Annotated in this window: 43 protein-coding genes; 21 read left to right on the top strand and 22 right to left on the bottom strand. The window is 71.8% G+C overall.

Annotation, left to right across the window (positions count from 1 at the left end; genetic code table 11):
- Nucleotides 1-252: 252 nt before the first annotated feature.
- The 4 genes from AB0D31_RS27620 to AB0D31_RS27605 all read right to left on the bottom strand — a co-directional run bounded on the left by AB0D31_RS27620 (nt 253) and on the right by AB0D31_RS27605 (nt 2,567).
- Nucleotides 253-624 (bottom strand): hypothetical protein, encoded by a 372-nt coding sequence (locus AB0D31_RS27620; protein ID WP_362728054.1) that lies wholly within the window; start codon nt 622-624, stop codon nt 253-255.
- A 166-nt stretch (nt 625-790) separates the two neighbouring features.
- Complete coding sequence (locus AB0D31_RS27615) at nt 791-1,078, bottom strand: hypothetical protein (RefSeq protein ID WP_362728052.1); 288 nt, start codon at nt 1,076-1,078, stop codon at nt 791-793.
- 131 nt (nt 1,079-1,209) lie between these two features.
- Complete coding sequence (locus tag AB0D31_RS27610; protein WP_362728050.1) at nt 1,210-1,938, bottom strand: hypothetical protein; 729 nt, start codon at nt 1,936-1,938, stop codon at nt 1,210-1,212.
- Nucleotides 1,935-2,567, bottom strand: coding sequence for a hypothetical protein (locus AB0D31_RS27605; protein WP_362728048.1), 633 nt, complete (start codon nt 2,565-2,567; stop codon nt 1,935-1,937). The genes AB0D31_RS27610 and AB0D31_RS27605 overlap by 4 nt, the downstream gene beginning before the upstream one ends.
- Before the next feature lie 358 nt (nt 2,568-2,925).
- Between AB0D31_RS27605 and AB0D31_RS27600 the strand changes: the two genes are divergently transcribed.
- A complete protein-coding gene (locus tag AB0D31_RS27600; protein ID WP_362728056.1) occupies nt 2,926-3,117 on the top strand; it encodes a chaplin in 192 nt (63 codons plus the stop codon).
- A 119-nt stretch (nt 3,118-3,236) separates the two neighbouring features.
- The gene (locus AB0D31_RS27595) at nt 3,237-5,120 is read left to right on the top strand and encodes an ABC transporter ATP-binding protein (protein ID WP_362728046.1); all 1,884 of its coding nucleotides are present in this window, start codon (nt 3,237-3,239) and stop codon (nt 5,118-5,120) included.
- 93 nt (nt 5,121-5,213) lie between these two features.
- On the opposite strand, the gene AB0D31_RS27590 is transcribed toward AB0D31_RS27595, so the two are convergent.
- A complete protein-coding gene (locus tag AB0D31_RS27590; RefSeq protein ID WP_362728044.1) occupies nt 5,214-5,822 on the bottom strand; it encodes a TetR/AcrR family transcriptional regulator in 609 nt (202 codons plus the stop codon).
- 86 nt (nt 5,823-5,908) lie between these two features.
- Here AB0D31_RS27590 and AB0D31_RS27585 point away from each other — a divergent pair, with 86 nt between their 5' ends.
- Nucleotides 5,909-6,346 carry a DUF4345 domain-containing protein gene (locus tag AB0D31_RS27585; RefSeq protein WP_362728042.1) on the top strand — a complete coding sequence of 146 codons (438 nt, stop codon included), beginning with the start codon at nt 5,909-5,911 and terminating at the stop codon, nt 6,344-6,346.
- A 280-nt stretch (nt 6,347-6,626) separates the two neighbouring features.
- Complete coding sequence (locus AB0D31_RS27580; RefSeq protein WP_362728040.1) at nt 6,627-7,739, top strand: alpha/beta hydrolase-fold protein; 1,113 nt, start codon at nt 6,627-6,629, stop codon at nt 7,737-7,739.
- Nucleotides 7,740-7,830: 91 nt separating this feature from the next.
- Here AB0D31_RS27580 and AB0D31_RS27575 read toward each other — a convergent pair whose 3' ends face one another.
- Nucleotides 7,831-8,487 carry a peptidylprolyl isomerase gene (locus tag AB0D31_RS27575; RefSeq protein ID WP_362728038.1) on the bottom strand — a complete coding sequence of 219 codons (657 nt, stop codon included), beginning with the start codon at nt 8,485-8,487 and terminating at the stop codon, nt 7,831-7,833.
- 266 nt (nt 8,488-8,753) lie between these two features.
- On the opposite strand from AB0D31_RS27575, the gene AB0D31_RS27570 reads away from it, so the two are divergent.
- The 6 genes from AB0D31_RS27570 (at nt 8,754) to AB0D31_RS27545 (ending at nt 17,089) form a co-directional block, all read left to right on the top strand.
- On the top strand, nt 8,754-9,137 hold the full coding sequence (locus tag AB0D31_RS27570; protein WP_362728036.1) for an SH3 domain-containing protein: 384 nt from the start codon (nt 8,754-8,756) through the stop codon (nt 9,135-9,137).
- A 432-nt stretch (nt 9,138-9,569) separates the two neighbouring features.
- Nucleotides 9,570-11,261 carry a TIGR03767 family metallophosphoesterase gene (locus AB0D31_RS27565; RefSeq protein ID WP_362728034.1) on the top strand — a complete coding sequence of 564 codons (1,692 nt, stop codon included), beginning with the start codon at nt 9,570-9,572 and terminating at the stop codon, nt 11,259-11,261.
- A 267-nt stretch (nt 11,262-11,528) separates the two neighbouring features.
- Nucleotides 11,529-13,088 (top strand): FAD-dependent monooxygenase, encoded by a 1,560-nt coding sequence (locus AB0D31_RS27560; protein ID WP_362728033.1) that lies wholly within the window; start codon nt 11,529-11,531, stop codon nt 13,086-13,088.
- A 462-nt stretch (nt 13,089-13,550) separates the two neighbouring features.
- Complete coding sequence (locus AB0D31_RS27555; protein WP_362728031.1) at nt 13,551-14,840, top strand: hydrolase; 1,290 nt, start codon at nt 13,551-13,553, stop codon at nt 14,838-14,840.
- A gap of 271 nt (nt 14,841-15,111) precedes the next feature.
- The gene (locus AB0D31_RS27550; RefSeq protein ID WP_362728029.1) at nt 15,112-16,287 is read left to right on the top strand and encodes an alanine--tRNA ligase-related protein; all 1,176 of its coding nucleotides are present in this window, start codon (nt 15,112-15,114) and stop codon (nt 16,285-16,287) included.
- A gap of 181 nt (nt 16,288-16,468) precedes the next feature.
- Nucleotides 16,469-17,089, top strand: a complete 621-nt coding sequence (locus AB0D31_RS27545; protein WP_362728027.1) for an L-threonylcarbamoyladenylate synthase — start codon at nt 16,469-16,471, stop codon at nt 17,087-17,089.
- A gap of 169 nt (nt 17,090-17,258) precedes the next feature.
- Here AB0D31_RS27545 and AB0D31_RS27540 read toward each other — a convergent pair whose 3' ends face one another.
- Together AB0D31_RS27540 and AB0D31_RS27535 are read right to left on the bottom strand one after the other, a co-directional pair.
- Complete coding sequence (locus AB0D31_RS27540) at nt 17,259-17,477, bottom strand: ferredoxin (protein WP_362728025.1); 219 nt, start codon at nt 17,475-17,477, stop codon at nt 17,259-17,261.
- A gap of 5 nt (nt 17,478-17,482) precedes the next feature.
- Entirely contained in the window at nt 17,483-18,673 is a 1,191-nt protein-coding gene (locus AB0D31_RS27535; RefSeq protein ID WP_362728023.1) for a cytochrome P450, read from the bottom strand.
- A gap of 111 nt (nt 18,674-18,784) precedes the next feature.
- Here AB0D31_RS27535 and AB0D31_RS27530 point away from each other — a divergent pair, with 111 nt between their 5' ends.
- Nucleotides 18,785-19,384 carry a TetR family transcriptional regulator gene (locus tag AB0D31_RS27530; protein WP_362728021.1) on the top strand — a complete coding sequence of 200 codons (600 nt, stop codon included), beginning with the start codon at nt 18,785-18,787 and terminating at the stop codon, nt 19,382-19,384.
- 240 nt (nt 19,385-19,624) lie between these two features.
- Here AB0D31_RS27530 and AB0D31_RS27525 read toward each other — a convergent pair whose 3' ends face one another.
- Together AB0D31_RS27525 and AB0D31_RS27520 are read right to left on the bottom strand one after the other, a co-directional pair.
- The gene (locus AB0D31_RS27525) at nt 19,625-19,816 is read right to left on the bottom strand and encodes a (4Fe-4S)-binding protein (protein ID WP_362728019.1); all 192 of its coding nucleotides are present in this window, start codon (nt 19,814-19,816) and stop codon (nt 19,625-19,627) included.
- Nucleotides 19,817-19,836: 20 nt separating this feature from the next.
- Nucleotides 19,837-21,060, bottom strand: coding sequence for a cytochrome P450 (locus tag AB0D31_RS27520; RefSeq protein WP_362728017.1), 1,224 nt, complete (start codon nt 21,058-21,060; stop codon nt 19,837-19,839).
- A gap of 122 nt (nt 21,061-21,182) precedes the next feature.
- Between AB0D31_RS27520 and AB0D31_RS27515 the strand changes: the two genes are divergently transcribed.
- Complete coding sequence (locus AB0D31_RS27515) at nt 21,183-21,848, top strand: TetR/AcrR family transcriptional regulator (RefSeq protein ID WP_362728015.1); 666 nt, start codon at nt 21,183-21,185, stop codon at nt 21,846-21,848.
- Nucleotides 21,849-22,003: 155 nt separating this feature from the next.
- Here the strand turns inward: AB0D31_RS27515 and AB0D31_RS27510 are convergent, their stop codons facing one another.
- Entirely contained in the window at nt 22,004-22,768 is a 765-nt protein-coding gene (locus tag AB0D31_RS27510) for a DUF305 domain-containing protein (RefSeq protein ID WP_362728013.1), read from the bottom strand.
- Nucleotides 22,769-22,965: 197 nt separating this feature from the next.
- Entirely contained in the window at nt 22,966-23,418 is a 453-nt protein-coding gene (locus AB0D31_RS27505) for a hypothetical protein (protein ID WP_362728011.1), read from the bottom strand.
- 372 nt (nt 23,419-23,790) lie between these two features.
- Between AB0D31_RS27505 and AB0D31_RS27500 the strand changes: the two genes are divergently transcribed.
- From AB0D31_RS27500 to AB0D31_RS27490, 3 genes are all read left to right on the top strand, one after another.
- Nucleotides 23,791-24,708, top strand: a complete 918-nt coding sequence (locus AB0D31_RS27500; protein ID WP_362728009.1) for a MurR/RpiR family transcriptional regulator — start codon at nt 23,791-23,793, stop codon at nt 24,706-24,708.
- 348 nt (nt 24,709-25,056) lie between these two features.
- A complete protein-coding gene (locus AB0D31_RS27495; protein ID WP_362728008.1) occupies nt 25,057-25,461 on the top strand; it encodes a hypothetical protein in 405 nt (134 codons plus the stop codon).
- A 215-nt stretch (nt 25,462-25,676) separates the two neighbouring features.
- Nucleotides 25,677-25,844: a hypothetical protein gene (locus AB0D31_RS27490; RefSeq protein ID WP_362728006.1), complete on the top strand. Its 168-nt coding sequence runs from the start codon at nt 25,677-25,679 to the stop codon at nt 25,842-25,844.
- 219 nt (nt 25,845-26,063) lie between these two features.
- Here the strand turns inward: AB0D31_RS27490 and AB0D31_RS27485 are convergent, their stop codons facing one another.
- Nucleotides 26,064-27,026 carry a maleylpyruvate isomerase family mycothiol-dependent enzyme gene (locus tag AB0D31_RS27485; protein WP_362728004.1) on the bottom strand — a complete coding sequence of 321 codons (963 nt, stop codon included), beginning with the start codon at nt 27,024-27,026 and terminating at the stop codon, nt 26,064-26,066.
- A gap of 82 nt (nt 27,027-27,108) precedes the next feature.
- Here AB0D31_RS27485 and AB0D31_RS27480 point away from each other — a divergent pair, with 82 nt between their 5' ends.
- Nucleotides 27,109-28,368 carry a PP2C family protein-serine/threonine phosphatase gene (locus tag AB0D31_RS27480; RefSeq protein ID WP_362728002.1) on the top strand — a complete coding sequence of 420 codons (1,260 nt, stop codon included), beginning with the start codon at nt 27,109-27,111 and terminating at the stop codon, nt 28,366-28,368.
- 58 nt (nt 28,369-28,426) lie between these two features.
- On the opposite strand, the gene AB0D31_RS27475 is transcribed toward AB0D31_RS27480, so the two are convergent.
- Nucleotides 28,427-28,765, bottom strand: coding sequence for a thioredoxin domain-containing protein (locus AB0D31_RS27475; protein ID WP_362728000.1), 339 nt, complete (start codon nt 28,763-28,765; stop codon nt 28,427-28,429).
- Nucleotides 28,766-28,917: 152 nt separating this feature from the next.
- Here AB0D31_RS27475 and AB0D31_RS27470 point away from each other — a divergent pair, with 152 nt between their 5' ends.
- The gene (locus AB0D31_RS27470) at nt 28,918-30,006 is read left to right on the top strand and encodes a hypothetical protein (protein WP_362727998.1); all 1,089 of its coding nucleotides are present in this window, start codon (nt 28,918-28,920) and stop codon (nt 30,004-30,006) included.
- Between the two features lie 111 nt (nt 30,007-30,117).
- On the opposite strand, the gene AB0D31_RS27465 is transcribed toward AB0D31_RS27470, so the two are convergent.
- A complete protein-coding gene (locus AB0D31_RS27465; RefSeq protein ID WP_362727996.1) occupies nt 30,118-30,909 on the bottom strand; it encodes a phosphodiesterase in 792 nt (263 codons plus the stop codon).
- A gap of 150 nt (nt 30,910-31,059) precedes the next feature.
- Nucleotides 31,060-31,389 carry a LuxR family transcriptional regulator gene (locus AB0D31_RS27460; RefSeq protein WP_362727995.1) on the bottom strand — a complete coding sequence of 110 codons (330 nt, stop codon included), beginning with the start codon at nt 31,387-31,389 and terminating at the stop codon, nt 31,060-31,062.
- A 258-nt stretch (nt 31,390-31,647) separates the two neighbouring features.
- Between AB0D31_RS27460 and AB0D31_RS27455 the strand changes: the two genes are divergently transcribed.
- Nucleotides 31,648-32,238, top strand: a complete 591-nt coding sequence (locus AB0D31_RS27455; protein ID WP_362727993.1) for a hypothetical protein — start codon at nt 31,648-31,650, stop codon at nt 32,236-32,238.
- Between the two features lie 2 nt (nt 32,239-32,240).
- Here the strand turns inward: AB0D31_RS27455 and bla are convergent, their stop codons facing one another.
- Nucleotides 32,241-33,218 carry a class A beta-lactamase gene (gene bla, locus AB0D31_RS27450; protein WP_362727991.1) on the bottom strand — a complete coding sequence of 326 codons (978 nt, stop codon included), beginning with the start codon at nt 33,216-33,218 and terminating at the stop codon, nt 32,241-32,243.
- 237 nt (nt 33,219-33,455) lie between these two features.
- Between bla and AB0D31_RS27445 the strand changes: the two genes are divergently transcribed.
- The 3 genes from AB0D31_RS27445 (at nt 33,456) to AB0D31_RS27435 (ending at nt 36,894) form a co-directional block, all read left to right on the top strand.
- Complete coding sequence (locus AB0D31_RS27445) at nt 33,456-34,481, top strand: hypothetical protein (protein ID WP_362727989.1); 1,026 nt, start codon at nt 33,456-33,458, stop codon at nt 34,479-34,481.
- Nucleotides 34,482-34,651: 170 nt separating this feature from the next.
- Nucleotides 34,652-35,227: a TerD family protein gene (locus tag AB0D31_RS27440; protein ID WP_362727988.1), complete on the top strand. Its 576-nt coding sequence runs from the start codon at nt 34,652-34,654 to the stop codon at nt 35,225-35,227.
- A 260-nt stretch (nt 35,228-35,487) separates the two neighbouring features.
- A complete protein-coding gene (locus AB0D31_RS27435) occupies nt 35,488-36,894 on the top strand; it encodes a lipase maturation factor family protein (RefSeq protein ID WP_362727986.1) in 1,407 nt (468 codons plus the stop codon).
- 159 nt (nt 36,895-37,053) lie between these two features.
- Here AB0D31_RS27435 and AB0D31_RS27430 read toward each other — a convergent pair whose 3' ends face one another.
- The 5 genes from AB0D31_RS27430 to AB0D31_RS27410 all read right to left on the bottom strand — a co-directional run bounded on the left by AB0D31_RS27430 (nt 37,054) and on the right by AB0D31_RS27410 (nt 48,497).
- Complete coding sequence (locus AB0D31_RS27430; RefSeq protein ID WP_362727984.1) at nt 37,054-39,942, bottom strand: condensation domain-containing protein; 2,889 nt, start codon at nt 39,940-39,942, stop codon at nt 37,054-37,056.
- Complete coding sequence (locus AB0D31_RS27425; protein WP_362727982.1) at nt 39,932-41,770, bottom strand: non-ribosomal peptide synthetase; 1,839 nt, start codon at nt 41,768-41,770, stop codon at nt 39,932-39,934. Before AB0D31_RS27425 ends, AB0D31_RS27430 begins: the two co-directional genes overlap by 11 nt.
- A gap of 1 nt (nt 41,771) precedes the next feature.
- Entirely contained in the window at nt 41,772-43,685 is a 1,914-nt protein-coding gene (locus AB0D31_RS27420; protein WP_362727980.1) for an amino acid adenylation domain-containing protein, read from the bottom strand.
- Nucleotides 43,685-46,969, bottom strand: a complete 3,285-nt coding sequence (locus AB0D31_RS27415) for a condensation domain-containing protein (RefSeq protein ID WP_362727978.1) — start codon at nt 46,967-46,969, stop codon at nt 43,685-43,687. Before AB0D31_RS27415 ends, AB0D31_RS27420 begins: the two co-directional genes overlap by 1 nt.
- A 235-nt stretch (nt 46,970-47,204) precedes the next feature.
- Entirely contained in the window at nt 47,205-48,497 is a 1,293-nt protein-coding gene (locus tag AB0D31_RS27410) for a condensation domain-containing protein (RefSeq protein ID WP_362727976.1), read from the bottom strand.
- Between the last annotated feature and the right edge of the window lie 145 nt (nt 48,498-48,642).

Genomic DNA, 48,642 nt, shown 5'->3' with positions numbered 1-48,642 from the left:
CCACTTCGCTCTGCGGCTCAGTTCTTAGGACGTCTTGGGGGGGGCGTGTTCGGCGGGCGCGGCCCGGGACCTCCCCCCCGGGGGCCCCCGCCTGCCTGCCCCTTCATCAGGGCCCCGTATACGAGCCGCGCGCACACCCCCGCGCAACCCTTCGATCCCCTCCGATCCCGTGCTGGACGCGAACGAACAGGCCCCGGGTCCCGGCTCGTGCGCCTCGCCGGGGCCCGGGGCGCGCCGGGCGGTAGGGGAAGGTCAGCCGATCGGCGGCATGGGCTTCGGTGCCGAGGCCGAGGCCGGGTGCGCGGTCGACGCCGGCTTCGACTGCGCCGTCTCGCTCTTGACCGTGCCGGCGAACTCCTTCAGCGTCTTCGCCGCATCGGCCTTCGCCTCCGCGGCCTCGGCCTTCGCCTCGGCGACATCGGCCGCCGCGTCCTTCATCTCGTCCGCGATCAGCTTGTCGATCTCCTTCTTCAGGTCCGCGAGCCAGGTCTTCTCATCGGCTCCGGGCGCTGTCCCCGGAGCCGGCACGGCCGGCGTCGGAGGGGCGGCGAAGGCGGGTGCGGCAGCCCCCGCGGTCAGGACTCCGCTCAGAACGATCGCGGCAACGGTGACATATCGGCGCATGACGCGCTCCCTCATCAGATGGTCGGCAAGGCACTCCCACTCTTGATCCACTGTTCGCCACCCAGGACTGATGGGCCACTGGGCCTCGCCGAACGAGTGAGGCGTGCATACCGGCCCCGAGGGGACGGCCCCGGACGAGAGACGGGTCCCGCTCCGCGGCGGCGGGTCAGGCCCTGCTGACGCGGCCGGCCACCGCATGGCCGACCAGGAGGTAGACGGCCGCCGGCAGGCCGTAGTTGACCACCGTGCGCCAGGTGTCGGACTTGATGTGGAACATGTCCCGCGACCAGCCCGAGAGCCAGTCGGCTGCGTTGCGCACCCAGGACACGACGTCGTTGGCCGTGTTGGCGTTGACCAGGAAGAAGGCGATCCAGAGAATCAGGATCAGTGCCATGAGGTCCACGATGATGAGGATGCCGGTCGCCGCCGGGTTTCCGCCATAGCGTCTGGCCATGTCCAACTCCTTGTACTGTCAGGCGGGTTGACGTTCGGTCGGGAAGGTCGTGCGGGGCCCCGCCGTACGGGTCGCGCACCGTGCGCGGGTCGTGCGGCGGGGCCCGGCACGCGATGCGTCGGGCGTCGCGCTCACAGGCTGAGCAGGCGCTCCGCGAGTTGGCGGTACTCGCGCAGGGCCATGCGCAGATCCTCGGTGGCCGCCCCGCCCGACGTGTCCTGCCAGGACGCGCGCAGCGCGCCGCGGCGGTGGCCGAGGGTCTCGATGAGGTGCTCGGTGAGTTCGTCGACGGCCGTCGCGGCTTCTTCGACGGCCGCGCGCGGTTCGTCCACGAAACCGCCGACCGCGCGCTGGAGCCTGAGCTGGAGCTTGTCGCGCTCGTCCGGCCGCAGCACGGTCTCGTCCCGCGTCCCGTCACCGGGCAGCGCGTCGGCTCCGCGTACGCCCTGTGCTCCCGCGGCGTCCGGTCCGGACACGGTCTGGCCGCGGGCGGACCGCTCGCGCACGCCCTCGTCGGGGGTGGCGCGCCCGGCCAGGGTCGCGTCGGTGGCGCCGGAGCCGCCCAGGGCGTGGCCCGCCAGGGGCGGCTCGGCCGCCGACCCCTCGGGTACGGCGCGCTCCGGCGCGGTCGTGCCGGCCGTGTCCGGGGCGCCGGCGGTCCGCCGGTCGCCGAGGGACGGCTGGGATACGGGGCGCTCGGTCACGCCCTGCTCGGGGTCCGTCTGCTCGACGGGCGCGCGGCCGGACGCGGAGTTCTGCGCCAGGGGCCGCCCGGACGTCGACCGCTCGGGGGTCGGCCGCTCCGACACGGGCCGCTCGGGGGTCGACCGCTCGGGTATGGGCTGCTCGGCGTGGGTCATGACTGGCTCCCTCGGGCGGTGTCTCGGTGCTTGCTGTCGTCGCGGGACGTGTGCCGGGCCTCTCGCGGCGCGAGGACCCCGGACTTGTGTCCGCGCCGTTCTCCGGCGAGAACGGCGAAGAACTCATGGGCCTGTACGAGGGCCTCGCGCAGCTCTTCCGTGCTGCGGCGGCGCCCGTCGGGGTTCTGGGCCACCCCCTGGATCCTGCGGTAGCCGTCGAGGTGGTCGGGGTGGTGCACCGAGAGCGCGGCCAGCTGTTCCCCGGACGCTCCGTCCGGGAAGCCGCGTTCCTGCGCCAGCCGGCCGAGCAGCGCCTCGGCGTCGGCGACCGCCTGCGCGGGCGAGTCCACGAACTCCTCCTGCACCCGGGCCCATTCGGCGGCGTACCGGCTGCGCTCCTCGGCGGTGGGGGGCTCGACCTTGAGGCCGCCGTAGCGGCGGACGCGCTCGTCGAGGTCCTTCTCCGCGGCCTTGACGTCACCGTGGTGCTGGGCCACGGTCCGTTCGTACTCGGGTCCGAACCGACGGCGCAGCCCGTTGCCCCGGCGCGCGACGAACATGCCGAGGACCACCGCCGCGACAACGATCACCGCGACCGCTATCAGGATGATGACGACACCACTGGACATGGCCTGCCTTCCCGTCAGTGAAACGGCCCCTGCTCCAGGGGCGGTCCCTGTACGAGTGAGCGCGACGCGGCCGAATAAACCCGGTACGGGCCAAGCGAGTTCCGTGTATGGACGGCCAACACCCCTGCGAGGGCGCCCAGGGTGGCCGGCCTCCTCCTGATGCGTGCTCAGGTTGAGCGATCAACCTACGTGCCGGTAACCCATGGTTCCCTCCCACGCCCCTCACCCCAACGGGTCACGCGGCTTTCGCCGGAGCCCGACCACGGAGAGTCTGTTCATAAGCATTCCCCACAAACAGGAGGAAACCGTGCGTATCCGTACCGCACTCGCCGCAACGTTCCTGGCCGCCACCGCCGTGATGGGCGCGGCGGGCGCCGCCGCCGCCGACCCGGTGCCGCCGACCACCGGCGTGGCCCAGAACTCCCCCGGCCTGCTGTCCGGCGATGTCATCCAGGTGCCCATCGGCATTCAGCTCCCCGTGTGCGGCAACACCATCGACATCATCGGGCTGCTCAACCCGGCGTCCAACAACACCTGCAAGAACGACTGACCTCTCGGGTCCTCGTCGCTCCGCCCCGGAACCGCTCTCTGGTTCCGGGGCGCAGTCGCGCGCCGACCGCGCGCCGCACACGTTGACCTCAAGCCATGTTGAGGTCGTACGTTCCTCGCATGAGTATGGAAGCCACCGCGTGGACACAGCTCCACAACGTCATGAACGCGCAGCAGGACAAGCGTCCCCTCAACCGGGCCACCTTGCGCCGCATCGCCGCCTTCGCCCGCCCCCACCGGCGGCGCATCGCCTACTTCCTGGTCGTGAGCGTCGCCACCGCTCTGCTCGCGGTGGCCACTCCGCTGCTGGCCGGGCGGGTCGTCGACGCGATCGTCGGCGGGAAGGAGAGCGGGACCGTCATCCGCCTCGCCCTGTACATCGCCGCGATCGCCGTCGCCGAGGCGGCGCTCGGCATCGTGAGCCGGTGGCTGTCGTCGACACTCGGCGAGGGACTGATCCTCGATCTGCGTACCTCCGTCTTCGACCACGTGCAGCGGATGCCGGTCGCGTTCTTCACCCGGACCCGCACCGGCGCGCTGGTCAGCCGCCTCAACAACGACGTCATCGGCGCTCAACGGGCGTTCAGCAACACGCTGTCCGGCGTGGTCAGCAATCTGGTCACGCTCCTGCTCACGCTCGCGGTGATGCTCGGCATCTCCTGGCAGATCACGCTGCTCGCGCTGGTGCTGCTGCCCGTGTTCGTACTGCCCGCCCGCCGTATGGGCACCCGGATGGCGCGCCTCCAGCGGGAGGCCGCGGAGCACAACGCCGCGATGGGCACCCGGATGACCGAGCGGTTCTCGGCGCCGGGCGCGACCTTGATCAAGCTGTTCGGGCGCCCCGCGGACGAGTCCGCCGAGTTCGCCGCCCGGGCCCGCCGGGTGCGCGACATCGGGGTCCGTACGGCCATGGCGCAGTCCGCGTTCATCACCGCGCTCACCCTCGTCTCGGCCCTCGCACTCGCCCTGGTGTACGGGCTCGGCGGCTACTACGCGCTGCACGGCACCCTCGAAGCGGGCGCGGTCGTCTCGCTGGCCCTGCTCCTGACCCGTCTCTACGCGCCGCTCACGGCGCTGGCGGGGGCACGCGTGGAGGTGATGAGCGCGCTGGTCAGCTTCGAGCGGGTCTTCGAGGTGCTCGACCTCAAGCCGCTCATCGCGGAGAAGCCCGGCGCCCGTGCGGTGCCGCCGGGGCCGGTGTCCGTGGAGTTCCACCAGGTGCGGTTCGGATACCCGTCCGCGGACAAGGTCTCCCTCGCCTCCCTCGAAGAGGTCTCCAGTCTGGACACGCGGGGCGGCACCGAGGTGCTGCACGGCATCTCGTTCAGGGCGGAACCGGGCCAGATGGTGGCCCTGGTCGGATCGTCCGGCGCGGGCAAGTCCACGGTCGCCCAACTGCTGCCGCGGCTGTACGACGCCGACGCGGGCACGGTACGGCTCGGCGGCGTCGACGTACGGGACCTGACCGCCGACTCGATCCGGGACACCATCGGCATGGTCACCCAGGACGGCCACCTCTTCCACGAGTCGGTACGCGCCAACCTGCTGCTCGCGCGGCCGGACGCGACCGAGGAGGACCTCTGGGCCGCGCTGAGCAGGGCCCGCCTGCACGACCTGGTCGCCTCCCTGCCCGACGGGCTCGACACCGTGGTCGGCGAGCGCGGTTACCGGCTCTCCGGCGGTGAGCGCCAGCGCCTGACCATCGCCCGGCTGCTCCTGGCCCGTCAGCGCGTCGTCATCCTCGACGAGGCCACCGCTCACCTCGACAACACGTCCGAGGCGGCCGTACAGGAGGCGCTCGGTGAGGCGCTGGAGGGGCGTACCGCGGTGGTCATCGCCCACCGGCTCTCCACGGTGCGGTCCGCCGATCGCATCCTGGTCGTCGAGGACGGCCGGATCGTGGAACACGGAACCCACGACGAGCTGATCGAACTCGGGGGCCGGTACGAGGAGTTGTACCGCACCCAGTTCGAACGCCCGGGAGGTGCGCCCGCCCTGGGGTGACCGGAGGGCCGTACGGCTGGGGGCGGCGGAAGTTCGCGAGCCCCCTGGCCCCAGGGGGCTCGCCCGCCTCGGCCACCTGGGGCCCGGGCGGGCCTACTCGTCCGGGGAGCCGAGGAGCCGGTCGACGTCGGTGACGGCGCCCAGCGCGCCGCGCAGGGCGCCGATGGACATGGCGTGCAGCTCGGCCCGTGTGCACGGGGCGCTCGTGAGCCATTCCACGCACAGCGCACGCACGAAGACCAGCCAGCTCGTCAGGGCGACCGACACCCTGTCCCTGGCCGCGCCGTCGAGGCCGGTCGCGTCGAGCACACGCCGGCTCAGTTCGGCGAGTTCATCGGTGATGATCGCCTGGATCACCGGGTCGCCCGCGAGCACCCGGTTCGCCGCGAGCACCGTGTTCTTGTTCGCCGCGAAGTAGTCGAAGTGCAGATCGAGTCCGGCGGACAGCTGCTCGAGAAGCGAACCCGCGGGGTCGATGCGGGTGCCGTCGAGCAGCCGACGGGACGCCTGCTGGAAGATCGCGGCGAACAGGGCGCTCTTGTTGGGGAAGTAGCGGTAGAGCAACGCCCGGGAAATGGCGGCCTGCTGGGCGATGTCCTCCATCAACACGTCGTGGTACGGCTTCGCCGCGAACAGACGGGCTCCGACATCGAGCAGCTGTGCACGGCGCTCATCGGGGCTCAGTCTGCGGCGCGTGGTCACGGGGCCAGGTTACTTGACGTGTGTCTACTAGCGAACCTATGGTCGCCTTAGTAGACACATGCCTACTAAGGCGGGAGGACTCCACCATGGCCAGGCTCATCAAGTGGCTTTCCTGGGCGATGGGCGTCGCCGATGTGGCGATCGGTGCCGTGCACCTGATGGTCGGCATGGGCTCGGTACCGGGCGCGGGCTCGCCCGGCCCCACCGTGGACAGCCTCATGCGGTTCTTCGCAGCGATCTTCCTCGGGTACGGCGTGGCGTGGATCTGGGTCGCACGGCAGTCACCCATCCCGTCCAACGCGGTGCGTGTGCTCGCCGGGATCTTCTTCCTGGGCGGTGCCGGCCGGCTGCTCTCCTGGGCCGCCCTGGGCCGGCCCGACTGGTTCCAGCTCGTGCTGATGGGTCTCGAACTCGCCCTGCCGCCGCTCTACTTCTGGCTTGCGTCCGCGGACGAGCGGGACACGGCGGCACGGCTCTGGCAGGCCGAGGAGGCAGCACGCACGGCGGCCCGTTCACCCCACTGAGGGCGACTCACCCCATTGAGGGCTACTCACCCCATTGAGGGCTACTCACCACCCCGAGGGCGACACAAACCCCCGGGGTGACACTCCCCCGCCGCACACTCCACCGCGATACGCCGGATTTCGTACAGGATCGAAAGGAAGCCGGTCACAAGAGAACGGATAAGGGAACGGATCTCGCCGGATCGCGGTCTAGTTCGGTGCGCATCGCGAGGCGGTGCAGCTGTACGGCGCCACGGGGCGCACGTGCACGAGGACCCTTTCCAGAGAGTGTCTTGAACCCATGGGGCTGACCAGTACCACCGCTCTGGCAACGGCCGTGCTCGCCACGGTCCTGCTGTCCCTCCTCGTCGTATGGCAGTGGCCACGGCTTGCGGGGCGGGGCTGGCGGCCGGTGCTGGGACGGGTGGGCCTGATGTGCGCGGTCCAGTTGCTGCTCTTCTCCTCCGTGGGCCTCGCGGCCAACAAGGTGTTCCTCTTCTACGGTTCGTGGGCGGACCTGTTCGGCCAGCAGGACGGTGTGGGGGTCCTCGCCGCGCAAGCGGCGGCGAGCCCGGGGATCAAGGTGGACGGGAAGCAGAAGGTCGACGTGCCGGGCGCCGGGAAGCCGAGCGTCGGCGGCGAGGTTCAACGGGTGTCGGTGCAGGGCGAGCGCTCCAGGATCGCCACACCGGCCTACGTCTACCTGCCGCCGGAGTACTTCCAGAAGGACTACCAGAAGAAGAGCTTTCCGGTCACCGTCGTACTGACCGGCTTCCCGGGCACCGCGGAGAACCTCATCAAGGGGCTGCACTACCCGAAGACGGCATGGACGCTGTCGAAGGAGAAGAAGACGCAGCCGATGATCCTGGTGATGCTGCGGCCCACCGTCGCCCCGCCGCGCAACACGCAGTGCATCGACATCCCGGGCGGCCCCCAGACGGAGACGTTCTTCGCCGACGACCTGCGCAAGGCGGTCTCCGGCACGTACCGCGTCGGGATGAAGCCGCGGAACTGGGGGTTCATCGGTGACTCGACCGGCGGCTACTGCGCCTTGAAGATCGCCCTGCACCACCCGGAGGCGTACGCGGCCGGCGTCGGCCTGTCCGCGGACTACAAGCCGGACGTGGACATGGAGTCGGGCGACCTATTCCACGGGAACAAGCGCGAGGCGAACCGTTCCGACCTCCTGTGGAGCCTCGACCACCTGCCCCAGGGCAACTCGTCCTTCCTGGTCACCACCTCCCACCAGGGAGAGAGCAACTTCCGGGCGACCCAGAAGTTCATCGCCAAGGTCAACAAGCCCGCGCGCGTCTCGTCGATCACGCTCGATTCCGGCGGCCACAACTTCAACACTTGGCTCCGGGAGATCCCGCCGTCCTTGCAGTGGCTCAGCGCCCGCCTCTCCGCCGAGTGAGCCGAGTCCACCGCGTCCACAACGTCAGCCGAGCGAGCGGCACGGGCCGCGATGCCCGGCCCCGAGCGAGCGGGGCCGGCCACCGGGGTGCTCACGCCTTCTTGATCTGCACGCGCTTGATGTTCACCGGCAGCGTCGGGAAGCCGTCACCCGGCCCGTTCTGCTCGTCCTCGCCGCCGGCCGCGATCTTCTGCAGGACGTCGAGCCCGGCCGTGACCGTGCCGAACGGCGTGTAGGCGGGCGACAGTTTGGTGTCCTTCCACACGAAGAAGAACTGGCTGCCGTTGGTGTTGGGGCCGGCGTTGGCCATCGCCACCGTTCCGGCCGGGTAGGTGGCGCCGGTCAGGTTCTCGTCCGGGAAGGAGTAGCCGGGTCCCCCGCTGCCCGTGCCGGTCGGATCGCCGCACTGGAGCACGTACAGCCGCGCGGTGGTGAGCCGGTGGCAGTGCGTGCCGTTGAAGTAGCGCTTCTCGGCCAGGAAGCGGAAGGAGTTGGTGGTGCACGGCGCCTTGTCGGTCAGCGCCTTGAAGGTGACGGCACCCTGGCTGGTGCGCAGCGTCGCCGTGTAGGGCCGGGCCGCCTTGACCGGGTCGAACGACGGAATCCCCTTGTAGTTGTCGGCGGGGACCGCCGGAGCGTAGGCGCAGCCGGCCGTTGGTGCGGGCGCGGTGGCAGCTCCCGCCTGGGTTGCCGTGGCGAGCGGGATCAGAACGACGGCGGCGAGCAACGCACCTTTTCTACGGAGCACTTGACGGCACCTTCCGGAAGCGATGGGCGTGACATGGCCGCATCATTCCTGCCCAACGGCCCGCACGCCATGCCTCCCTTGCGCACCACTCGCGTCCCACGCCACCCGCGCCCCACGCCACCAAGCCTCCCGGCGCCTGCCCACACCACCCTGGTCACATCAACTGCCTTACACACTAAGGAAGTTCTTGGCGCCGGATGGAACGGACCGGCGCGATCCGCTGTCCTACAGGGCGCACATCCCAAAGGGAACGAAAGGGGAACAGCGTGTACGTATCTGGCATGCGCAGGGCCGTCGTCGCGGGCGCCGTCGCAGCACTCGCGGGCTCGGGGCTTCTGCTCGGCGCCGGCGCGGCGTCGGCGGCGACGGCCGACGGCACCCCGGCCGCACAGACGGCAGGCGCCGCGCCGGCGGCCGGGCCCACGGGCCGGATCGTCGCCAACGGCGGCCTCTGGGTCCACCAGGAAGCGAACACCACCTCCAAGCGGATCACCTGGCTGCCGAACGGCACGGTCACCGCGCTCCAGTGCAAGAAGACCGGCCAGGACGTGGACGGCAACAAGCTCTGGTACCGGCTCGGCGCGGGCAAGTCCGGCTGGGTCGCCGCACGCTATGTGCAGAATCTGGCGCCCGTGCCGTACTGCAAGTGAGGTGACTCAAGTGCGCCAACGGCCGTCCGACGGACGGCCGTTGGCGCATTTTTCGTGCATCGGGGCCATTCAGCGCTGCGGTGGCGGCCGCGCTGCGGGGGCCCGGACCGCGCGACGGCCACTTCGGAGTTCTGCCGCGCCGGGGGGCCGCGCCACGACGGCCACCTCGGCGCGACGGCCACCTCGATGTTCCGGGGGCCCGCGCCGCGACGGCCACCTCGGGGTTCCGCGAGATTCTGCGGGGTACGGGCACCGCGGCCGCCGCCCGCTTTTTGTTTCCCTCAAGTTTCCTCCCAGCCCCTGTACATCCGGCTACCCACCAGTAGTGTGTGCCCGCGCGGCGCGCTCGAAGGGCTGCCGTGCCGCCAACTGTCAGTGTCACCAGGGGGATCACACATGCGCGGGATGAGCCGGCGTCAGTTCGTTACCAGGATGTCCGCGGCGGCCGCGGGAGCCGCGCTGTGGACGGCGACGGCGCAGGACCGTGCCATGGCGGCGACCGCCGCGCGAGCCGTACGCATCGGCGGGACCACACTGGAACAAGCCGCGACGCCCGTCGGCACCGGAGCGTACAAACGCCTGGTCGCGGGGCCCGGCTGGCCGCTCGTGGTCCGGGGTGAACTGGCCGGTGCCCTCGCCGGCCGGGACGACCGCCGCACCGGGCTCGCCTCCTTCGTACAGTTCACCGATCTGCACCTGGCGGACACCGAGTCGCCAGTACGGTTCGAGTACCTGGCCCAGTACAACGACAGCGCCCACCGCCCCCAGGAAGCCCTCACGGTGCGCGGCGCGTCCTCGCTGGTCGAGCGGGTCAACGCGGTGCGCCAAGGTCCCTACACCGGGCTGCCGTTCAGCACCGTGATGGCGACCGGCGACAACACCGACAACCACGAACTCATCGAGCTCGACTGGTACTTGACGGTAATGAGCGGCGGCCGGGTCACCCCGAGCAGCGGTGACGCCAACCGGTACGAGGGTGTGCAGAACTCCGGAAGCGCGTCCTACTGGAACCCGGAACTGTCGTTCCAGGACGCCTACAAGGCCAAGGGACTCCCGCAGATCCCCGGCTTCCTCTCGGGCGCGACCCGCGCCTTCGACGCGCCCGGGCTCGACGTGCCCTGGTACACCACCGTCGGCAACCACGACGACAGCATCGAGGGCAGCCTCCCCGACCTCGGCCTGCTCAATGATCTGTACACCGGCGACCGGAAGATCGAAGGCTGTGACGACGCCACCGCGGCGAAGCTCGCCGCCGCCCTGCGCCACGACCCGGCCCAGGCGGTGCTCCTGCTCAGCACGCTGCTCAGCAACGGCGGGGCGATCCGCAAGGTGACCCCGGACGAGCGCCGACGACCGTTCACCCCGGCCGAGTTCGCGAAGGCGCACCTGGACCCGGGGTACGCCGGTGCCGGGCCGGTCGGGCACGGCTTCACCTCGGACGCGGCGCACAGCGGCCACCTGTACTACACCTTCCCGCTGGCGGACGGTGTGCTCGGCATCAGTCTGGACACCACCAACAGGGCGGGATTCGCGGACGGTTCGCTCGGCACCGCCCAGCTCAACTGGCTCGAATCGGTCCTGAAGTCGCACAGCGGTCACTGGTACGACAGCGACGGGCATGTGGTGCGCGGCGGTTCGAGCGACTCACTCATCGTGCTGTTCAGCCACCACACGAGCACCACCATGGGCAACCTCCTGCCCGACCCGTACCACCCCTTCGAGGGTCGTCACGACGGCAACGCGCTCGTCTCGCTGCTTCAGCGCTATCCGAACGTGGTGGCCTGGGTGAACGGCCACACACACGAGAACCGGATCACCCCGCACAGCCACGTGGTTCCCGAGCGCGCCTTCTGGGAGATCAACACCGCGTCGCACGTGGACTTTCCGCAGCACGCCCGGATCATCGAGATCGCGGACAACGGCGACGGCACGCTCTCTCTGTTCACCACGCTCATCGAGTCGGCCGCGCCCTACACGACGGACTTCGGCGACACCTCCGACCGGGGACTCGCCGCCCTGTACCGCGAGTTGTCGTACAACGACCCCTATGGCACGCCGGCCGCGAGGCTCGGCTCCTCCATCGACCACAACACCGAGCTGCTCCTGGCCCACCCGGCCAAGTAGGCACACCCCACCTCCGCACCACCACGCCACCGCTCGATCGGCCCCGGCCCGGGGATCGACCGAGCGGTGTGTCGTTCGCGGGCCCTGCGGGCCGCGGCTCATGCGGTTGGGCGACCGCGTGAGCGACCGGGTGCGCGACCCGACCGACCGGACGAGCCGGCGTCGGTGGCCTGTCGGGGGCTGTCGGCCCGGTGTCGGTGGCGCGGGACATCGTGGAGGGGTCAGGCCGGGTACCGCCCGGCTGTCGGTTGGTGAAGGGGATTCCCCATGCATGACGTGGTGATCGTGGGTGCCGGCCCGGTAGGTCTGCTCCTCGCCTGCGAGCTCGGCCTCGCGGGCTGTTCCGTCCTGGTACTTGAGCGCGATACCGAAGCCCGCACCCCATTCAAGGACATGCCGCTCGGCCTGCGCGGCCTCTCGGCCGCTTCGGTCGAGGCGTTCCACCGGCGGGGCATGCTCGACCAGCTGGTGACCGCATCGGCCGACGCCGTCGGCGCCGGGCCCGGCGGCAGCCCCTCCGCGACGTCCGGCGCGGACTCCTCCTCGGGATCCTTCGCACCCCAGGGGCGGCCCACACGTGGCGGAAGCCATTTCGCCGGCATGATGCTCGACCCGGCGCACATCGACGTCACCGCGTCGCCGTACTGGCTTCCCAGCCCCGCGATGCGGCACATGGCGACCCACCTCGAAGCGGTCGAGACCCTCCTGTCCGAGCAGGCCGCACGGCTCGGCGTGGACATCCGGCGCGGCGTCACGGTCTCCGCCATCGCCCAGGACGGCGAGGGGGTGGTCGCACGGGCCGGTGAGGACGAGTACCCGGCCCGCTGGCTCGTCGGCTGCGACGGCGGTCGCAGTACGGTGCGCGGGCTCGCGGGCTTCTCATTCGTCGGCACGGAACCGCAGTTCACCGGCTACACCATGCACGCCACCGTCGTCGAACCCGAGAAGCTGCAGTTCGGATTCGCTCCCACCCCGACCGGCATGTACCTGCAACTGCCGCGGGGATACCTGGGCATGATGGACTTCGACGGCGGCGCGTTCGACCGTTCGCGGCCGCCCACACGCGACCATCTCCAGGCGGTTCTGCGCCACATATCGGGCACCGACGTGACCCTGGGCGATATCCATCTCGCCTCGAGCTTCACCGATCGGGCCATGCAGGCCACGACCTACCGCAGGGGGCGCGTCCTGCTCGCCGGGGACGCGGCTCACATCCATGCCCCGCTCGGCGGACAGGGGCTCAACCTCGGGATCGGCGACGCCGTGAATCTCGGGTGGAAGCTCGCGGCAACCGTGCACAAGCACGCGCCGGACGGGCTCCTCGACACCTATACGAGCGAGCGCCACCCCATCGGCGCCGCCGTGCTCGACTGGTCGCGCGCCCAGGTGGCGGCCATGCGGCCCGACCCCCACGGCCAGGCGATCCGCAGTGTGATCCGCGACCTCATCGGGACCCGTGACGGAGCGGCCTATGTATCCGAACGGCTGTCCGGGGCATGGATTCGCTACGACCTCGGCGACGAGCACCCGCTCGTCGGCCGCAGCGCCCCCGAGTTCCGCCTGGCGGACGGCACGCGCCTCGGCGACCTGATGCACGACGGACGCGGGATCGTGCTCGATTTCAGCGTCGACGGATGCCTGCGCGATACGGCCAAGGACCGTCGGAGCCGTCTGCGGTACGCGGCCGGTCCGGCGGAGAACGACCTCGGCGTGGGCGCGGTGCTCGTCCGGCCCGACGGCGTGGTCGCGTGGGCCGGCGACCGCACCCCTGACCCGGAGGTGCTCGGACGGGTGGCGGACCGGTGGTTCGGCGGCCCGGAGCACTGAAAGCGCCGCCCACACCGACTCGTCGACGCCCGCGCCGCCGGCGCTGCCGTGCCGGCGCCCGCGGCGGGCGTCCAGAATGAGCCTGTACAGGGGCTCCGACCGCTGCGAAGGTGAGACGTAACGGGCGGCGGGGTTCACTGTCACGGATGTGTACGGGGATCGGACAGCCAGGCCGTCCGAACCCCCTGGACACCCCACATACCCCACATACCCCACATGCTCCCGGTGGGCAGATCGATCCGGCAGGGCAACCGCGGGAGTTCTTGGCTGCTGCGCCGCCACCGGGAAGGCGCCCGGCGAGTGGGACGGCGTGCTCCCTGGTACTCCCCCCATCAGGAAGCGCCACCCACTCGTCGGGTCGCTCCCCGGCCCGGATCTCCGTGCGAGGTTCGGAAATTCCGAACCCCTCATGCTGGGGGCTGCACGATGGTGTGGAAGGGGCCGCCGCGCGAGCCTTGTTCCATGACTTCTTCGCTCTTGCGCAGGGTGTCCCTGCTCTCCCTGCCCACCGCCGCGCTCGCCATCGCGGCATGCCTGACGTGCACGGGCCCCGCCGGGACGGGCCCCGCCGTGACAGGCTTCGCCGCCGTGGGGTCCACCGCCCCGCCGACCGGGGTGCGGATGTCGCTGCCCGCGCCGACGGGCCCGTATCCGGTCGGTACGACCTCGCTGCGGCTCACCGATCGCGGCCGCCACGACCCGTGGGTGACTTCACGCCCGTACCGGGAGCTGATGGTGAGCGTCCGCTATCCCGCACGGGATGTCGCCGGGCATCCCCCGGCTCCGCAGATGCTGCGGGGTGAGGCCGCCGGGTTCGACGCGCTGAACGGTCTTACGGACATACCGAAGGGCCGGGTCGACTGGGCGGCCACGTTGAGCCACGCGCATACACAGGCTCCGATCGCGCGGCGCGGCCCCCGCGGCTTCCCCGTGGTCCTGTATTCGCCGGGCGCCGCGGACCCCCGCTCTCTCGGCACCACGCTGTGCGACGACTTGGCGTCGCGGGGATTTGTGGTGGTGATGATCGACCACACCTTTGACGCCGCGGCGGTGGAGTTTCCGGGCGGGCGCGTGGAGAAGTCGGTGCTGCCTCAGGAGTTCGACAAAGCGACCAAGGCCGGGCAGGAGCAGGTCACGGCGTTGCTCAAGAAGACCATGTCGGTGCGGGTGGCGGACACCCGTCTTGTACTGGACCAGTTGGGGCGGCTGCCGGGTCAGCTGCGGGGCGCGCTCGACCTGGGCTCGGTGGGGATGTTCGGGCAGTCCGCAGGCGGGTTCACGGCCGCGCAGACCATGCACGACGACACCCGGCTCAAGGCCGCGGCCGACCTGGACGGCGTCCTGGGCTACACCCAACGCGACGACGACCCGGCGAACCCGTCGTCCGTCGGGACGGACGGCGTCGACCGGCCCCTGTTGCTGATGGGCAAGGAAGGGGACAACCATCACACGGTCGCGTCCTGGGGCGCGGCGTGGCGGCACAGTGATGGACGGTTGCAGGATCTGACCCTCACCGGCGCCGAGCACGCGAGCTTCACCGACCTCCAGTCGGAAATACCGCAACTGGCGGGCCCGTTGGGCCTTTCCGGGCGGTCCGTCGCCGCCACCATAGGCACCGTCGAGCCGGCGCGTTCGGTGGCCGCGCAGGAGGCGTACGTGACGGCCTTCTTCGACCGGTGGCTGCGGGGCGGAGACGGCCACCTGCTGGACGGTCCGTCCGGCCGCTACCCGGAGATGCGGTTCGTACGGTAGCGCCGGGCAGCGGCGAGCAGGGTCGTAGTGAAACTCGCGTGCACCCGGGCGGCCCGGGAGTTACCGTGGACGGCATGAAGGTCATGATCTGTATCGGCACCTCGACCGCGCGAGCGACCAGCTCGCCGGTTGCCGCCGCCTGACCTCACTTACTCCCCCGGCGACCGGAAACGGCCCGCCGGTGGATCGTCGGACTCTCGTTCCGGGTTCTTGTTCGCATCCCGCGCCGCGGTCCATTTCCGGCTGCCCCGCAGCGAAGGAATCCGCAGCCATGAACACCGAATACGTCATCCGCACCTTCGACGAGTACTTCCAGGACCGGGGCCACCGGCGTATCACAGGGTCGACGCTGCTGCCGCCGCCCGGTGACTCCGTACTGTTCACGACGGCCGGCATGCATCCGCTCACCCCCTATCTGGAAGGCCGCCCCCATCCGCTCGGCCGGCGTCTGGTCAATGTGCAGCGCTGTCTTCGCACCACCGATCTGGACGAGGTCGGCGACTCCAGCCACTTGACGGTCTTCGAGATGCTCGGCACCTGGTCGCTCGGGGACTACGACGGCTCACAGAGCATCAGCTGGGGATACGACCTGCTCGTCCACGGGCTCGGCGTGGATCCGGGCCTGCTGTACGCCACGGTGTTCGGCGGTGACGAGCAGTGCGACCCCGATACCGACTCACTGCGCACCTGGCAGGAGTGCGGGGTGCCGGTCGAACTGACCACGCAGGAGAACTGGTGGTCCAACGGGCCGACCGGTCCGTGCGGGCCCGACACGGAGATCTTCGTCTGGACGGGAGACGGCCCACCGCAGTCGACCCCGACCGGCGACGAGCGATGGGTGGAGGTGTGGAACCACGTGCTGATGCGTTACCGCCGGGACGACGACGGAACGCTCAGCCTCCTGCCCCAGCCGAACGTCGACACGGGGCTCGGCCTGGAGCGGCTCGTCGCCGTCCTCCAGGGCAAGAACTCGGTCTTCGAGACCGATCTGTTCGAGCCGTGGATGCGTACGGTGCCGTCACTCTGGCCGCTGGAGGAACGGTCACTGCGTGTGGTCTGCGACCATTTGCGGTCGGGCATCGTCGTGATCGGCGACGGCGTCCTGCCGTCCAACACCGGGCGCGGATACGTCCTGCGGCGGCTGGTCCGGCGGGTGCTCACCACGCTGTGGCGGGACGATCCGTCCCGCACGCTCGATGATCTGCCCGAGGAACTGTTCCAGCACACCCTGGACCACTTCGGGCAGAACGGACCGAGCGGCCGGGTGCGCGAGGTGATCCTGGGTGAGGAGCGGCGCTTCACCCGGCTCCTCGAACGCGGACGCCGCGTCCTGTCCCAGCCTCGCTTCTCCACTCAGCTCGACGAGGAGGACTACAGCTACCTGCACGACACCCACGGGCTGCCCCGCGACCTCGTACTCGGCCTGCGCGGAGGCGCCCTGGGCTGAATCCGGCACCGGGGGACGGGCCCACGCTGTTCGTGCGCCAGATCGGCCCGGCCCACGCTGTTCGTGCGCCAGATCGGCCGGGCCCACGGCGCCGAGGCCTCGCCCCCGTCGGGACGCCCCCCGTCGGGACGACCCCCCGCCGGAACGGGCCGCCCGGTGGCCGGGACCTTAGACTCGGCGCATGGCAAAGTACTTCGACGTCCATCCCGAGAACCCGCAGCGGCGCACCATCGGCAGCGTGGCGGACAGCATCCGCTCCGGCGCGCTCGTCGCCTACCCGACCGACTCCTGCTATGCGTTGGGCTGCCAGCTGGGCAGCCGGGACGGCATCAGCCGGATCCGCTCCATCCGCGCGCTGGACGACCGCCACCACTTCACCCTGGTGTGCCAGAACTTTGCCCAGCTGGGTCAGTTCGTGCAGATCGACAATGACGTGTTCCGCGCAATCAAAGCGGCCACGCCCGGCAGTTACACCTTCATCCTGCCGGCGACGAGGGAGGTGCCACGACAGTTGCTGCACCCGAAGAAGAAGACGGTCGGTGTGCGGATCCCCGACCACGCCGTCGCCCAGGCCCTCCTCGCCGAGCTCGGCGAACCTCTGCTCTCCAGCACCCTGCTGCTGCCCGACGAGGAGGAGCCGATGACGCAGGGCTGGGAGATCAAGGAACGCCTCGATCACGTGGTGGACGCCGTGCTGGACTCCGGAGACTGCGGCACCGAACCGACGACCGTCCTCGACTTCTCCAGTGGCGAGCTGGAGATCGTACGCCGGGGTGCGGGGGACATCTCGCGCTTCGAGTAGCCATCCGCGCCCCTGCGCTCGTACCTCCTGCGCCCGCAGCCCCGGCACCCTTGGCCCGGCGCGCGCAGCACCTGCGTCCACAGCCCCTGCTCGTACCTCTGCCGCCCGCAGCCCCGGCACCCTTGGCCCCTGCGCTCGTGTGCCCGTGCGTCGACGGAGGTGGGGTGCGTCAGTCGCGGCGCGGGCCGATGACGGCGCTCCCGTCGTGCACGGTGATCGCCTGGGCGGGGCAGGCGTCGGCGACGTCCAGGACCCGTTCGTCCGGCTCGATTCCGTCGGACAGTACCCGTGCATGCTCGCCGTCCAGCGCGAAGACGTCGGGGGCGGCTCCGGCGCACATGCCCGAGGCCATGCAGAGCTCCGGATCCACACGTACGGTCCAGGTCATGGCGCTCACCACGCGACCGGCATGACGCGCGGGCCCCGGACCAGCATCTCGGACTTCCAGGTCACGTCGCCGGCCAGCTTCAGGCCGGGGAAGCGGGTGATGAGCGCGCTCAGCGCCTCCTGGAGTTCCAGCCGCGCCAGCGGGGCGCCCAGGCAGTGGTGAACGCCATGGCCGAAACCGAGATGCTGGTTGCCGTCGCGCGTGATGTCGAGGACGCCGGGGGCGGTGAAGCGCAGCGCGTCGCGGTTGGCGGCTCCGGTCGCCACCAGGACCGGCGTACCGGCCCGCACCAGGGTGCCGCCCACTTCGACGTCCTCGGTGGCGTAGCGCGGCTGGCTCGCTCCACTGCCCAGGGGGACGAAGCGCAACAGCTCTTCCACCGCGTTGGCGACCAGGTCGGGCCTGGCCCGCAGTTGTGCCAGCTGGTCGGGGTGGTCCATCAGGGTGAGGGTGAAGTTGGGGATCTGGGAGGCGGTGGTCTCGTGCCCCGCCACCAGGACCGCCACGCACAGGTCGACGAGTTCCAGCTCGGAGAGGCGGTCACCGCCGTCGCGGGCCTCGATGAGCGCGGTCATCAGATCGTCCTGCGGCTCCTGCCGGTGCCGGGCGATCAACTCGCCCATGTAGGCGCGCAGTTCCTCACGGTTCGCCTCGAACTCGGCGGCGGTCAGAGAACTGGTGGACAGGGCCGCGTCGCTCCACACCCGAAAGCGCGGCCGGTCCTCGGCGGGCACGCCCAGCAGCCGGCAGATCACGGCCACGGGCAGCGGCAGCGCATAGGTGTCCACGAGGTCGGCGGGGGGTCCCGCCGCTTCGAGGTCGTCGAGCAGGCTCGCGGTCAGCTCGCGTACCTGCGGGCGGAGCTTCTCGGCCTGGCGGACGGTGAACGCCCTTGCCACCAAGGAACGCAGCCGGGTGTGATCGGGCGGATCCATGCCGAGGATCCCGCTGTTGGTACGCCCTTCGGACTGCCGGGGCTCGTCGTGCGCGGCTCCTTCGGCCCGGCTGAAACGCTGGTCGCCGAGGACGAGCCGGGCATCCGCGTACCGGGTGACGAGCCACGCGGACTCGCCGTACGGCATCTGCACCCGTAACAGACCGGGCTGTTCGCGTACGCGCTCGTAGGCGTCGGCGAGTTGGAGCCCGTCGGAGGTGTTGAAGGGGTAGGCGAGGGGTGTGGTGTCGGCTGTCGTCACTGCGGCCTCCCGAATGTAAGCAGCTGCTTACAACCGTAGGGCCGCCCCGGGAGGCGGTCAACGGGGCTTTGTGGCCGTTATCCTGACGGGCCGCCTGAGAGGACCGTCGCCATGGATCAAGCCCCTGATGCGCCCGCCGGTGAGCGCCGCCGCGACGCCGGAGCCACCCGTCGGCGGCTGCTCGACGCCGCCCGCGACCTGTTCGCGGAGCGCGGCTATGAAGGGACGACGGTCCGCGACATCGCGGAACGGGCCGGGGCCAACCAGGCGTTGCTGTTCCGGTACTTCGGCTCCAAGCAGGGCCTGCTCACGGAAGTCGTCGCCCAGGGAGGCCTGGAACAGCTGCGTGCCACTCCACCCGAGGAACTCTTCGAGACGGCGCTGCGTTCGATGCTGACCAGCAGCGCGGCAGGGACCGGGGACCGCTCCCTGGAGGTCTATCTACGCTCGATAGGGCGCGGCGACGAGGCGACCGGGACGCTGCGGGAGCTGGGCGAGCAGTACCAGAGCGCTCTCGCCGCGCTCTCCGGGGCCAAGGACGGGGCCCTGCGCGCGGATCTGGCCATGGCGTGGCTGCTCGGTATCGGCCTCATGCGCACGGTCGTCGCGCGCGAGCCGCTGGCAAGCGCGGATCCGGACACCGTCTGCCGGCTCGTGGTCGACACTCTCGACCATCTGTGGGCTGCGGCCCCCGAGAGCGATCCCCGTTGACGCGCCAGCTGTCAACTCGCGGTGCCAGGCGGAAGGGTTGTTGCTCCAGCGGACAACTCGCGCTACCGGAAGAGCGAGAGAGTTGATGCTTCAGTAGCCAACTCCTGCTGTTGGGACGGGAGTCGTCATGGCGCACGCCGCTCGGGGGCGTACGACACCGGTCCGGGCCCGGGCCGGCTGACGCGGGCCCGGGCCGGGGTCTGCCCGCAGGGACGGGGCATGCCCGTAGGGACGGTCGCGCTATTCGGTGACGCGGACTGCTCCCGATGGACAGAGGTTGCCGGCCTGGCGGGCGGCGGCCTGCTGTGCCGGGTCGGGATCAGGCGTGACCACATCGACGAGGCCGTCGTCGTCCTGGTCGAAGATGCCGGGCGCGGTCAGCGCGCACAGTCCGGCTCCGACGCAGACGTCCCGGTCCGCTGAGACCCGCATGGGCCCTCCTTTCCTCTCGGTCACCAGGTGACCGGGAGCTCGTTGACGCCCTGGATCGTCGTGCCGGGGCGCAGCGTCAACTGTTCCACGGGGACGGCAAGGCGCAGGGTCGGAATGCGGTCGAACAACGCGGTGAGGATGACCTCGAGTTCGAGGCGGGCCAGGTTCTGGCCCAGGCACTGGTGCACCCCGTACCCGAAGGAGAGGTGGTGGCGGGCCGAGCGGTGCACGTCGAGGCTGTCCGGATCGGCGAACACCGAACCGTCGCGATTGGCAATGGAGTTGGTGACGATCACTCCTTCGCCGGCACGGATGAGCTGTCCGTCGATCTCGATGTCGGCGGTGGCGATGCGGCCGCCCGCGATGTCCGCGATGGCCAGGACGCGCAGCAGTTCCTCGACCGCGCCCGGCACCAGGGACGGGTCGGCGCGCAGGGCGGCGTGCTGGTCGGGGTGTTCGAGCAGGGTGATGACGCTGAGCGAGGTCATCGAGGCCGTGGTCTCGTGGCCTGCGACGAGCAGCAGCAGGGCGGTGGAAATCAGCTCCTCGCGGTCGATCTCGCCGTCCGCCAGCTGATGGGTGACCAGTTTGTGCAGCAGCCCGGGGCCGGGTTCGGACTGCATCTTGGTGATCAGGCCGTCCAGGTAGTGCTCGAAGTCGTTCCGGGCGGCGATGGCACCGGCGGCGTCCACGGCCTGCACAAGGCGCCTGCTGGCGTCCTGGAAGAACTCGTGGTCGGCGTAGGGGACGCCGAGCAGATGGCAGATCACCATGGAGGGTACGGGCAGTGCGAACTGGCTGACCAGGTCGGCGGTGGGCCCGGCGGCGAGCATGTCGTCGATGAAGCCGTGCACGATGCGTTCGACGTCCGGGCGCATCCCCTTGATGCGCTTCACGGTGAACTCGCTGATCATCATGCGGCGGCGGGACCCGTGCTCGGGGGGATCCATGCCGATGAACGCGGGGCGTCCCTGCCGGAACGCCTTGAAGCGCAGGGAGGTGGCGGGGAAGGCGGCGTGCAGGCGGTCGGAGGACAGCCGGGGGTCGGCGAGTAACGTGCGCGCCGCCTCATGCTTGGTCACCACCCAGGCGCGTCGGCCGTCATAGAGCGTCACGGGGCGCAGCGCATCCGGCTCGTCGCGCAACTCACGGTAGGTGTGCGGCAGTTGGTAGGGGCACGTGCGGTCCGCCGGGAAGGCCGGGGCCCCCTCCGGCGCGTGGATGGTGGTGGCTTTCTCTGTCATCTCGGTCATCGAAACCCTCGAAACCTCAGACGTTAAAGAACGGACTGTTCTCTAACTCGGAGGCTAGGCTGTCCCCCCGGAAGAACGCAACGGCCCCTATGCGACAGACACGGGAGGCAGGGGTGCCCAACAGTGCCGAACCGGCCACCGCACCACCCCTTGACCACCGCAAAGGCCCGCGCCGTCGTGGCGAGGAGCTGGAAAGCGCCATTCTGCTGGCGACTTTGGACGAGCTCACCGAGGTGGGCTACGCCTCCCTGACCATGGAACGGGTGGCCGCCCGGGCCCGGACGGGCAAGGCGGCCGTCTACCGCCGGTGGCCGAGCCGTGCCCAACTGGTCGTTGACGCGTGCAAGTTGGGCAAGGTCTCCGAGGTCGATCTCCCCGACACCGGCGAGTTGCGCGGCGATGTACTGGTCCTGCTGCGGCAGATGGCGGCCAAGATGGCCAGTCCATTCGGCGACCTCATGCGAGGGCTCCTCGCCGAGATGACCCGCGATCCCGAGCTGGCCGAGCTGATCCGGCAACGGATTCACACCGTACGGCCCGCCACGGTCCAGATCGTTCTCGAACGAGCCGTCCGACGGGGGGAGTTGGAGGCGTGGGTTCTGACCTCGCGCCGGGCCACGGTCGCGACCGACCTGCTGCGCAACCAGTTTCTGCTGTTCGGCGCGCCCCTGGAGGACGACTTCATCACCGACATCGTCGACGATGTGTACCTGCCGCTGCTCCTCACCCCGCCCCCTTGCCGGCGCCCGCACACGTCCCCGTCGGGGGATCCCGCCTAGGGTTCGTCGCTATGGATCGGCCCGGCCGTAGGGTGGCACGCCTCCTGTACGAAGCCGGGGCGATCCGAACGGCAGGCCTCGGGCGCGTTGGGCGCGTTGGGCGCGTTGGGCGGGCGTCGACCTTCGCCGGCGCGAAGACCGACGCCCCTTTCCCGCTACTTCAGGCGAGCGAGGATCTTGTTCATCTGCTCGATCTCGGCGTTCTGCGCGGCGATGACGTTACCGGCGAGACGCTTGGCGTCCGGGTTGTCGCCGTTCTTCTGCTCGTCCTTGGCCATGGCTACCGCGCCCTGGTGGTGGCTGATCATCAGCCGTGAGAACGCCCGGTCGAAGTCCTTGCCCTTCGCTGAGGTCAGGTCGCGCATGTCCTGATCGGACATCATGCCGGGCATGGCGGACGGGCCGCCCGAACCGTGGTTCATCCCCGGCATGTCCCCCATCGAGGACGAGGGCGAGGCCGACGACGAGGCGGGGGACGACGGCAGCGGCTTGCCCCACGACGTCAGCCAGCCCTTCATCGTGCCGATCTCGGGGTCCTGGGCCTTCTCGATCGCGGTGGCCAGGTTCTTGACCTCGGAGTCGGCCGCACGCCCTTCGGCGAGCCGCGCCATCTGCAGGGCCTGCTGGTGATGCGGAATCATCTGCTGGGCGAACGCGACATCCGCGTCGTTGAACGGACCGGCGGAGTGCGCGGCGCCCGAGGACGACGTCGTGGCCGGGCCGTGGTGCATACCGGGCGTCGCGGAGTCGCCGGAATCGGACCCGCCGGAGGACCCGCAGGCCGTCAGCGCCAGCGCGAGAGCGGCGACGACGCCGAGCGCCGCGAGGGCGCGGCGACGGCCAAGGCCGCTGGAGGCCGTGGTGTGGGTGCGGGTAGCGGTGGGGGTGTGGGTGTGGGTGTGGGTGTGGGTAGCGAACATCGCGAAGTTCTTTCCAGGTGGGCGCGCCACTGCTGGGGCGCGGAAACGGACGGTGCGAGGACCAGACCGAGCAAGGCCGGGCCGGTCAGGACCAGACCGCTCAGTGCCGGACCGCTCAGTGCCGGACCGGCCCGGGGCCGGCCGGGGCAGGGCCGGCCGGGGCAGGGCCGGCCGGGGCAGGGCCTGGTCAGCACCTGTCACGTCCGCGCGACGCACACCTGGAGAAGCAGACTTCTGCCGCCGCGCGGCGGTCCGCGCCTGGCCGCCCGAAACGCGGCCCGGGGTCCGGCGAGTTGCCGTACCACCAGGACGACCAGACCGAAGAGGGCGAGCAGACCCGCCGCGGACAACGGCCACCGCTCACGGGCCGGGGTGGACACACACAGTTCACCGGCCGCCCCCGTGGCGGCGGGTGCGACCTGGTGTCCGGGGCGCTCGGCCGACACGGCGGACATGGCCGTGTCCTCGACCATGGACGCGTGCCCCATGGCCGGGGGCAGTGCGGTCACGGGAGCCGGCATGGCCATCTCTCCATGGCAGCCGGCCGCAGCGCTCGCGGGTGCTCCGTGCATGGAGAACAGCCCGAACAGGACAGCGCACAGCACGGCCAGCCGGATCAACTCCGCCCTGCCCGTGCGCCTGCGGTCCACTGCTCCCCCCGGTCCTCTCTCGTACCGTCTCCCGTGCTTCGACGTCCGCCACGCGCCGGACGCCCTTCGCGCCTCAAGCACCGTCCGCGCCGGACGCCCTCAGCGCCTAGAACGCTTTCCGCCCTCCGGACGCCTTCCGTGCGCCGGCAGTCTTCCGCGCTCCGGCCCGACGATACCCCCACCGGGTTTACACCCCGGGGACCCCCGCCCCGGCGTGGCCCCTCGGACGACCGGCCCGGGCGGGGCTCGCCGTACCGCCGCAAGGTCGGTGTCCGCAGCCGAAGTAACCAGGTCAGTGGTGGAATTTGGGCCGGCTCGTCACGGCGGTGAGCTATGTTTTGAGCACACATGGCATGAGAAGGAGGCCCGCCGGTGTCATCGGGGCAGCAGGTACGCGCCCAGTCGGCTGCGATCACGCCGAGCGGGCAGCACGCGAACCATGAGCGCGTCCCGGCGGACCGGGTCCGCGCTCTGTTCGACGGCCGCCGCCTCTCCCCCGGCCAGCGGCGCATCGCCCAGTACCTCATCGACCACCTCACCGACGCGGCCTTCCTCTCGATCACCGAACTCGCGGAACGGGTGGGTGTGAGCCAGCCGTCCGTCACGCGTTTCGCCGCCTCCCTCGGCTACAGCGGCTACCCGGCCCTGCGCGAGGCGCTGCAGCCGATCGCCTTGAGTGCCCTTGCCGGCACACCCGAGGGCCGCGAGGAGAGCCTCCACAACGAGCTCCAGGCCGCGGTGGACGCGGAGATCGAGAACCTGGAGAACGTACGCCGTCTGGTCGCCGACACCACCACGGTCCTGGAGATCGGCCGTGAGCTGGCCCGCTCAGTGCCGCTGACCGTCCTCGGCCTGCGGATCTCGGTGTCCCTCGCCGAATACTTCGCGTACGCGGCCCGGCGCATCCACCCCGATGTGCGGGTGGTGACGCGCGGCGGCAGCGTCGCCTACGACGCGCTGCTGCAGGCCCGGTCGGCGGGCGGGACCTGGGTGCTGGCCTTCGCCATGCCCCGGCACGCCAAGGAGACGGTGGCGGCGCTGCGTGCCGCCCGCAGCGCGGGTCTGCGCATCGCCCTGGTCACGGACACCACGCTGGGCCCACTCGTCGAGGAGGCCGATGTGGCGCTGACCGCGGGCACCGGCTCCCGCCTGGTGTTCGACTCGTACGCGGCGCCGGGCGTTCTCGCCGCGGCCATTCTGCAGGCGATGGCGGACGCCGATCCCGAACGGACACAGGCGCGGCTCGAAGAGTACGAGCAGGCCGCCGACAAACACGGTTTCTTTCTCTAGCAGGGCCGTCAGCCTTCCGATTCTTCCCTCAGGGCGCGATTCGCCCCCTCAGTCCGCAGGATCTTCACACCCTGAGGGCGCATGAATTTTTTCATACCCTTGTTTACTCAACGGTATATATGTTTACTGAGCCGTGGCGGCCATCGATCCCCCCACGCCAAGGAAGAGCGACCCCCAGTCCCTCTGAGAACGAACATCTCGCGTGACGCCCCCCTCCTCACGTCGCGCCGGATGTCCGATCCAGGCAGTCGGATCCGATGGCCCGCCCGTGGCGGCCCCGGCTAACCCCTGAGCCGGGGTCGCCCATCACCTCTCGATCAGAGTCGGCACCCATCGGAAGCGACGATCATGCTGCCTACGGCCCCCACCACCACGCTGAGCCCGGACTGGCCCTGCCAGGTAAAGCCGCCCGGTAGCCGTGACTGGGAACGCACCGCCACCCGCTGGCTGCGCGACCTGCTGCCGGCCCGCTACGCCGGTTACTCCCCCCTCGTACGCCACCATGTGCTGCTCGCCCGGCACGCCCAGATCCAGGTGCAGCACGAGATACGCGCGGTGCGCGTGGCGCTCCAGACCAGCCGCGCCGAGCTGCCCACGCTGGGCGTGGCCCCGGCCGTCATCGAGAACACCATCAGGATGTACGCGATGGAGCTGGAGCAACTGGGTCGTCTGGCCCGGGGCGTCCGGCTCGTCATGGACGCCCTCGTGGACGACGGAGCCCCGCCCCGCAGGTCGCCCGCGCAGCGAAGGTGACGGCCTTGGAGGCGACGGTGGGCGGGCGTCGCCCGGCCCCGACCCCCGTTCGCCCGGCCCGATCCCTGTTCACCGGGACCCGACCTCGCCGGGACCCGACCCCCGTTCGCCCGGGCCCCGTTGACGCCCTGCCCACACCCGACATGCGATCTACAGGGCCGCGTGCAAGCGTGGAGGTGGTTCCATCCCGACGTGCCCATCAGGGGGCGACCACCATGAGCAAGAAGCAGACCCGCCAGAACCGGGGAGCGCGCACCGGCGGCCACGAGCGCAGCGCCACCGCCGAGAGCAACGAGCAGCCGAAGGCCTCCGGCACGCAGGAGCGCGCGCACCCGGTGCCCGAGGTCTCGCACAAGCACCCGCGGAAGTTCGGCCACAACTAGACAACCGGCCACAGCTGGACAAGTAGACAAGTGGACAACCCAGGCAACTAGCCTTCGCATCCGTCCTGTTGACGGGCCCGGGCTCGGCTCCACAGGGTGTCCTGGCCCGACCCCACCCCGCCGGGGTGAGCCCACCGCGATGCCCTTCCCGGGTTGGCCCACGAGCCGGGGTTGGCCCACAAGGATGGCGGCCGCGGTGGGCCCATCTGCGGCCCGGCCTCAGAACGCGGAATTCGCCACCCAGCGTTGGAGCAGGGCATCGTCCCCCGAGAACGTGAGGCTCTGTGCCGTGAGGCCGAGGCGTCCGTACAGGAACAGCAGCAGGTCGGCGGCAGCGCCCTCGACGGTGGCGTCCGCGGCCCGGCTGTCCGTCGCGTCCGCCCAGCCCGGGTCGAGGCCGAAGCCGTCTGGGCGCAGACGGATCAGCCAGTCACCCGGCCGGTCGGTGCAGCGGAAGCGGATGCTCTCGTCCGTTCCGCGCAGTTGAGCGGTCTTCGGCGCGAACGACGCGGCGAAGGGCAGATTGACCAGGAACTCGTCCACCCCATCGGCGGCGAGGGCGGGGTCGATCACGGGCCGCAGCCCGAGGGCGAGTTCCGCGTCGACACGGTGCACCAGCGTTTCGCAGAGCATGCGCCGCACCCAGAACCGGGCATGGGGATCCGCGCCCCACACCCACATCGATTGGTCCAGCGGGGTGTCCGCGAAGACCTGGGCCGCCACCTGGGAGCTGGCGGTCAGCCAGGCGGGGTATCCGTCGTCGTGCGCCGGCAGATCGAGCTCCGTGTCACGGCTGAGGGGCCGTTCCTGGACGCGGCTGCGCAGCAGGCCGGAGAACATGCGCTGCACGCTTCCGGTGTGCCGGATCAGATCGACGAGGGACCAGCCGGGACAGCTCGGTACCGGCGTCGACAGGTCGGCCCCCTCGACGGCCGACACGAATCGAGCGGTCTCCGTCAGCACCGCCGCACAGTGGGTCTCCGGCTCGGACACCCATCGCCGGTCGGGAGAGCCGTCGCCACCCGCGCCCAGGTCCGCACCTGTGCCCCCGCCCAGGCCTGCACCCGCACTCGTACCCGGCCCCGCACCCGCTCCCCCGCCCATGTCTTCGCCCCTGGGATCGTCGGGATCGTCCATGTTGTTGCTGTCCATACGTTCGTCCACGCCCTCGTCCCTGTCCATCGGATGCGCTCTTCCTCGTCTCGCCTGCCCGGTCCGGCCACGCCAGCGGCGCCAGGAGCACGGTCCGGTGTATGCAGGAGTGATGGATCTTCAGGCACCGCGCGCCGTCCGGCCCCGCTCACTGACGCCGCGGCACGCACTGTCCGCGGTGCCCTTCGCGATGATCGCACTCGTCAGCGTGGGCGATCTCCTGGCCCCGCCCGATGTGCACCTCGGCCCGTTCCTCGCCGCCGCCCCCGCCGTGACGGCATCGTTCGCCGGGCCGCGGGCCACCGCGTTCATCGGCGCGGTCGCCGTGCTGGCGCAGGTGGTCGTCGCGATGGTGCGCGGCAGCGTCACCGATCTCAACCACAGCTTCCAGATCATCACACTGCTTCTGATCTCGGTGTTCGTGACCCTCTTCGCGCATCTGCGCGAAGTGCACGAGAAGGAACTGGTGCAGCTGCGTTCGGTCGCCGAGGCGGCGCAGCTGGTCGTGTTGCGGCCGTTGCGCGAGCGCCTGGGGCCGCTGCGTGTGGCGAGCGTCTACATGGCCGCGGCGGCGGAGGCACAGATCGGTGGTGATCTGTACGCCGCGGCGCGCACCGCCCACGGCACCCGGCTCATCATCGGCGACGTACGGGGGAAGGGGCTCGAGGCGGTCGGGGACGCGGCTCTCGTGCTGGGCGCGTTCCGTGCCGCGGCCCACCAGGAAGCCGACCTTCCTTCGCTTGCCGGCTATCTCGAACGGGCGGTGGCACCCGACCTGGACGGCGCTCAGGAACAGGGGGCCGGGGCGGAGGCGGGCAACGGGTCCGGCACCCTGGACGATGGTGACACCGCTGTCGGAGCCCGCGCCGGCGACCCGGGCGAGGCGTTCATCACGGCGGCTCTGCTCGACATCCCCGACACCGGCCGGGCGCTGCGACTCGTGAACTGTGGCCATCCCCCGCCGCTGCTCCTTCGCGGCAACCGTGTCATCCCGCTGGAGGTGGACCAGCCGTCACCGCCCCTGGGCCTCGTAGGGCTCGCTCCATCCCAACTCCTCGCGGAAACCTTCCCGTTCGAGCCGGGCGACATCCTGCTGCTCTACACCGACGGTGTCCTCGAGGCCCGCGACGAGAGCGGCGGCTTCTACCCGCTCGCGGAGCGTGCCGCCGCCTGGAACGGCACCGGGCCGCGCGCCCTGCTGAGCCATCTGCGCGACGACCTGCTCGCCCACACCCCCGCCCGGTCCCTGGGTGACGACGCCGCGATGGTGGCGATCGAGCGGCTCCGTCCACCCGCCCCGTCGCCCCCGTCCACCGCGTCCTCCCCGTCTCCTCCCCCCGCCCCATCCGCACCGTCCGCCCCATCTGAATGAGGGTGGAAGGGTGTGTGGGAGGGCGGGCGGAGGGAGGGTGCGCAGTCAGCCGCCCGGCTCAGAGACCCGCGTCCAGGAATCGCGTCAACGCCGTCCGGTCCATCGGGCCGGTGCCGGTGGCCGCCGCCTCGCCGTCCTTGATCAGGACGACGGTGGGCGCGCCGGTGACGCCGTAGCGCCGTACGGGATCCGGGCACCGGGTGATGTCGACCTTGACCACAGTCAGCCGGCCCGCGTACTCCTCGGCGGCGTCGCCCACGACCGGGTCCATCGCCTTGCACGCTTCGACGGCCTTCGGCCACGTCCCGTAGAAGTACGCGAGCACCGGGCTGTCGGCCATCGCGAGGATGAAGGCGAATTCCTCGTTCTCCCGTGGCTGGTGAACCCTGCGGGCCATGGCGCTCCTTGTGTTCCGATCCGTCCTGCGGCTCCCATCATGACCCGTCCGCGATCGAATTACGGCGGCCGCCCGGCGAGGTGCGCCGACGTCCGGCCCGTGAGGCGGATACTGACGGCACTGCGTCCGCCCGTGTGCCCAAGGAGCCGGTCATGGTCCTGCCTCCCCCGCCCCGCGGGCCTCTGGCCGGAAACGTCGCACGTCGCTCGGTACTGCTGGGCACGGCCGCCTGGTGTTTGAGCGCCACCGCCTGCTCGGGCGGTTCGACGTCCCCCACGGCCACGCCCCCAGCGGCCGGCTCCCCGGCCACTCACCCGTCGTCCGGCACCATGTCGCCCGGCACCACATCGCCCCCCACCGGCTCGCCCACACCGTCGGCCACGGCGAGTCCCCCCGCCGAGCTCCCGGCCTCCGTGGCGTGGCGCCCCGGCCCCGGCGAGATCGAGCCCGCGGCCAAGGTCGCCGCCGTCCGGCTCGTGGAGGCGCTCGGCACCTGGCCCGCCGGGCAGAGCGGCGACGACGACGCGGTCGGCCGGGTCGCCAAGCTGGGCATTTCCGAGGGCTTCGCGTCTCAACTCGCCCAAGAGGCAGGGACGTTGCGGCCCTCCGCCGATGCGGCTGTCGTCCGGGTCATCGACGCACAGTACGGCGGCATCCTGTCCGACACGGCCAGCGTGCTGGTCGTCTGCGACCAGCCGACCCTCACCGGCACCACGGTGAAGCCCGGCGGCACGACGGTCGACGTACGACTCAGTCGCACGTCCGACGGCTGGCGCGTCACGGCCCTGCATCCCGCCGCGCCCGGCCCCGCCCGCACGACGACCGCAGCGGCGCGCGACGTGCTCGCGCAGTCCCGGATCGAGCTGCCACCCGCCTCCATCGCCGACATCCGCAGCGGCGCCGTGCACGAGAGTGTGCTGCACGCCATGCTCCAACTCGCGGGCACCTACCGGCTGTCGGTCAGCGTCGTACGCTCAGGTCACCCGCTGGACGTGTTCGGCACCGACCGGCCGAGCGACCACCCACTGGGCCGGGCGTTCGACGTGTGGCGCGTCGACGGGCGCGCGGTGGTCGACCCCGCCACCTCACGCACTCTCATCACGGCTTTCATGCGGGCTGCCGCGGCCGCCGGTTCGTACAACGTGGGCGGTCCCGTATTGCTCACGGGCGGTACCACGGTGAACCAGTTCTTCTCCGACGACACCCACCACGACCATGTGCACGTCGGGTTCACTTCCTGACGGGGCGGCACGGCAGAGCGCGAGCGCCGGCGCGCACATCCGGCGCGTCTCCGGCTCGTCCCCGCCCCGCCGGTACGGGGGATGGTGGGGCGGCCCGCGTCCGGTCGCCGGTCAGGGGCCGGACCATGCGGCCATGGTTGCACCCGCACCGCTGACAGCGACGGTGTGGGTCACCCACCCGGCTCCCGCACGCAGGTGCAGGAGGAAGGACGTCGGATCCGGCAGGTAGTTGGGGAGTTCGCCGCGCAGGGCCAGGCCGCTCTGGAGGTGGGTACCGGGGGCGACGGCCAAAGTGGTGCCGGCGAAACCGGCGGTGATGCCGCGGTGAACATGGCCCGCGAGGACGCGCGCCACACGGGGGTGGCGCCCCACCGTCGCGGCCAGATCGTCACCGTCGGCCAGGCGCATGGCGTCCAGGAAGGGGATCCCGACGGGAAGGGGCGGATGGTGCAGACAGACGAATGCCGGTACGTCAGGACGGCGGGCAAGTACCGTGTCCAGCCAGGCGAGTTGAGCCGATCCCAGGCGGCCCGCCGGGGACCCGGCTACCTTCGAGTCACCCACGACGACGGTGAACTCGGGGTACTCCACGGCGTAATGCGTCTCCCGCGACCCCCCGAGGAACGCGGTACCGGCGAAGGTGGCCCGCAGCGTCCCGGGGTCGTCGTGGTTGCCCACGACCAAGTGCAGCGGCAGGGGAAACCCGGAGAGGATGTCACGCAGGACCGCGTACTCCTCGGGCCGGCCTCGGTCGACGAGGTCGCCCGTGATGACGACGGCGTCCGGTTGCGGATCGAGTGCGAGGGCGCGGCCCAGTGCACGGCTCAGCGCCTCCGCCGGCCCACCTGCCAGGGCACCTGCCGTGATGTGCGGGTCGCTGAGATGGGCTATGGCCAAGGTCATTCGCATACCCTTCCCCGCTGCTCACCGCCCCACGACCGGTCACGCCCACGGTGAACACGCGGGTACGGCATGGGCTTGGGAGCCGGTGCGGGTGCGGCGGGCGCTTGGGAGTCGAGGGGTGCGGTGAGCGCTTTTGGAGTCGTGGGCGTCTCACGTCATGGCGACGGTCAGGACGAACACCGAGTCCTCCAGCGCCTCCACGGTGTGCGCCGCGCCCGGCACGGCCAGCAGGTCGCCGTGGCGCCCCTCCCAGGTCTCCCCGCCCGAGGCGAGCCTGACGCGGCCCGACCACACCAGGAGCGTGGCCTCACCGCCGAGTGCGTGCTCGCTGAGCGAGTTCCCCGCGGTCAGAGCCATCACCGTCTGACGCAGTACGCGTTCGTGCCCGCCGATCACGGTGGACGCGCTGCGCCCCGCGTCCGCTTCCCGGGCGGCCTTCAGCTGGGCGCGGGCAATGGCTTCCAGGGAAAACTTCTCCATGTCTTGCTCTCACTTCCTTGGGCGAAGGGTGCGGGCCCCGCCGCCGGGGCGACGTACAGCCCGACCTTGGCAGAACCGCGGGTCGGCAGCACGCCAGGACGCGCCGGGACCCGGCCGATCCCGACGGGACCCGACCGGCCATGGCGGTGCGCAGGGTTCCATGGCGGTGCGCAGGGGATCCATGGCCGCGTTGGGACCTACCCCGGGCGCAGGACCGCTCGTGCGATCATCGGACCTCACGGGGAGCAGGGGGGCCGGATGTTGGTGACGTTGAGCGGCGGAGCGGGCGCGGGCAAGACGACGCTGGCCGCGGCGCTGGCGGCCGACGCGCCCGACGGGCCCGTGCGGGTTCTGCACGGTGACGACTACTACGTCCGCACCCCGGAGCGAGGCGTGTGGACGCATGACGGGACGGGAACTCCTCGGCTGGACGTGGGAGACCCCCGCTCGATGGACGGGGAGCGCCTGAGCCGCGATACCGACACCGCCCTCGCGGCCGCCGCCCACGTCATCGTCGACGGCATGTTTGCCCACCACACAGCCCCTCGGACACAGACCGCCCGCTTCGACGTGTTCGTCGATCTGCCGGCCGATCTCCGTCTGGCACGCAAGATAGCGCGCAAGTGTCTGCGCGACGGGTTCCCTCTCGAGGTGCTGCTGCGCAACTACCTCGACCATCGCCGCGACGCCCACGCCCGGCACGTCGAGCCACTGCGCCACTCCTGCGACCTGATCGTCGATGCCACCCTCGCACCCGACGTGCTGGCCCGGACCGTGTGGCAGGCCGTTGCCAACAGGGCTTTTGCCGGCGAGGCCATCGTCAACAAGACCTGCCCACACGGCGATTGACCTCAGGTGCCCGACAGGCCCAGTCCGTCCACCAGCGCCGTCGCCGCGCTCTTGACCACCGCGTCGTCCGCGGCGGCGTCGGCGGTCGTGTGGTTGGTGTAGATCGCGATGATCACGGGGCGGCCGGAGCGGGGCCATGCGACGGCGATGTCGTTCGCGGACCCGTAGGAGTCGCTCGTGCCGGTCTTGTCGCCGACGGTCCAGTCCTTGGGCACCCCGGCGCGGATCCGCGCGTCCCCCGTGGAGGTGGCGCGCAGCCAGGTGGTCAGACGGTCCCGGTCCGGGGGCGCGAGCGCGCAGCCGAGGGTGGTTTTTGCCAGGTCGCGGCCCATGGCGGCTGGGGTCGTGGTGTCGCGTCGCTCACCGGGCTGCCAGTCGTTCAACTCCGGTTCCCAGCGGTTCAGTCGGGAGACCGGGTCGCCCAGGGAGCGGTAGTAGCGGGTCAGGCCCTGGGGGCCGCCGACCTGCCGGAGCAGCAGATTGCCCGCCGTGTTGTCGCTGCGGGTGACGGCCGCACGGCAGAGCTCGGCGACGGTCATGCCCTTCTCCCCGTTGCCTTGTGTGAGGGGCGAGTTGGCGACCTCGTCGGCCTTGGTCCAGTGGATCACCTTCTCCATGAGCCCGGGTTCGGTGTGCCGCGCCCGGTCAAGGACGGCGGCGCACACCATCGCCTTGAAGGTGGACAGGGAGGGGAAGCTCTCGTCACCCCGGTAGGAGACGGTCCGTCCGGTGCCGGTGTCCAGGGCGAAGGCGCCGATCCGTGCGTGGTGGGCCGCCTCCAACTGGCTGAGTTCAGCCGCCACATGGGTGCCGGACACACCGAGGGACGTGTGTGCCGAACGGGTGGGGACCGGCGCGACGTCGGCCGCCTGCGCGGTCGATGCCGCGGTGGTGGTGAACGCCACGAGGGCGAGCAGGACCGCGGGGCCCTTCGTGCGGACGTGGCGCAGGGAAGCAAGGCGTGTCGTGTTGTCTCGCATGCCTCCAGCAGAACAGGCGCACAGGGTCGACGTCCAAGAGGCGTCCAGGAAACGCGGCCATAGCGATCCGCCTATCGGGGCCGCTCCGGCCGTGTGGGTGAGACCGCGGCCGGTGGTCGGGACCTTCCGCCCACTCGCTCTCCGCAGCGCCGCGCCCGGGAGGCGGCGGACGCTTCTGCCCGTCCCCGCGTCCCCCGTATGGTGAAGCGTCACATGTGCTCGGGCAGAGGGGAATCGATGGTGCGCAGGACCAGGATCATCCGACATGCCGCTGTAGCGGCGGCCGCCCTGCTGGTCTCGGCCGGGCTCGGCTCATCGGCGCTCGCGGCCTCCCCGCCCCCCGGGGCGCCCCAGCTGCCCCCGGCCTCCCCCGCCTCTCCGGCCTCGTCCGCGGAGCCGAACCCCGAGGCCGCGCGCCTGGCCGCCTACTGGAGTGCCGCCCGCATGACGGCCGCGCTGCCGGAAGCGAGCGGCGCGCACAGGGAGGCGGCGGCCCGTACCAGCCCACCCACCGTGGACGGGCCGAGGCCCGGCGAGTTCATCCCGCCGAGCAAGAGCTTCGACGGCATCCCCGAGGCCGGTACGTTCTTCTGGACCGACGCCTCCGGTACGGGGCGCACCTGCAGCGGCTCGGTGGTGCGCAGCCCCGATCACGACCTGGTGCTGAGCGCCGGACACTGCCTCAAGGGGTACGCCGGCTCCTCGCCCCGCCATCACCTGGGGTTCGTACCGCAGTACCACGACGGGCTCAAGCCCTTCGGTGTCTTCCCGGTCAAGGACAACGGTGTGTACGTCTCCCAGGAGTACTACGACCTGGGTGAACACGCGGGCGCCGCCTATGACTTCGGGTTCGCGGTCACCGAACCCAACGAGGACGGGAAGCGGCTGGAGGACGCGGTGGGCGCGGTCCAGCTGCTGACCGGGTCCGGGTACGCGCACACCCCGGTCCGGATGATCGGCTACCCCGGCAACGCCGACAAGCCGTTGGAGTGCCTGAGCCGGACCACCAAGTGGGTCAGTGACGACGCGGCCGACCCGGGCACCTTCTCGCGCATCGCCTGCGACGGTTTCGTGGGCGGGACGAGCGGGGGGCCCATGCTGGTGCCGTGGCCCGGGGGTTGGGCCGTGATCGGCGTCATCGGCGGCTACCACACCGGTGGCAACACGCCGCAGGTCTCCTACAGCGCGTACTTCGGCGCCGCCACCCAGTCGCTGTACGAGGCCGCCACCACGGGCGCTCCACCGGACGGTCCCGCCTCCTGACGGCAGGGCCCGTCTCCCTGCGCGAGGTGCGCGACGAGGACCTGCCCGCGTTCTGGGTGCATCGGGGGCCTCCCCCCTCCCGCTTCAGGGATTGCGCAACCATGGAACCGTAGCGCCGTGCCGGGCGTTGTTATGCGAGGACGCATCCGGCACAACCACGGAGGATCAACATGGGCGTGAGCCTCGCCAAGGGCGGCAATGTCTCGCTCAGCAAGGAAGCCCCGGGGCTGACCGCCGTCACGGTCGGTCTCGGCTGGGACGTGCGGACGACCACGGGCACGGACCACGACCTCGACGCCAGCGCGCTGCTGTGCGACGAGAGCGGCAAGGTGCTCTCCGACAGCCACTTCGTCTTCTACAACAACCTGACCAGTCCCGACGGTTCGGTTCAGCACACCGGTGACAACCTCACCGGTGAGGGCGAGGGCGACGACGAGACGATCAACATCGACCTCACATCGGTCCCCGCGCCGGTCGCGAAGATCGTGTTCCCGGTCTCCATCCACGACGCCCAGGCGCGCGGTCAGAGCTTCGGCCAGGTGCGCAACGCCTATATTCGCGTGATCAACCGGGCGGGCGGTGCCGAGCTGGCCCGCTATGACCTCAGTGAGGACGCCTCGACCGAAACGGCCATGGTCTTCGGTGAGCTCTACCGCCACGGCACGGAGTGGAAGTTCCGCGCCGTCGGCCAGGGCTACGCCTCGGGACTCGCCGGGATCGCCTCCGACTTCGGCGTCAACGTCTGAGGTAGAGGAGACCCCGCACCGCCCGCCGCGCGCACCTCCCGCCGTCCGCGGCGCTCTTCCCGGCGGGCGGCGGCTGTACGGCGCCCCCGGCGGCGGCCCTCTTCCGATGATCGGGGTTCTCACGCGGGCGGGTGAAGGGGGCGTCGTCCACCTGGACTTGGCAGGCCGATCGCCGCTACGAAGGGCTCGCACACCTTCACCCTGGCCGCCCCGACCATCCTGGACGGGCCTCACCGAGCTCACCAGGAGGCGTACCCGCCGTGGAGTGGTTCTCGTCGTCGGCGTACTGGCTCGGCAGGCTCGTGTTCCAGCGCTCCCTGGCGGCGGTGTACGTGGTGGCGTTCCTCGCGGCGGCGCGCCAGTTCCGACCCCTCATCGGGGAACGCGGCATGCTGCCCGTCCCCGACTTCGTGCGGCGCGTACCGTTCCGCAGCGCCCCCAGCCTCTTTCACCTGCGGTACTCGGACGCGCTGTTCGCCGCATGCTCCTGGGCGGGAGCGCTGCTGGCCGCGGCCCTCGTGGCGGGGGCGGCGGACGCCGTGCCGCTCTGGGCGGCGATGCTGTGCTGGACGGTTCTGTGGGCGCTGTACCTGTCGATCGTGAACGTCGGTCAGACCTGGTACGGCTTCGGCTGGGAATCGCTGCTGCTGGAGACCGGCTTCCTCGCTGTCTTTCTGGGCAATGACGAGGTCGCACCGCCGGTGGTCCTCATGTGGCTGCTGCGGTGGGTGCTGTTTCGCGTCGAGTTCGGCGCGGGGCTCATCAAGATGCGTGGCGACGCCTGCTGGCGCGATCTGACCTGCCTGTACTACCACCACGAGACCCAGCCGATGCCGGGGCCGCTGAGCTGGTTCTTCCATCACCTGCCGAAGCCGGTCCACCGCGTCGAGGTGGCCGCCAACCATGTCGTCCAACTCGTGGTGCCCGTCGCCCTGTTCACCCCTCAGCCGGTGGCGGGAGCAGCCGCGGTCCTCGTCATCTGCACCCAGCTGTGGCTGGTGCTCTCCGGCAATTTCGCCTGGCTGAACTGGCTGACCATCGTCCTGGCCGCCTCCGCCGTGGATGGTCCCCGCGTAGCGCGAGCGCCCGCACTGCCGGGCCCTCCGCTCTGGTACGAGATCGTTGTCCTCCTCATCGCCGCCCTCGTGCTGGGACTGAGCTACCGGCCGGCCCTGAACCTCCTTTCGCGCGGGCAGCTCATGAACACGGCCTATGAGCCGCTGCACTTGGTGAACTCCTACGGGGCGTTCGGGAGCATCACGCGCCTGCGCCACGAGGTGGTCATCGAGGGGACGGCGGACGAGGAGATCACTCCGCACACCGTGTGGCGGGAGTACGCGTTCCGCGGGAAGCCGGGTGATGTGCGGCGGCTGCCACGGCAGTTCGCGCCCTACCATCTGCGGCTCGATTGGATGCTCTGGTTCCTGGCGCTCTCACCCTCGTACGGGTACTCCTGGTTCAGCGCCTTCGTAGAGCGGCTTCTGGTCAACGACCGTGACACTCTGCGCCTGTTGCGGGACAACCCCTTCCCCGACACCCCGCCCGTCTTCGTCCGCGCCCGCCTGTGGCGCTACCGCTTCACCACCTGGCAGGAGCTGAGGGCCACCGGAGCGTGGTGGCACCGGGAGGCGCCCCGCGAGTTCCTGCCCCCCACGACGTTGCGGTGAAGGGCTGCAACCCCATGGGCATCAGCGCCAGGGGCGCCCGACGGCCCTCAAGCACCGGTGTGTTCAAGCACCGGTGTGTTCAAGCACTGGTGTGCTCAAGGACCGGTGTACTCAAGGACCGCGGACGCCGGCGATGTCACCCGGTGAACATCCGCGTCGTCAGGTTGCCGCCGGCCCGGTCATCGACGCGAGGACCGTGTGCAGGTCCTCACCCGGCGCGGGGCGCAGCGCCGGGGCCAGCCGGTCCGCGCGGTAGTGCCAGCGGTGGTCGAGGTCCTGGTGCACCTCGTCGTCGAGGGTGACGGCGCTGTCGCTGTCGAGCAGCGAGACCAGCTCGGCGGTGAGATCGGGCCACGACACATGCCCGCTCACCGCGTTCGCCACACCGTGGACGGGGGCGTCGAGGCAGGAGATGACGGCGCGGGCCAGGGCGGCGGCGTGCACCCAGGGCGCGCCGTACCAGTCGTGGCCGCCGGCGCCGGGGGCCGGCAGGCTGATGGGCCGCCCGGCGAGCGCGGCCTGATACAGCAACCCCGTTGCGCCCCAGCGCAGTTGGTCACGGAGCCGGTCGTGGGCTCCCCACACGATGGGTGAGCGCACGGCGCTCGCGCCACCCCTGCCCTGCGTGCCCGCCGCGTTCAGCAGCAGCCGTTCGCAGTCGATCTTGGCCTGGCCGTACGCGCTCAGCGGTGCCTGGGAGGGTGATTCCTCCGCGACCTGGGCGGCCGAGGGACGGCCGTAGGCGTCGACGCTGCTCACGAAGACGAAGGGGCCGCGCCGCCAGGCGTCGACCATGGCGCGCATCGCGGCGACGTCCACCTCCGGGCGGGTGAAGGTGCACGCCGCGTGGATCACCGCGTCGGCGCCCTCGACCGCGGCGCGCAGGCTGTCCAGGTCGCCGAGGTCGCCCTCGATCACCTCGACGCCCTCGCCGCCCACGAGGTGCGCGGACTCGGGGCGTGCCAGCGCGAGCACCGGCCGTCCCTGGGCGGCGAGTTCGCGCAGCACGAACGCGCCGACGCCGCCCGTGCCGCCGGTCACCAGGACCGTACCCTCGCGTGACCTGCGCGGGCGTGTGCCGACGGCCACCGGCGCCGACGCCGACGCCGATTCCGATCCCGATGCCGCGACGCTTGCGGTTCGCTCCGCCTCGCGCGCGTCCAGGAGCGCCGCCACCGCTCGCGGTGTACGGGTCTGCATGATGTCCAGGCCGGTCAGCGGCAGGGTGAGCGTGGAGCGCAGGCGTTCGGCGAGCTGGACGGCGGTCAGGGAGTGGCCGCCGAGCGCGAAGAAGTCGTCGTCCGGTTCCGGCCGCCTACCGAGGAGCCCGGCGAACGCCTCCGTCACGGCTTCGGTGTAGCGGCTTCGGGCCGTCGTGGGGTGCGGGGCCGCGGGCAGCCGGGCGGTGTCGACCGCGCCGTCGGGCGTACGCGGCATCCGGTCCAGGAGCATGACGGTGGCGGGCACCAGGTCGCGTCCGAGGACGCCGCGCAGATGGGCGCGGAGCTGGACGGGCGAGGGCCCGCCGGTCCGGCTCAGTACGGCGTAGGCGAGCAATGGGCCACCGTGCGGATCCGGCACGTGTGCCTCGGCCACGTCCGGGTGGGCCAGGAGCCTTGCCTCGGCCGGGTGTCCCGCGTCTGCCGGGGACTCGGCGCGGCGGCCGGGGAGGCGGGAGAGCGGGACGTCGGGGTCGGCCGCGACCGCGGTGAGCAGTTCGGCGAAGGACGCGCCGAGAGCGTCGCCCGTCTCGTCGTCGAGGGCGGCTCGCGCGTACTGGACGAGGCTCGCGGGGCGGTCGGTGTCCAGGAGGCCGAGGGTCAGGTCGAACTTGGCCTCGCCCAGGCCCACGTCGACCGCCGACGCCTCAAGCCCCTGCAGTTTCAAGGCAGTCGGTTCGCCGACGACGTCGGTGGTGACGCGTACCAGGGCGGTGCCGTCGTCGCCCCGGGCTTCGCTGCCGAGCCGCTCCAGGATCAGGTCGAACGGCACGTCGCGGTGGTGCTGAGCGGTGAGCAGGGCGTCGCGGACCCGCTCGACGAGGGTGGCGAAACCGGGGTCGCCGGACAGGTCGACGCGTACCGGCAGTGTGTTGACGCACAGTCCGACCAGGCCGCGCATGGCCTGGCCCTCGCGGTGGGTGGCGGCGCAGCCGATGACGAGGTCCGTCTCGCCGGTGAGCCGGTGCAGCGCGGCGAACGCGGCGGCGAGGCCCACCGTGAAGGCGGTGGCGTGGCGGGTGCGTCCCAGGTCACGCAGGGCGGGCAGGACGTGGTCGCCGAGTGCGGCGGTGCGGGTCACGGCCGGGCGCCGTGCCACGTCCGCGGGCGGGGCGGTGGGGCGGGGCAGCTTCGGCGGGGTGGCTCCGGCGAGCGTACGGCTCCAGTGGGCGAGGCCATCGTCGAGGCGGCCCGCGTCGGCGTGCTCACGGCGCGCGAAGTCCGCGTACTGCGGCGGCTCGGGCAGGGTGAGGGTGCGGCCGTCCACCGCGGCGGCGTAGAAGGCGGCGAGTTCCTCGGCCACGGTCTCCAACGAACCGCCGTCGATGGCTATGTGATGGAACGTCACCAACAGTGTGTGGTCCTGTGGTGCGTGGCGCAGGACGAGGGCGCGCGGGATGGTGCCCGCTGCCAGGTCGAAGGGGCGGCGGGCCTCCTCGGTCAGGACATCGCCGCCGTCACCGGGCGATTCGACGAGCGTGACCGGGATCGCCTCGGGGGCGGGCAGGGTTTGCTGCCAGGGCTCGTCGCCGTCGCGTCCGTAACGGGTGCGCAGAATGCCGTGGCGGCGTACGAGTTCGGTGAGGGCCCGGCTCACGGCATCCAGGTCGAGCGGGCCGCGCAGCCGGGTGGCGAACGGCACGCTGTACTGGGCGCCGTTCTGGCCGAGGCGGTCCATCAGCCACATGCGGCGCTGTGCGCGGGTGAGCGGGGCGGGTCCGAGGTCACGTACGGCTGCGGGGGCCGGCGCCGAGGTGCGGTCCGCGGCGCGGGCGCGGGCCCTGCGCAGCAGCTCTTCCTGGAGGGCGGCGGAGCTGTCAGTGGCCATCGGTGTCCTCGGGCGCGTCGGGGTTGAGATCGGTGTGGGCGGCGAGCAGGGCGCGCTCGACCAGGGCGGCGTGTCCGGCCACCGTGGGGGCGGTGAAGAAGTCGGCGAGGGACAGCTCGACGCCGAGCTCCTCGCGCAGGTCCTCGGCGACGACGAGGGCGAGCAGGGAGTGGCCGCCGAGGTCGAGGAAACCGGCGTCGGGCCGGGTCACCTCGCAGCCCAGCGAGCGGCTCCACACGTCGGCCACGGCCTGCTGGAGCGGGGTCAGCGGTGCGCCGGCGCCGGCGGTCCGGACGGCGGTGCCGAGCTCCGCGAGGGCACGGCGGTCCACCTTGCCGGAGGTGGTGAGCGGCAGGTGGTCGACGAACGTCAGCTCGTCGGGGACGAGGTGCGCGGGCAGCACCGCGGTGAGCCGGGCCAGGAGCGCTTCGGAGCGCGGTACGGGTCCTGGTCCTGCCACCACATAGGCGGCGAGGCGGGTGTCCTCGGGGGTGGGACGGCGGACCGTGACGGCCGCGTCGTCCACCTCGGGCTGCTCGCGCAGCGCGTGCTCGATCTCGCCCGGCTCGATCCGGAAGCCCCGCACCTTGACCTGGTCGTCGGTGCGGCCGTGGAAGTCGAGGACGCCGTCGGGGCGGGCCGACACGAGATCGCCGGTGCGGTAGAGGCGGCCCAGCGTGGGGTGGTCGACGAAGCGTTCCGCGGTCAGCTCGGGCTGCCCGGTGTATCCGTGGGCCAGCCGGCTGCCGCCGATCCACAGCTCGCCGCGGGTTCCGGCCGATGCGGGCCGCCCCTGCTCGTCGAGGACGTGGGCGGTGGCGCCTGCTATGGGGCGGCCGATGGGGACCGGGCCGTCGCAGTCGGCGTCGCTGACGCGATGGGCGGTGGCGAAGGTGGTCGTCTCGGTCGGGCCGTAGCCGTTGACGAGCTCGACCCAGGGGAAGGCGCGCAGGACGGCGCGGGCGTGCTGGGCGGCCATCGCCTCGCCGCCGACAACGACGGTGCGCAGCAGCGTGAAGAGGCGGGAGCGGCGCGCGGCCAGCTGGTGGAACAGGGCCGTGGTGAAGAACGCGACGGTGACGCTGTGCCGTTCCACCTCCTTGGCCAGCTCCTCGAACGAGGGGCGTTCGGTGGTGCACACCACGACGCCGGCGCCGTTGGCGAGCGCCGCCCACACCTCGAAGGTGGAGCCGTCGAAGGTCGCCGGGGAGTGCAGCAGGACCCGGTCGCGTGCGGTGACGGTGACGTAGTCGGGGTCGGTGACGAGTTCGGCGATGGCGCCGTGGCGGACGGCGACGCCCTTGGGTCGGCCGGTGGAGCCGGAGGTGAACATGACGAACGCGGTGTCGTCGGGGCCGGGCCCCCCGGTCGCCGTCTCCGCGTCGGCGAGGTGCTCGTCGTCGGGCAGGGCGAGGGTGGCGCCGGGCGGGCCGGCGGATTCGAGCAGCTTGCCGTCGCCGACGGTCAACGTGGCTCCGGAGTCCTCCAGCATGGCCGCGGTACGGGGCGCGGGGTGCGCCGGGTCCAGGGGTACGCAGGCGGCGCCCGCCCACCACAGGGCGAGCTGGGCGACGACGGTCCTGGCCGAGCGGGGCATGAGGAGTGCCACGGAGTCGCCGGGGCGCACGCCGTGTTCCTGGAGGTGGGCGGCGAGGCGCCGGGCGGAGGCGGCCAGCTGGGCGTAGGTCAGCGTGGTGTCGCCGTCCGCCACGGCGAGGGCGTGCGGGGTGTGTTCGGCGTGCCGCGCCACCAGGGCGGGCAGGCCGGTCGGGGCCACGGTCACGGTCGTTTCCTTCCGGTCGTCGGTGCGGGGCTGCAAGGTGCTCACGTCAGGATCCCGGGGTGCGGGCCGCGGCACGGCGCTTGTCGAGCACGGCGGCGATCGACCGCAGGTCGGGCTGGCGCAGCAACTCCGGTGCGCGCAGGCGTACTTGGGTCGCCTTTTCCAGCGCTTCGAGGAGGCGGGCCGCGAGAAGGGAGGTGCCGCCCGCGCCGGCGAAGTTGTCGTCGAGGGTGGTCTCGGGGCGGCCGAGCAGATCGCGGACGGTGCGGAGTACGAGCCGTTCGTCGGCGGTGGCGTCCTCCGGTACGGCGGCGTCGGACGGGACGGCTCCGGACGCCTGTGCGGCCTCCTTCAGGAGGGCCGACCGGTCCACCTTGCCGTTGGCGTCCAGCGGGAAGGCGTCCACGATCCGCACCGTGGAGGGCACGGCTTGTTCGGGCAGCCAGGCTCGTACGCCCGTGAGGAGGTCGTCCGCGGTGGGTATGGCACCGGGAGCCGGGAGGACGTGGGCGACCAGCCGGGCGCGGCCCTCGGCGTCACGCGGGGCCGTGACCACGGCGCTGCGCACGTCGTCGTGCTGCTCGAACGCGGCCTCGACTTCGGCGGGTTCGATGCGCACCCCGCTGATCTTGACCTGGTCGTCGAGACGGCCGAGGAAGACGAGACGGCCGTCGTCCAGCATCCGCACACGGTCACCGGTGCGGTACATGCGCTCCAGGCCGGCGAGTTGGGCCGGCGGGGTGGTGAAGCGGCGGGCGGTCAGCTCGGGGTCGAGGTAGCCGAGGGCGAGACAGGTTCCGCCGATGCGCAGCTCGCCGTCCGCACCGCGTGCGACGACGTTGCCGTCGGCGTCGGTGACGGCGACGGTCGCGCCCGCGATCGGGGTGCCGATCGGCGGCGCGTCGTCGGTGGTCACGTCCGGGTCGCTCGCCCGCATCGCGTGGGTGGTGGTGACGACGGTGGCTTCGGCGGGGCCGTAGGCGTTGTGCACGGTGGCGGTGACGTCGAGGCCGGGACGGCGGCGCATCCGGTCACCTCCGACGACGAGGTGTCGGAGCTTCAGCTCCTGGGGCCAGGGCCGGTCGAGGAGCGGCTCGATCATGGGGGTCGCGGCGACGCACACCGTCAGCTCCGCCTCGCGCCACCAGTCGGTGAGGGCGGCCGGGTCCCAGCGGACCTCGTCGGGGGCGGGTATGAGGGCCGCGCCGCAGGTCAGACCCGACCACAGTTCGAGCAGGTGGGGGTCGAAGGCGACGCCGATCAGCAGGGACTGCCGGTCACCGGGGGCGAGCCCGGTCTCCTCGCGGTACCAGTCGACGAGGGCGGCCAGGGCGGGTTCGGCGACCGTGACGGCCTTCGGCCGGCCGGTGGAGCCGGAGGTGAGCACGGCGTAGAGGGCCTCGGCCGGCGCGGTGCGCGCGCCGGGCGCGACGGGCGTGAAGGCGGCCACGACGGATGAGGCGGCGTTGACCCCCTCGCCCGACACCGGCAACTCCACCTGGTCGGCGGCATCGTGATACTCCGTCAGGACAGCGGGGTCGCCGATGAGGCAGACGACGCCGATGTCCTCGGCGACCGCCGCGATGCGGCGCTCTCCGGGGCGCGGTCCGAGCGGCAGGTAGACCGCCCCGACGCGGGCCAGCGCGACCGCCGTGACGACCAGGGCGGCCGACCGGTCGAGGCACACCCCTACGACGTCACCCGGCCCGACCCGGCCGGCCAGTGTCGCGGCAACCGCCTCGGCTGCCTCGTCGAGCTGCGCATAGGTCCAGCGGTGCTTCCCATCGATGACGGCGGGGGCCTCGGGTGAGCGGCGTACCCACTCCTCGTAGCGCGCGAGCACCCCCTGGGCGGCGGTCTCGGCGAGCGGGGCGCCGTGCAGAATGCTCGGGACGGCGCCGCCCGACTGGCCTTCGTTGGGGCGCTCCGCATCCTGACGGTTCATCAACTGCTGGGTCATCACGACTCCTTCGGCGTGCTGAGGGCGGGGACGGCGGTGCCGGCGAGGGCGCGGGCCTGGTCGGCGAGGACCGGGTGCTGGAAGAGCAGGCGCAGCGAGGGGCGCTCCCCCAGGCGCGGCTCAAGCCACGCCGCCAGCTGCGCGGCGAGGAGCGAGTGGCCGCCGATGTGGAAGAAGTGCGAGGTCTCCTCGAAGCGGTCGTGGCCGAGCACTTCGCGCCAGCCCTCGGCGAGCAGGACGACGGCCGGGTCGCCGGAGCCGGCCGGGTCCGTCAGCGGGGCCGCTTCCTCAACGGGCTCGGCGGGCACCGTGTCGGCCGCCGTGCGGGCCAGGGCCACCCGGTTCGGCTTGCCTCCGGCGAGGGTCGGCATGGAGTCGAGGAGCACCCAGCGGGAGGGCACCAGCGCGCCGGGGAGGCGGCGGGACAGCTCGGCGTGGAGCGCCTGCTCGTCCCATTCCCCGACTTCGTCGGCGCGTTCGCGGAAGGCGACGAGGCGGGGGCCACCGTCGGCTTCGCGGTCGAGGACGACGGCGCACGACCGGCCGCCGAGCGCGGCCGAGGCCGCGGCCTCCACCTCTTCGAGTTCGATGCGGTAGCCGCGCAGCTTGATCTGGTTGTCGCGGCGACCGAGGAAGCGCAGCAGTCCGTCGTCGCCGCGGTAGCCGAGGTCGCCGGTGAGGTAGACGCGTTCGCCGTCCAGGGCGTCGACGGTGACGAAGCGGGCCGCGGTGGCCTCCGGGTTCTTGACGTACCCCTCGGCCAACCCGGCGCCTGCGATGGCCAGTTCACCGACCGCGCCGGTGGGAAGGGGGCGCAGCGCCTCGTCCAGGACGTGGATCCGCTCGCCCGGGAGTTCGCCGCCGAGCGGGATCTCGGCGCCCTCGACGAGGCTGTCCGGGGTGATCTCGTGCACGGTGGAGCTGATGGCGGCTTCGGTCACGCCGTAGACGTTGAGCACGGTGAAGGCGGGGCTGCCCGCGGGGCCGGTGCCGGTCGCGCCGTTGGTGCCGGTCGCGCCGTTGGTGCCGGTCGCGGAGCCGGAGCCGGCCTCGCCGTTGGTGCCGGTCCCGCCGTCGGTGCCCGCTTCGGCGAAGAACGTACGCATCACGTCGGCCGGGATGCGCTCGCCCCCGAGGACGAGCAGCCGCGGGGCCCAGCGTCCTTCGGTGAGCACGGGCAGCAGGTCCTGGCGGGTGGCGAGGAAGTAGCTGGTGGGCAGGTTGGCCACGGTGACCCGGGCCGCGGCGAGCGTCTGCGCGAGCTCGCCGCCGGTCGGTACGTCCTGCTCGGGTACGACCAGGCAGGCGCCGGCGTGCAGCGAGGGCAGGACCTCTTCCAGGGCGACGTCGAACGACGGCTGTGCGAAGAGGAGCACCCGGTCGCCGGGCCCCAGCGCGAACCGCTCGGCCACGCCGCTCAGATGGTTCACGAGCGCGTCCCGGCCGACGGCGACGGCCTTGGGTATGCCGGTCGAGCCGGAGGTGTGGATGATGTACGCCGTGTCGGGCACCACGTCGGCCGCGCGGGCGGCCGGCAGGACCGCGGCGTCGACCGTGGCGCTCGGCAGACCGGCGGGGACGGCCACCTGGGCGCCCGGGGCGGTGAGGACGAGCGCGGGTGCCAGCCGGTCGAGCAGCAGCTCAAGACGGGCGGCCGGGTCGGACGGCGACAACGGGCAGTAGACGGCGCCGGTGCGCAGGCAGGCGAGCAGCGTCACGACCGAGTCGGCGCCTCGGGGCAGTACCGCTGCGACCGGCTGTCCCGCGCTCACTCCCGCGGCCAGCATCCGCTCGGCGAGCGACGTCACCCGGGCGTCGAGCTCCCCGTAGGTGATGCGGCGGGCGCCGATGAGGAACGCGGGCAGCGACGGGTCCTGGTGGGCGGCAGGGTCGAGCGGATCGCGGTCCGGCTCCACGGCGGGCGCGGGGGCCACGGGCGTGGGCGCCGCGGGGAGCGCGAGGTCGGCGAGGGCGGTGGCCGGAGTGTCCAGGTAGGCGCGCAGCAGGTCGAGGAAACGGTCGGCGAGCAGGGTCGCCACGTCCTCGCCGAAGAGGTCGGCGTCGTAGTCCCACACGAGGGTCATGCCGGCGACGCCGTGGCGCAGGCTGACGCCGCGCCGGTCGTCGGGGAGCAGCACCACGTCGAGGTCGAAGCGGGTGGTGCCGGTGTTGAACCCCTCGAAGAGGGTGATGTCGAGGCCGGGCACGTCGAGTTCGGGCAGCGGCGCGTCGTGGGCGCTGAACATGACGCTGAACAGCGGGTTGTCGGCGCCCGATGTGTGCAGGCCGAGCGCCCGGGTCAGCTCCTGGACCGGCACCTCCTGGTGCGGGAGCGCACGGATGAGGGTGTCGGTGACGTCGTCCATGGTGTCCTCGGCGGGTGCGCCGGGATCCAGGTCGAGGCGGAGCGGGATGGTGTTGACGAACATGCCGACGGCGTCCTCGTAGCCGCGGGGGCGGTTGCCCACGGCGGTTCCCACCACCATCTGGCTGCGTCCGCTGTGGCGCCGCAGCAGTTCGGCGAAGAGCCCGAGCAGGGTGGCGAACGGGGTGAGGCCGCGTTCACGGGTGTGGGCGCGCAGCCGCTCCGCGAGGTCCGCGCCGATCGACTGGCGCAGCTGACCGCCGTGGTGGCGCCGCCGCGCGCCGGGCCGGGCGAGCCCGGGCAGCGGCATGTCGTACGAGGCGTCGCGCAGGGTGCCCGCCCAGTACTCCAGGCTGGCGCTCAGCTCGTCGGCGCGTACGTCGCCGGCCCGCTCCCGTACGTGCTCGGCGTACGAGCTCGGCTCGGGCAACTCGACTGCCTCACCGCGGACTTGGGCGCTGTAGACGGTGAAGACGTCGTTCAGCAGGATGGCGAACGAGTGCCCGTCGTGGATCAGGTGGTGCTCGACGTGGATGAGCCGGTGCTGGTCCTCAGCGAGCTTGACGAGGGTCCAGCGCAGCAGGGGTGCGTCGAAGGTGTCGAGCGGGGTCTCCGCCTCGGTCCGCAGCAGCTTCTCGAAGGCGGCCTCGGGGTCGGCTTCCCAGGTGATGTCCACGGTGCGCAGCCGCGGCGCGCAGAAGTCGGCGACCCGCTGGCCCGGCATGGCCCCGGCCACGGGCACCAGTTCGAGGCGCAGGCCGGGGTGGCGGGCGAGCGTCGCGGCGAGGCCGCTGCGCAGCGCGTCCACGTCGAGGGTGCCCCACAGGTCGAGGGAGGCGGTGAAGTTGTAGGCGCGGCTGCCCGGCTGCACTTGCTCGTGCAGCCAGACGATCTCCTGCGAGGAGGAGAGGGGGAGCATGGGCGATCCCTTGGGTTGTCGGGTCGAAGGCGCGGGACGCGGTCGTGCGCCCGCACGGCGGTGCGCCGGACGGTTCGCGGATCGCGCGGCCCGGCCGGATGGTGAGGCTGGGGGTGAGGGCGGGGTGTCGGGAAGGTCGGGGTTCGGGAAGGTCGGTGTGACGGTCGGGCCGGGGTGTCAGGAAGGACGGGGCCGCGCGCAGGCGGCCCCGTACGGCACGGGTCGCGCCCGCCGGTCAGTGGACCGGCGCGTCGACGGGGAGCGCCGCACACAGGGCCGCGAAGGCGTCTTCGGCGGCAGGGTCGGCGAGGACCGAGCGGTCCCACACCATGCGGAGGTGGAGTTCGGGCCCCTGGGTCGCGGAGACGGCGAAGGGCGCGCGGATCTGCCGGCCGTCGATGTGCACCTCGCGGCCCGCCATAGCGCCGAGCCGCAGCGGGGTGCGGTGGCGGGCGTCGTCGACGGTGAGCAGCCCGTCGAGCCTGCCGGACCAGGCGGATCCGCCTGCCCGGGCCGCCCGCACCACCTCGTCGAAGGGGGTGTCGGCGCGGTCCAGGTCGTCCCACCACTGGGTGGCCGTCACCTCGGGTGCCGGGGTGCTCGCCGTGTCGGCCGGGAAGACGACCGTGTTGAGGAAGCAACCGAGGACAGACTCCGCGCCGGTCGGGCGGCCGCCCCAGGGGTAGCCGATGGGCGAGACGGGCCCGGTGCCGTACAGGGCCGTGGCCGCCGCCCGGCAGGCGTCGAGCAGCGCCGGGAAGGGGATGCCTCCGGACGGCGAGGGAAGCTTCAACTCGGCTGCACCCGTGGGGAGTTCGGCGGTCGCGGAGTGCGTTCCGGGCAGCGGCGCCTGCTCGTGGGCGGGGCGCAGCCGCTCTCCCCAGTACGCGAGCGCGCGGGGCGACGCGGCGCGGTCCTCGGCGGCGAGCTGGCGAAGGACGGCGTCCTCGTAGGCGGCGAGTTCGGCTGCCACGTCGGCGGGAGAGAGGTCGTCGGGGCCGAGACGGTCGCGATAGGCGGCGCCGAGTTCCTCGACGACGCGGGCGAGGGACTGGCCGTCGCAGGCGGTGTGGTCGAGGACGACGGCGAGTACCTCCTCCTCGGCGTGCGGGCCGTCATGGGCTAGGAAGAGCCGCAGCGGCGGCCCGTCGGTGACCCAGCCGGCCAGGGCACGGCGCAGTGCGTCCCGCGCGTCCTCGCCGGGCGCGGGGGCTATGTGTTCCAGCGGTACGCCGGCGGGCGCGAGCCGGAGCACGGGCGTGCCTCGTACGACGCAGGCTCGCGAGCGCAGGACGGGGTGGCGGGCGGCCAGGTGGTTCGCCGCGGCGCGCAGGCGGGCCGGGTCGACGGTACCGCGCGGGAAGGCGAAGAACATCGGGACGATGTCCGCGCGGCCTGCCGGGTCCAGGGAGCGCACGAGCAGGAAGCGCCGCTGGGCCCCGGTGACGGGCAGCAGTCCGGGGGCCGGGTCACCCGCGCCGAGGCGCTGGTAGCGGGCGAGGTACTGGCCCGTGATGCTGGGGTGCACGTGATCCTCTCTCGGGGTCGGGGACTCTCGGAAGCGGGGACTCTCGGATCCGGGCCCCGGTTACGGGCCCCGGTTACGGGCCCCGGTTACGGGCCCCGGTTACGGGCCCCGGTTACGGGCCCCGGTTACGGGCCCCGGTTACGGG

Origin of the sequence: Streptomyces sp. NPDC048361 (genome assembly GCF_040651795.1) — a bacterium.
GTDB lineage: Bacteria > Actinomycetota > Actinomycetes > Streptomycetales > Streptomycetaceae > Streptomyces.
This window is presented reverse-complemented; position numbering and strand designations above follow the sequence as displayed.

Coding starts and splice junctions, on each gene's coding strand:
- AB0D31_RS27620 (WP_362728054.1), bottom strand. CDS start 624: ATGCGCCGATATGTCACCGTTGCCGCGATCGTTCTGAGCGGAGTCCTG.
- AB0D31_RS27615 (WP_362728052.1), bottom strand. CDS start 1,078: ATGGCCAGACGCTATGGCGGAAACCCGGCGGCGACCGGCATCCTCATC.
- AB0D31_RS27610 (WP_362728050.1), bottom strand. CDS start 1,938: ATGACCCACGCCGAGCAGCCCATACCCGAGCGGTCGACCCCCGAGCGG.
- AB0D31_RS27605 (WP_362728048.1), bottom strand. CDS start 2,567: ATGTCCAGTGGTGTCGTCATCATCCTGATAGCGGTCGCGGTGATCGTT.
- AB0D31_RS27600 (WP_362728056.1), top strand. CDS start 2,926: ATGGGCGCGGCGGGCGCCGCCGCCGCCGACCCGGTGCCGCCGACCACC.
- AB0D31_RS27595 (WP_362728046.1), top strand. CDS start 3,237: ATGAGTATGGAAGCCACCGCGTGGACACAGCTCCACAACGTCATGAAC.
- AB0D31_RS27585 (WP_362728042.1), top strand. CDS start 5,909: ATGGCCAGGCTCATCAAGTGGCTTTCCTGGGCGATGGGCGTCGCCGAT.
- AB0D31_RS27580 (WP_362728040.1), top strand. CDS start 6,627: ATGGGGCTGACCAGTACCACCGCTCTGGCAACGGCCGTGCTCGCCACG.
- AB0D31_RS27565 (WP_362728034.1), top strand. CDS start 9,570: ATGTCCGCGGCGGCCGCGGGAGCCGCGCTGTGGACGGCGACGGCGCAG.
- AB0D31_RS27560 (WP_362728033.1), top strand. CDS start 11,529: ATGCATGACGTGGTGATCGTGGGTGCCGGCCCGGTAGGTCTGCTCCTC.
- AB0D31_RS27555 (WP_362728031.1), top strand. CDS start 13,551: ATGACTTCTTCGCTCTTGCGCAGGGTGTCCCTGCTCTCCCTGCCCACC.
- AB0D31_RS27550 (WP_362728029.1), top strand. CDS start 15,112: ATGAACACCGAATACGTCATCCGCACCTTCGACGAGTACTTCCAGGAC.
- AB0D31_RS27545 (WP_362728027.1), top strand. CDS start 16,469: ATGGCAAAGTACTTCGACGTCCATCCCGAGAACCCGCAGCGGCGCACC.
- AB0D31_RS27540 (WP_362728025.1), bottom strand. CDS start 17,477: ATGACCTGGACCGTACGTGTGGATCCGGAGCTCTGCATGGCCTCGGGC.
- AB0D31_RS27530 (WP_362728021.1), top strand. CDS start 18,785: ATGGATCAAGCCCCTGATGCGCCCGCCGGTGAGCGCCGCCGCGACGCC.
- AB0D31_RS27525 (WP_362728019.1), bottom strand. CDS start 19,816: ATGCGGGTCTCAGCGGACCGGGACGTCTGCGTCGGAGCCGGACTGTGC.
- AB0D31_RS27520 (WP_362728017.1), bottom strand. CDS start 21,060: ATGACAGAGAAAGCCACCACCATCCACGCGCCGGAGGGGGCCCCGGCC.
- AB0D31_RS27510 (WP_362728013.1), bottom strand. CDS start 22,768: ATGTTCGCTACCCACACCCACACCCACACCCACACCCCCACCGCTACC.
- AB0D31_RS27495 (WP_362728008.1), top strand. CDS start 25,057: ATGCTGCCTACGGCCCCCACCACCACGCTGAGCCCGGACTGGCCCTGC.
- AB0D31_RS27490 (WP_362728006.1), top strand. CDS start 25,677: ATGAGCAAGAAGCAGACCCGCCAGAACCGGGGAGCGCGCACCGGCGGC.
- AB0D31_RS27485 (WP_362728004.1), bottom strand. CDS start 27,026: ATGGACAGGGACGAGGGCGTGGACGAACGTATGGACAGCAACAACATG.
- AB0D31_RS27480 (WP_362728002.1), top strand. CDS start 27,109: ATGGATCTTCAGGCACCGCGCGCCGTCCGGCCCCGCTCACTGACGCCG.
- AB0D31_RS27475 (WP_362728000.1), bottom strand. CDS start 28,765: ATGGCCCGCAGGGTTCACCAGCCACGGGAGAACGAGGAATTCGCCTTC.
- AB0D31_RS27470 (WP_362727998.1), top strand. CDS start 28,918: ATGGTCCTGCCTCCCCCGCCCCGCGGGCCTCTGGCCGGAAACGTCGCA.
- AB0D31_RS27465 (WP_362727996.1), bottom strand. CDS start 30,909: ATGACCTTGGCCATAGCCCATCTCAGCGACCCGCACATCACGGCAGGT.
- AB0D31_RS27460 (WP_362727995.1), bottom strand. CDS start 31,389: ATGGAGAAGTTTTCCCTGGAAGCCATTGCCCGCGCCCAGCTGAAGGCC.
- AB0D31_RS27455 (WP_362727993.1), top strand. CDS start 31,648: ATGTTGGTGACGTTGAGCGGCGGAGCGGGCGCGGGCAAGACGACGCTG.
- bla (WP_362727991.1), bottom strand. CDS start 33,218: ATGCGAGACAACACGACACGCCTTGCTTCCCTGCGCCACGTCCGCACG.
- AB0D31_RS27445 (WP_362727989.1), top strand. CDS start 33,456: ATGGTGCGCAGGACCAGGATCATCCGACATGCCGCTGTAGCGGCGGCC.
- AB0D31_RS27440 (WP_362727988.1), top strand. CDS start 34,652: ATGGGCGTGAGCCTCGCCAAGGGCGGCAATGTCTCGCTCAGCAAGGAA.
- AB0D31_RS27430 (WP_362727984.1), bottom strand. CDS start 39,942: ATGGCCACTGACAGCTCCGCCGCCCTCCAGGAAGAGCTGCTGCGCAGG.
- AB0D31_RS27420 (WP_362727980.1), bottom strand. CDS start 43,685: ATGACCCAGCAGTTGATGAACCGTCAGGATGCGGAGCGCCCCAACGAA.
- AB0D31_RS27415 (WP_362727978.1), bottom strand. CDS start 46,969: ATGCTCCCCCTCTCCTCCTCGCAGGAGATCGTCTGGCTGCACGAGCAA.